This is a genomic window from Flavobacterium alvei, assembly GCF_002920895.1.
GTDB classification, from domain to species: domain Bacteria; phylum Bacteroidota; class Bacteroidia; order Flavobacteriales; family Flavobacteriaceae; genus Flavobacterium; species Flavobacterium alvei.
Map to the genome: position 1 here is coordinate 346,030 of NZ_PQVG01000001.1, position 57,671 is coordinate 403,700.

The 57,671-nt window shown below is 33.7% G+C and carries 55 protein-coding genes and 1 pseudogene (2 of these 56 only partly in view); 13 read left to right on the forward strand and 43 right to left on the reverse strand.

All coding sequences use genetic code 11. The features are described from left to right. The 9 genes from C3L50_RS01350 to C3L50_RS01390 form a co-directional block, all read left to right on the forward strand. Window positions 1-665 carry the final stretch of a DUF2339 domain-containing protein gene (locus tag C3L50_RS01350; protein WP_103804239.1) on the forward strand. Its footprint begins 1,858 nt before the window's first position, so only the last 665 of its 2,523 coding nucleotides appear in the window; the start codon falls outside the window, past its left edge; it ends in the stop codon at window positions 663-665. 34 nt (window positions 666-699) lie between these two features. Continuing rightward, window positions 700-1,887 (forward strand): hypothetical protein, encoded by a 1,188-nt coding sequence (locus tag C3L50_RS01355; RefSeq protein ID WP_165783947.1) that lies wholly within the window; start codon window positions 700-702, stop codon window positions 1,885-1,887. Between the two features lie 49 nt (window positions 1,888-1,936). Beyond that, window positions 1,937-2,545 carry a uridine kinase gene (gene udk / locus C3L50_RS01360; RefSeq protein WP_103804243.1) on the forward strand — a complete coding sequence of 203 codons (609 nt, stop codon included), beginning with the start codon at window positions 1,937-1,939 and terminating at the stop codon, window positions 2,543-2,545. A 136-nt stretch (window positions 2,546-2,681) separates the two neighbouring features. Beyond that, window positions 2,682-3,014: an FtsB family cell division protein gene (locus C3L50_RS01365; protein WP_103804245.1), complete on the forward strand. Its 333-nt coding sequence runs from the start codon at window positions 2,682-2,684 to the stop codon at window positions 3,012-3,014. Window positions 3,015-3,066: 52 nt separating this feature from the next. Further along, window positions 3,067-4,431 (forward strand): methylmalonyl-CoA mutase subunit beta, encoded by a 1,365-nt coding sequence (locus C3L50_RS01370; RefSeq protein WP_103804247.1) that lies wholly within the window; start codon window positions 3,067-3,069, stop codon window positions 4,429-4,431. A 7-nt stretch (window positions 4,432-4,438) separates the two neighbouring features. Next, window positions 4,439-4,894, forward strand: coding sequence for a hypothetical protein (locus C3L50_RS01375; protein WP_133158839.1), 456 nt, complete (start codon window positions 4,439-4,441; stop codon window positions 4,892-4,894). Then, entirely contained in the window at window positions 4,891-7,020 is a 2,130-nt protein-coding gene (gene scpA, locus C3L50_RS01380) for a methylmalonyl-CoA mutase (RefSeq protein WP_103804250.1), read from the forward strand. The genes C3L50_RS01375 and scpA overlap by 4 nt, the downstream gene beginning before the upstream one ends. 55 nt (window positions 7,021-7,075) lie before the next feature. After that, entirely contained in the window at window positions 7,076-8,203 is a 1,128-nt protein-coding gene (locus C3L50_RS01385) for a methionine aminotransferase (protein WP_103804252.1), read from the forward strand. A 72-nt stretch (window positions 8,204-8,275) separates the two neighbouring features. Then, entirely contained in the window at window positions 8,276-9,157 is an 882-nt protein-coding gene (locus C3L50_RS01390; RefSeq protein ID WP_165783948.1) for an SDR family oxidoreductase, read from the forward strand. 37 nt (window positions 9,158-9,194) lie between these two features. Here C3L50_RS01390 and C3L50_RS01395 read toward each other — a convergent pair whose 3' ends face one another. The 13 genes from C3L50_RS01395 to C3L50_RS01455 are packed head-to-tail and all read right to left on the reverse strand — an operon-like array spanning window position 9,195 to window position 23,406. Continuing rightward, window positions 9,195-10,484, reverse strand: coding sequence for a hypothetical protein (locus C3L50_RS01395; RefSeq protein WP_133158840.1), 1,290 nt, complete (start codon window positions 10,482-10,484; stop codon window positions 9,195-9,197). An 8-nt stretch (window positions 10,485-10,492) separates the two neighbouring features. Then, window positions 10,493-11,494: a glycosyltransferase family 2 protein gene (locus C3L50_RS01400; protein WP_103804255.1), complete on the reverse strand. Its 1,002-nt coding sequence runs from the start codon at window positions 11,492-11,494 to the stop codon at window positions 10,493-10,495. Next, window positions 11,484-13,031 carry a glycosyltransferase family 2 protein gene (locus C3L50_RS01405; protein WP_103804257.1) on the reverse strand — a complete coding sequence of 516 codons (1,548 nt, stop codon included), beginning with the start codon at window positions 13,029-13,031 and terminating at the stop codon, window positions 11,484-11,486. Before C3L50_RS01405 ends, C3L50_RS01400 begins: the two co-directional genes overlap by 11 nt. A 7-nt stretch (window positions 13,032-13,038) precedes the next feature. Beyond that, window positions 13,039-13,845 (reverse strand): FkbM family methyltransferase, encoded by an 807-nt coding sequence (locus tag C3L50_RS01410; protein WP_243400310.1) that lies wholly within the window; start codon window positions 13,843-13,845, stop codon window positions 13,039-13,041. Beyond that, window positions 13,842-14,993: a glycosyltransferase family 4 protein gene (locus C3L50_RS01415; protein WP_103804259.1), complete on the reverse strand. Its 1,152-nt coding sequence runs from the start codon at window positions 14,991-14,993 to the stop codon at window positions 13,842-13,844. The genes C3L50_RS01410 and C3L50_RS01415 overlap by 4 nt, the downstream gene beginning before the upstream one ends. Before the next feature lie 21 nt (window positions 14,994-15,014). After that, complete coding sequence (locus C3L50_RS01420; RefSeq protein WP_243400311.1) at window positions 15,015-16,100, reverse strand: glycosyltransferase family 4 protein; 1,086 nt, start codon at window positions 16,098-16,100, stop codon at window positions 15,015-15,017. Further along, window positions 16,091-17,482, reverse strand: coding sequence for a hypothetical protein (locus C3L50_RS01425; protein WP_103804261.1), 1,392 nt, complete (start codon window positions 17,480-17,482; stop codon window positions 16,091-16,093). Before C3L50_RS01425 ends, C3L50_RS01420 begins: the two co-directional genes overlap by 10 nt. Then, entirely contained in the window at window positions 17,479-18,198 is a 720-nt protein-coding gene (locus C3L50_RS01430) for an FkbM family methyltransferase (protein WP_103804263.1), read from the reverse strand. The genes C3L50_RS01425 and C3L50_RS01430 overlap by 4 nt, the downstream gene beginning before the upstream one ends. 40 nt (window positions 18,199-18,238) lie before the next feature. Next, the gene (locus C3L50_RS01435) at window positions 18,239-19,123 is read right to left on the reverse strand and encodes a hypothetical protein (protein ID WP_103804264.1); all 885 of its coding nucleotides are present in this window, start codon (window positions 19,121-19,123) and stop codon (window positions 18,239-18,241) included. Continuing rightward, entirely contained in the window at window positions 19,124-20,560 is a 1,437-nt protein-coding gene (locus C3L50_RS01440; RefSeq protein ID WP_103804266.1) for an MBOAT family O-acyltransferase, read from the reverse strand. Further along, window positions 20,560-21,681 carry a UDP-N-acetylglucosamine 2-epimerase gene (gene neuC / locus C3L50_RS01445; protein ID WP_103804268.1) on the reverse strand — a complete coding sequence of 374 codons (1,122 nt, stop codon included), beginning with the start codon at window positions 21,679-21,681 and terminating at the stop codon, window positions 20,560-20,562. Before neuC ends, C3L50_RS01440 begins: the two co-directional genes overlap by 1 nt. A 1-nt stretch (window position 21,682) precedes the next feature. Next, window positions 21,683-22,723, reverse strand: coding sequence for an N-acetylneuraminate synthase (gene neuB, locus C3L50_RS01450; protein ID WP_103804270.1), 1,041 nt, complete (start codon window positions 22,721-22,723; stop codon window positions 21,683-21,685). A gap of 8 nt (window positions 22,724-22,731) precedes the next feature. Beyond that, window positions 22,732-23,406 carry an acylneuraminate cytidylyltransferase family protein gene (locus C3L50_RS01455; protein WP_103804272.1) on the reverse strand — a complete coding sequence of 225 codons (675 nt, stop codon included), beginning with the start codon at window positions 23,404-23,406 and terminating at the stop codon, window positions 22,732-22,734. A 467-nt stretch (window positions 23,407-23,873) separates the two neighbouring features. On the opposite strand from C3L50_RS01455, the gene C3L50_RS01460 reads away from it, so the two are divergent. Next, window positions 23,874-24,257 (forward strand): HU family DNA-binding protein, encoded by a 384-nt coding sequence (locus C3L50_RS01460; protein WP_103804273.1) that lies wholly within the window; start codon window positions 23,874-23,876, stop codon window positions 24,255-24,257. Between the two features lie 683 nt (window positions 24,258-24,940). Here C3L50_RS01460 and C3L50_RS01465 read toward each other — a convergent pair. The 17 genes and pseudogenes from C3L50_RS01465 to C3L50_RS01540 all read right to left on the reverse strand — a co-directional run bounded on the left by C3L50_RS01465 (window position 24,941) and on the right by C3L50_RS01540 (window position 40,485). Then, window positions 24,941-25,849, reverse strand: coding sequence for a glycosyltransferase family 2 protein (locus C3L50_RS01465; RefSeq protein WP_103804275.1), 909 nt, complete (start codon window positions 25,847-25,849; stop codon window positions 24,941-24,943). A 10-nt stretch (window positions 25,850-25,859) separates the two neighbouring features. After that, a complete protein-coding gene (locus tag C3L50_RS01470) occupies window positions 25,860-27,080 on the reverse strand; it encodes a glycosyltransferase family protein (RefSeq protein ID WP_103804277.1) in 1,221 nt (406 codons plus the stop codon). 32 nt (window positions 27,081-27,112) lie between these two features. After that, complete coding sequence (locus tag C3L50_RS01475; RefSeq protein WP_103804278.1) at window positions 27,113-28,051, reverse strand: glycosyltransferase family 2 protein; 939 nt, start codon at window positions 28,049-28,051, stop codon at window positions 27,113-27,115. Between the two features lie 30 nt (window positions 28,052-28,081). Then, window positions 28,082-28,978 (reverse strand): glycosyltransferase family 2 protein, encoded by an 897-nt coding sequence (locus C3L50_RS01480; protein ID WP_103804280.1) that lies wholly within the window; start codon window positions 28,976-28,978, stop codon window positions 28,082-28,084. Then, window positions 28,978-29,820, reverse strand: a complete 843-nt coding sequence (locus C3L50_RS01485) for a glycosyltransferase family 2 protein (protein WP_103804282.1) — start codon at window positions 29,818-29,820, stop codon at window positions 28,978-28,980. The genes C3L50_RS01480 and C3L50_RS01485 overlap by 1 nt, the downstream gene beginning before the upstream one ends. Beyond that, window positions 29,813-30,880 (reverse strand): glycosyltransferase family 4 protein, encoded by a 1,068-nt coding sequence (locus C3L50_RS01490; protein WP_103804284.1) that lies wholly within the window; start codon window positions 30,878-30,880, stop codon window positions 29,813-29,815. The genes C3L50_RS01485 and C3L50_RS01490 overlap by 8 nt, the downstream gene beginning before the upstream one ends. Next, window positions 30,877-31,725, reverse strand: coding sequence for a glycosyltransferase family 2 protein (locus tag C3L50_RS01495; protein ID WP_103804286.1), 849 nt, complete (start codon window positions 31,723-31,725; stop codon window positions 30,877-30,879). Before C3L50_RS01495 ends, C3L50_RS01490 begins: the two co-directional genes overlap by 4 nt. Before the next feature lie 117 nt (window positions 31,726-31,842). Beyond that, entirely contained in the window at window positions 31,843-32,886 is a 1,044-nt protein-coding gene (locus C3L50_RS16605) for an acyltransferase family protein (RefSeq protein WP_103804288.1), read from the reverse strand. Between the two features lie 191 nt (window positions 32,887-33,077). Next, on the reverse strand, window positions 33,078-34,094 hold the full coding sequence (locus tag C3L50_RS01505) for a glycosyl transferase (RefSeq protein ID WP_103804289.1): 1,017 nt from the start codon (window positions 34,092-34,094) through the stop codon (window positions 33,078-33,080). Further along, window positions 34,091-34,909, reverse strand: a complete 819-nt coding sequence (locus tag C3L50_RS01510) for an FkbM family methyltransferase (protein ID WP_103804291.1) — start codon at window positions 34,907-34,909, stop codon at window positions 34,091-34,093. Before C3L50_RS01510 ends, C3L50_RS01505 begins: the two co-directional genes overlap by 4 nt. Continuing rightward, window positions 34,896-35,519 carry an acyltransferase gene (locus tag C3L50_RS01515; protein WP_103804293.1) on the reverse strand — a complete coding sequence of 208 codons (624 nt, stop codon included), beginning with the start codon at window positions 35,517-35,519 and terminating at the stop codon, window positions 34,896-34,898. Before C3L50_RS01515 ends, C3L50_RS01510 begins: the two co-directional genes overlap by 14 nt. Then, window positions 35,503-36,759 (reverse strand): ABC transporter ATP-binding protein, encoded by a 1,257-nt coding sequence (locus tag C3L50_RS01520; RefSeq protein WP_243400323.1) that lies wholly within the window; start codon window positions 36,757-36,759, stop codon window positions 35,503-35,505. Before C3L50_RS01520 ends, C3L50_RS01515 begins: the two co-directional genes overlap by 17 nt. 62 nt (window positions 36,760-36,821) lie before the next feature. Beyond that, window positions 36,822-37,496: a glycosyltransferase family 10 domain-containing protein gene (locus C3L50_RS01525; protein ID WP_317044952.1), complete on the reverse strand. Its 675-nt coding sequence runs from the start codon at window positions 37,494-37,496 to the stop codon at window positions 36,822-36,824. 6 nt (window positions 37,497-37,502) lie between these two features. Beyond that, window positions 37,503-37,679, reverse strand: a pseudogene (locus C3L50_RS16580) (hypothetical protein); the annotation flags it as partial. A gap of 131 nt (window positions 37,680-37,810) precedes the next feature. Then, window positions 37,811-38,668, reverse strand: coding sequence for a glycosyltransferase family 2 protein (locus tag C3L50_RS01530; protein ID WP_103804299.1), 858 nt, complete (start codon window positions 38,666-38,668; stop codon window positions 37,811-37,813). Window positions 38,669-38,684: 16 nt separating this feature from the next. Then, window positions 38,685-39,569, reverse strand: a complete 885-nt coding sequence (locus C3L50_RS01535) for an FkbM family methyltransferase (RefSeq protein ID WP_103804301.1) — start codon at window positions 39,567-39,569, stop codon at window positions 38,685-38,687. Between the two features lie 46 nt (window positions 39,570-39,615). Continuing rightward, window positions 39,616-40,485, reverse strand: coding sequence for an ABC transporter permease (locus tag C3L50_RS01540; RefSeq protein ID WP_103804303.1), 870 nt, complete (start codon window positions 40,483-40,485; stop codon window positions 39,616-39,618). Window positions 40,486-40,704: 219 nt separating this feature from the next. Here C3L50_RS01540 and C3L50_RS01545 point away from each other — a divergent pair, with 219 nt between their 5' ends. Further along, a complete protein-coding gene (locus C3L50_RS01545; protein ID WP_103804305.1) occupies window positions 40,705-41,439 on the forward strand; it encodes a tyrosine-protein phosphatase in 735 nt (244 codons plus the stop codon). A 56-nt stretch (window positions 41,440-41,495) separates the two neighbouring features. Here C3L50_RS01545 and C3L50_RS01550 read toward each other — a convergent pair whose 3' ends face one another. Then, window positions 41,496-43,598: a LysM peptidoglycan-binding domain-containing protein gene (locus C3L50_RS01550; protein ID WP_103804307.1), complete on the reverse strand. Its 2,103-nt coding sequence runs from the start codon at window positions 43,596-43,598 to the stop codon at window positions 41,496-41,498. A 290-nt stretch (window positions 43,599-43,888) separates the two neighbouring features. On the opposite strand from C3L50_RS01550, the gene C3L50_RS01555 reads away from it, so the two are divergent. Further along, on the forward strand, window positions 43,889-45,232 hold the full coding sequence (locus C3L50_RS01555; protein ID WP_243400312.1) for a carboxypeptidase-like regulatory domain-containing protein: 1,344 nt from the start codon (window positions 43,889-43,891) through the stop codon (window positions 45,230-45,232). A gap of 71 nt (window positions 45,233-45,303) precedes the next feature. Here the strand turns inward: C3L50_RS01555 and C3L50_RS01560 are convergent, their stop codons facing one another. The 3 genes from C3L50_RS01560 to C3L50_RS01570 form a co-directional block, all read right to left on the reverse strand. Next, complete coding sequence (locus C3L50_RS01560; protein ID WP_103804311.1) at window positions 45,304-48,075, reverse strand: bifunctional aconitate hydratase 2/2-methylisocitrate dehydratase; 2,772 nt, start codon at window positions 48,073-48,075, stop codon at window positions 45,304-45,306. A 337-nt stretch (window positions 48,076-48,412) separates the two neighbouring features. Further along, window positions 48,413-49,366, reverse strand: coding sequence for an AAA family ATPase (locus tag C3L50_RS01565; RefSeq protein WP_103804313.1), 954 nt, complete (start codon window positions 49,364-49,366; stop codon window positions 48,413-48,415). A gap of 72 nt (window positions 49,367-49,438) precedes the next feature. After that, window positions 49,439-50,872, reverse strand: a complete 1,434-nt coding sequence (locus tag C3L50_RS01570; RefSeq protein WP_103804315.1) for a peptidylprolyl isomerase — start codon at window positions 50,870-50,872, stop codon at window positions 49,439-49,441. Window positions 50,873-51,118: 246 nt separating this feature from the next. On the opposite strand from C3L50_RS01570, the gene C3L50_RS01575 reads away from it, so the two are divergent. Next, window positions 51,119-51,844: a hypothetical protein gene (locus tag C3L50_RS01575; RefSeq protein ID WP_103804317.1), complete on the forward strand. Its 726-nt coding sequence runs from the start codon at window positions 51,119-51,121 to the stop codon at window positions 51,842-51,844. 53 nt (window positions 51,845-51,897) lie between these two features. Here the strand turns inward: C3L50_RS01575 and carA are convergent, their stop codons facing one another. From carA to secY, 9 genes are all read right to left on the reverse strand, one after another. Next, on the reverse strand, window positions 51,898-52,998 hold the full coding sequence (gene carA, locus C3L50_RS01580) for a glutamine-hydrolyzing carbamoyl-phosphate synthase small subunit (protein ID WP_103804319.1): 1,101 nt from the start codon (window positions 52,996-52,998) through the stop codon (window positions 51,898-51,900). Window positions 52,999-53,268: 270 nt separating this feature from the next. Further along, on the reverse strand, window positions 53,269-53,769 hold the full coding sequence (gene rplQ / locus C3L50_RS01585) for a 50S ribosomal protein L17 (RefSeq protein WP_103804321.1): 501 nt from the start codon (window positions 53,767-53,769) through the stop codon (window positions 53,269-53,271). Between the two features lie 63 nt (window positions 53,770-53,832). After that, window positions 53,833-54,825: a DNA-directed RNA polymerase subunit alpha gene (locus tag C3L50_RS01590; RefSeq protein ID WP_073370541.1), complete on the reverse strand. Its 993-nt coding sequence runs from the start codon at window positions 54,823-54,825 to the stop codon at window positions 53,833-53,835. A 21-nt stretch (window positions 54,826-54,846) separates the two neighbouring features. After that, the gene (rpsD, locus tag C3L50_RS01595; protein WP_103804323.1) at window positions 54,847-55,452 is read right to left on the reverse strand and encodes a 30S ribosomal protein S4; all 606 of its coding nucleotides are present in this window, start codon (window positions 55,450-55,452) and stop codon (window positions 54,847-54,849) included. Between the two features lie 93 nt (window positions 55,453-55,545). Then, window positions 55,546-55,929, reverse strand: a complete 384-nt coding sequence (rpsK, locus tag C3L50_RS01600; RefSeq protein WP_035637333.1) for a 30S ribosomal protein S11 — start codon at window positions 55,927-55,929, stop codon at window positions 55,546-55,548. Window positions 55,930-55,937: 8 nt separating this feature from the next. Further along, complete coding sequence (gene rpsM, locus C3L50_RS01605; protein WP_103804324.1) at window positions 55,938-56,312, reverse strand: 30S ribosomal protein S13; 375 nt, start codon at window positions 56,310-56,312, stop codon at window positions 55,938-55,940. Between the two features lie 2 nt (window positions 56,313-56,314). Further along, complete coding sequence (gene ykgO, locus C3L50_RS01610) at window positions 56,315-56,431, reverse strand: type B 50S ribosomal protein L36 (protein WP_002987490.1); 117 nt, start codon at window positions 56,429-56,431, stop codon at window positions 56,315-56,317. 11 nt (window positions 56,432-56,442) lie between these two features. Beyond that, on the reverse strand, window positions 56,443-56,658 hold the full coding sequence (infA, locus tag C3L50_RS01615) for a translation initiation factor IF-1 (RefSeq protein WP_007136545.1): 216 nt from the start codon (window positions 56,656-56,658) through the stop codon (window positions 56,443-56,445). A 4-nt stretch (window positions 56,659-56,662) separates the two neighbouring features. Then, window positions 56,663-57,671: the 3' portion of a preprotein translocase subunit SecY gene (gene secY, locus C3L50_RS01620; protein ID WP_103804326.1), read on the reverse strand. The gene runs 338 nt beyond the window's last position; only the last 1,009 of its 1,347 coding nucleotides appear in the window; its start codon lies off the right edge, out of view — the gene reads right to left on this strand; it ends in the stop codon at window positions 56,663-56,665.

The following is a 57,671-nucleotide window of genomic DNA, read 5'->3' on the forward strand; positions in this document are numbered from 1 at the left end:
TGTTTTTCTTTTTGAATTATGCGTTTTATGAGCACGAGTACTACATTACAACTGGAAATCATCAAAGAATTGGGTTTTATTTGCATTACATTTCACTACTTATAACCTTGTTTTTCGGCTATAAATTATACCAAATCAACAAGGAAAATCCAGTTTTCAACCTATTCAAAAACAAATTCGCAGTTTGGTTTGCAGCCTTTTTAATCATCTACCTGGCTAGTACCGAATTGATGCTGCACGGATTGGTCGTTTCGAATTCGCCAATAACAGCTCAACAAGTACAATCGAATGAGTATTACAAAAATTATAACGCAACGGAATTGCCCTTTCTTAAAGCACAAATAGCTGACGATGCCATACAATCTACTCGAACTCAAATCATAAAAACTGGTTTTCCAATCCTATGGGGAATTCTCGCTTTTGCTTTCTTGATTATCGGAATTAAAAAACGAATTAAAGCCATTAGAATCATAGCCTTATCTTTATTGGGAATTACCATTCTAAAATTATTTTTGTTCGACATCAGCAATGCTTCCGAAACTGGTAAAATTATTGCCTTTATCTTATTGGGAGTTTTAATCTTAATAATTTCATTTGTGTATCAAAAAATAAAAGTCTTGGTGCAAGACGACAACAAACCCTTGAAAACCGATGAAACTGAATAATTTTTTAATATTTCTACTAGCCACAAATGGCCTGTTGGCACAACACACAACGACGGCAAAAATCGAAATTCCCAAAGAAAATGGTTTGCACAAAATAGTGTTGCCAGCTGAAATTCGCTCGTTTTCAAAAGAAGAATTGGGCGATTTCAGAATAGTAGATTCTAAAGAAATAGAAGTGCCTTATTATGTTATTCCCCAAGAATATATAGACAAAACACCTCATTTTTTTTCGGAATGCAAAATAATTTCTACAAACGTGCTTCCTAAAAATAAAACAACCCTTATTTTCGAAAATCCCAAAACGTCTATCGATTCAATTGTACTTTGTATAACTAATTCCGATGTTACTAAAACCTACTCCATTAGCGGTAGCAACGACCAAAAAGAATGGTTTGGATTGGTCAATAATTCAAAATTATCCGATCTCGTAAACACAGAAGAAACAGTTGTTTTCAAAACAATAAGCTTTCCATTAACTTCCTATCGTTATATCAAATTTGATTTTAATGACAAAAAAACTTTGCCCATAAACATTTTGAAAATCGGATTTTTTGCCAGCAAAACAACATCGAATATTTTAGAGGAAATTCATCCAAAAAACATCAAATTCCAACAAATTCCAGCCGAGAAGAAAACCCGAATTTACATTAGTTTTGATCATCCACAAATTGTAAACCAAATCCATTTCAAAATCTCTAGTCCCAATTTATTTCTTCGAAATACCCAAATATACGTGAACAAAAAAAAACGCATCAACCACAAAGCAGTTGCGTTTCCGGAAAATTTATCCTCTTTTGAATTGAATTCGAATACCAAAAACACCTTTACTATTCCACAATTTTTTGGAAAAGAATGCTTTATCGAAATAGAAAATCAGGACAATCCTCCCTTGACTTTTTCTGAAATTCGCTTTTTTCAAAAACCAATTTCAGTAATTGCCGATTTGAAAGCCAATCAAAAATACACTGTCGAAACTGGAAATTCAAAACTGAATAGTCCTGATTATGACTTGGAAAATTTCAAGAACAGGATGGGTAGTAACCTGCCTGAAGCCAAAATATATGACATCAAACACGAGATTTCTCAAAAGACAAATGTTCAAAACAAATCTTTTTGGCAGGAATCTTGGTTTATGTGGCTTTGCATCGGTTTAGGTGGAATTGTCATTGTCTTTTTCACAATGAGTTTAGTCAAGGATATGAAGAATAATTCAACCATCTAAACTAATAATTCCCTATTTTTGTCCAAACATTAACATAAAAACAGGATTTATGCTCATCATAGGAATTGCGGGTGGAACAGGCTCAGGAAAAACAACAGTTGTCCATCAGATAATGAATGAATTACCTCATACCGAAGTGGGAATTATCGCCCAAGACTCCTACTACAAAGCCTCTACAGTCGAAAGCTACGAAGAACGTTCCAAAACCAATTTTGATCATCCCAGAGCCATCGATTTCGATTTATTGGTCAGCCATCTCAAGGAACTCAAAGAAGGAAAAACCATCCATCAGCCTGTTTATTCTTTTGCTATTCACAACAGAACCGACGACACCATTGTCACACATCCTCGAAAAGTAATGATTGTAGAAGGAATTTTAATCCTGTCAAATCCTGAACTTCGCGATTTATTCGACATCAAAATATTCGTTCACGCCGATTCGGACGAACGTTTAATTCGAAGATTAAAACGGGACATTGCCGAGCGAGGTCGCGATATGGAAGAAGTATTAAATAGATACCAAACCACACTAAAACCTATGCACCAGCAGTTTATAGAAAACACCAAAGCCTATGCCGACATCATCATTCCCAACGACAAATACAATACAGTCGCCATTGATGTGGTTCGAGCTGTAATAAATCAACGAATCTTATAATTTTTTTTGTATTTTTATAACTAAATTTTCAAGAAGCTATTTCCCGCTATCCGCTATATCTCTTGTGGCGAACACCGCCAAAAGAGGTAATTGCGAAAGCAATTGAATATCGGGGCTAAAAAAAACAGTATCACAAATGGCAAACCCATATAAAGACAAATCTTGGTTCAAATTTTTAAGCAACAAATACGTTTGGGTGTTACTACTATTTTCTATTTGGATGATATTTTTGGACAACTATTCCTATTTTGGACATCGGGTTTTAGACAAACAAATTGATGAACTCGAACAAAACAAAGAATACTACCAACAAGAGATCAAAAAAGACCAAGAAAATATAAAAAAACTAAAAAACCCAGACCAAACCGAAAAATACGCCCGCGAAAAATACTATATGAAAAAAGACAGCGAAGATGTCTATATCATTGAATTTGAAGGCGACACCATAGAAAAAGACGTCAAAAAATAGACCCTAAAAAAAAACAAAGTGAATTTCATTTGAAGATATAACCACACTCGTAATGAAAAATTTATTCGACGATTTCGATCCAGTTTCTTCCAAACAATGGAAACAAAAAATCCAGTTCGAACTCAATGGTGCCGATTACAACCAAACTTTAATCTGGAATTCTCCCGAAGACATCAAAGTAAAACCTTTTTATCACAGTGACGATTACAATCCAACTTCGGGCATAAATACAAAAGCAACGCAGTTCCTAATTTGCCAAAATATCTTCGTACACGATCTTGCAAAATCAAATGCTAGAGCTATTGACAGCATCAATCGTGGTGCCGAAAGTATTCGATTTACCATCGAAGACGAAAAAATAGAGGTAGCAAAACTATTGCAGCATCTTCCATTAGATACAATCACAATTTATTTTAACCTTAGTTTTGTTTCCATCCCTTTTATTAAGAAAATTGAAGCTGTAGCCAAAGAAAATAAGGCAAAAATATACTGCAACATCGACCCTATTGGGCAATTAGCCAAAGAAGGAAATTGGTTTGAAACCAAAGAAAAAAACAATTTCGAGACCTTAAATCTACTTTCAGAATCCATTTCAAATATTTCATTACTTAGCATTGACGGAGGTTTATACCAAAATGCAGGAGCCAATATGGTGCAACAAATTGCCTATAGTTTAGCTCACGCCAATGAATATTTCAACCAAATAAAAACTATAAATCAACCTATAGTTTTTCAGATTTCAGTTGGAACTAACTACTTTTTCGAAATTGCAAAACTCAGAGCCTTGCGGTTGCTTTTCAATTTGATTGCCAAAGAATACAACCACAAATTTGATTGTCACATACTAGTTTCACCCACAAAACGCAACAAAACAATCTATGATTACAACGTTAATATGTTGCGAACCACAACCGAATGTATGAGTGCAATTTTGGGTGGTGCCGATGCCATTGCCAATTTACCTTATGACGCCTTGTTTCACAAAGACAACGAATTTGGCAACAGAATAGCCCGAAATCAAGTATTAGTGCTCAAACACGAAAGCCATTTTGACAAAGTCAACAATCCAGCCGATGGAAGTTATTACATAGAAAGTCTTACCACACAATTAGCCGAAAAAGCTTTAACTTTATTCAAAGCTATTGAAGCCAATGGCGGTTTTATCAAACAACTTAACGAAGGAATTATCAAAAGAAAAATACAAGAAAGTGCCGATAAAGAACAGGAATTATTTGATTCTGGAAAAGAAACCTTAGTTGGAACCAACAAATATCCCAACAAAAAAGACCGAATGAAGGACGATTTAGAATTGTTTCCATTCGTGAAAATAAAACCTCGAAAAACATTGATTTCACCCATAATCGAAAAACGATTGGCGGAAAAAATGGAACAAGAACGACTCAAAGAAGAAATATAAAAACAACATGAAAAACATACTCTATACATTAGCCCTACTCCTTTCTCTAACCGTTTTTTCTCAGCAAAAAACGATAGAAATAACCAATATGGAGTCCAGAAAAACAGTTGTTTTTAAAGAAAACCAACGCGTCAAAATCAGAACATTAGACCTCAAAAAATGGGTGGGTAATCTTAAATTTTCAGACAGTCTCCATATTATTGTAAACAATCATAAACTTGCAATTGACAGCCTTCAAAGCATAAAAAACCAGCCCAAAGTACTGGGAACAGTCAAAACCGTTGTCTTAATTTCAGGACTAGCAATTGTAGGCACTTCTCTAATTGCGGCATCAGGCGGAAGTGAATCTGCATTACTAATTTTTATGATTGGTTCTGGCACAACCATTAGCGCTGGAATTATGGAAGGCCTCAATAAGAACTACACCAAAAGAAAATGGACGTATAAAGTTGTTGAAAAATGACACGTAAAAACCTTCAACATATAACACTAAAGTCAGAAGTTAGAAGTCAGAAGTCAGAAGTTTCAAGAAAAGAAAACTTCCTAACATCCGAAGGTATTGAACTAAAACCAACCTATTCTGAAAAAGACATCGAAAACCTCGAACATCTAGATTTTGGAGCGGGTTTTTCACCCAATTTACGAGGTCCATACGCCACGATGTATGTTCAACGTCCCTGGACCATTCGGCAATATGCAGGTTTTTCAACAGCCCAAGAAAGCAATGCTTTTTATCGTAGAAACTTGGCTGCAGGACAAAAAGGGCTTTCTATAGCCTTTGATTTACCCACCCATCGAGGTTATGATTCTGACCACGAACGCGTGGTAGGCGATGTTGGAAAAGCGGGTGTTGCCATCGATTCGGTCGAAGATATGAAACTATTATTTGACCAAATTTCACTAGACGAAATGTCCGTTTCTATGACGATGAACGGAGCCGTTTTGCCTATTATGGCTTTTTATATCGTCGCTGCCGAAGAACAGGGAGTCAACCCAGAACAACTTTCGGGAACCATCCAGAATGACATTCTAAAAGAGTTTATGGTGCGAAATACCTACATCTATCCACCAACACCTTCGATGAAAATTATTGCCGATATATTTGAATTCACTAGCAAGAAAATGCCCAAATTCAATTCAATTTCCATCTCTGGCTATCATATGCAAGAAGCTGGAGCCACTGCTGATATTGAGTTGGCCTACACATTAGCCGATGGTTTAGAATACATTCGAACAGGGTTAGCTGCTGGAATGAAAATCGATGATTTTGCACCTCGCCTTTCCTTTTTCTGGGCTATCGGGATGAACCATTTTATGGAAATTGCCAAAATGAGAGCTGGACGAATGATTTGGGCAAAAATAGTCAAACAATTCAACCCTAAAGACGAAAAATCTCTAGCCTTGAGAACCCATTGCCAAACTTCAGGTTGGAGTTTGACTATGCAAGACCCCTTTAACAATGTAGCTCGAACCACTATCGAAGCTGCCGCTGCCGCTTTTGGCGGAACCCAATCTTTGCACACCAATGCCTTGGACGAAGCCATCGCTTTGCCAACCGATTTCTCGGCCAGAATTGCCCGAAATACCCAAATTTATTTGCAGGAAGAAACCAAAATTACCAAAACAGTCGATCCTTGGGCAGGCAGTTTTTATGTTGAAAGCCTAACGAACGAAATTGCTCAAAACGCTTGGAAACTAATCGAAGAAATAGAAGAATTGGGCGGAATGACCAAAGCTATTGAATCGGGTATTCCTAAATTGCGCATCGAAGAAGCCGCAGCCAAAAAACAAGCGCGAATTGATAGCAATCAAGACCTAATTGTAGGTATCAACAAATACCGCTTGAAAAAAGAAGACCCACTGCAAATTCTGGATGTCGATAACCAAATGGTGCGCCAACAGCAAATCGAACAATTAGAAAAAATTAAATCCAGACGCAATACCGAAAAAGTACAACTTTCGCTCAAAAAACTAACCCTTTGTGCTCAAACTGGAGAAGGTAATTTACTAGAAATCGCTATCGAAGCAGCGCGAAATCGAGCCACTTTAGGCGAAATTAGCGATGCCTTAGAAACAGTTTTCGGAAGATACAAAGCACAAATTAAATCCTTTAGTGGCGTGTATAGCAAAGAAATAAAAGAAGACAAAAGCTTTGAGAAAGCCAAACAACTGGCCGACGAATTTGCCCAAAAAGAAGGCCGTCGCCCAAGAATTATGATTGCCAAAATGGGGCAAGACGGACACGACCGAGGCGCAAAAGTAGTCGCCACAGGCTATGCCGATTTAGGCTTTGATGTCGATATAGGCCCCTTGTTTCAAACCCCAGCCGAAGCCGCCAAACAAGCTGTAGAAAATGATGTGCATATCCTTGGCGTTTCCTCTCTTGCGGCAGGTCACAAAACATTAGTACCGCAAGTTATCGATGAACTCAAAAAATACGGTCGCCAAGACATTATGGTAATTGTAGGCGGTGTAATCCCTACTCAAGATTATCAATTTCTGTTTGATGCTGGAGCAGTTGCCGTATTTGGACCTGGAACCAAAATAAGTGAGAGCGCAATTAAAATGTTGGAGATATTATTAATCTAAAGATTAAACTTCAAAGACTTTAAAAACCTTTGAGGTTTAAATACAAACACAAAATATGTCCAAACTCCCCAACGTAACCACCAGCATTTTTGCCACAATGTCTAAAATGGCAACAGAAAACAATGCGATAAATTTGGCTCAAGGATTTCCAAATTTTGAAGTAGATGATAAACTGGCTCAAATTGTAGCAGCATTGGCCCAAAAAGAGGTTCATCAATATTTGCCAATTGCCGGTTATCCGCCTCTTTTAGCCAAAATCGCTAAACTAATATTTGATTCTTATCAGCGAAAAGTCTTGCCTGAAACCGAAATTCTAGTTACATCTGGAGCCACTCAAGCGCTTTTTACAACAATTTTGGCATTAATAAAAAAGGACGATGAAGTGATCATTCTTGATCCAAGTTTCGATAATTACGAAGCACCTACTTTATTGTGCAATGCCAAAACGATTCGGGTGGAATTGAATGACGATTATTCGCCAAATTGGGAGCGAATTGAAAAAGCAATTACACCCAAGACCCGAATGTTAATCATCAATAGCCCACACAATCCAACTGGGAAAATTTGGAAAGAAAATGATTTTCAATCTTTAGAAAATCTATTCGAAAAATATCCAAACCTATTATTGTTATCTGATGAAGTCTATGAATTCATTTCATTTGAACAAAAACACAGTTCCATACATTCAAGAAAAAAAATAGCAAACAGGAGTATTATTGTTTCCTCTTTTGGAAAATCTTTCCATATTACGGGCTGGAGAATTGGCTATCTGGTAGCACCAGAATACTTAACAAAGGAAATTAAAAAAGTACATCAATACTTAGTCTTTTGTGTAAATAGTCTTGCCCAAGCGGCAATAAGCGACTATCTAGAAGTGGCCGATGTAACAAAACTGGGGAACTTCTACCAAGAAAAACGAGACCATTTTAGAGCATTACTCCAAAACAGTAGATTTGAACTGTTGCCCTGCGAAGGAACCTATTTCCAAGTGGTGTCTTATGCTTCCATTTCAAATGAAAATGATGTAGATTTTTGCAAGAGATTAATTACTGAATATGGTGTTGCAGCCATTCCTATTTCAGCTTTTTATGCCGACGGAAAAGACCAAAAGCTCATTCGGTTTTGCTTTGCCAAAGACAATAAAACATTGGAAGAAGCGGCAAAAAGATTGTGCAAAGTGTGATGCTAAACCAGTCAGGTTATAGAAACAAGTCAGGTTTAATTCCTTATATTTACATTACTAAAAAATAAAACTATGGATTTCTCAGCAAAAATGCTTCGTGACGATGCTCTAAAAGGAAAAGTGATTGTAGTAACGGGTGGCGGAAGCGGATTAGGCAAAGCCATGACCCGCTATTTTATGGAATTGGGAGCCAAAGTAGCCATCAGTTCACGTGATTTAGAAAAACTGCAAAACACAGCCAAGGAATTGGAAACTGAAACTGGTGGAACTTGTCTTGCTGTGCAATGTGATGTTCGTCATTATGAAGAAGTCGAAAATATGCTGGAAGAAGTCTTGAAAACGTATGGAAAAATAGATGTATTACTCAACAATGCCGCGGGAAATTTCATTTCACCAACCGAAAGATTATCGGCCAACGCTTTTGACACCGTGATTGACATTGTTTTGAAAGGGTCTAAAAACTGCACTCTTGCTTTCGGAAAACATTGGATTGACTCCAAACAAACCCACGCAACTATATTAAATATTGTGACCACTTATGCTTTTACAGGTTCGGCTTATGTCGTTCCAAGTGCTGCAGCAAAAGCTGGTGTTTTGGCTATGACTCGAAGTCTTGCTGTAGAATGGGCGAAATATGGCATCCGAACCAATGCCATTGCTCCAGGCCCTTTTCCAACTAAAGGTGCTTGGGATAGATTGTTACCTGGCGACTTGGCAGAAAAATTTGATATGGCTAAAAAAGTACCTTTGAAACGAGTGGGTAATCATCAGGAATTAGCGAACCTAGCAGCTTATTTAGTTTCTGATTTCTCAGCTTACATTAATGGCGAAGTGATAGTGATTGATGGTGGCGAATGGCTAAAAGGTGCTGGTGAATTCAATATTCTCGAAGCCATTCCCGAAGAACTTTGGGATCAATTGGAAATGATGATTAAGGCCAAGAAACGAAGTTAGCAGTGTTCGGTTTTCAGTACTCCTAAATCTGGGAAAATCATTCAACTTGGGAGTTTTTACTTGACGTATTTCCATTAAAATAATAGTTCAAATAATACCCAAACAAGAACACCATTACGGGACGCACCGGAAACATATAACGCTGCTCGGAATGAAAGATAAAAACATACACTAAAGACCAGCCCCAAAACAATAGAAAAGGCATCATTAATTGGTACTTTTTTTGTTTGTTCATAACCACAATCGCTGCGATAGAAAAGAAAATTAAGAGATAATTAATGGCGTTGATGTAAATGTGAATGCTCCATTTTACAAAATTACTCTTATTGTATTTCATTATGGGCGAAATGACAAAAGTCTGAGATTGAAAGAATTTCAAGCTGTACTGCCTCAAAGTCAATCCCGGATTTTGAATAATATCATTGGTTACCCACTTGATGTAATAATCTGTTTTATCAAAATGATTGACCCGACAAATAGAATCCAACTCATCCCTCTTTGCCAAGTTATGGAGGTAATCGGAAGTAGCAAACTCTTTTTGCCCGTCTTGCGGCAACCAATTGAAAGGATTATCTCTTAATTCATAACGAGACCAAAGAAGATGCCTTCTGAAAATATCTTTTTTGAAAGCGCCATCGGTATTATTGATTTTTTTTTCGACCAAAGCCAAAAAGAGCAACATTAACCCTAGTGACGAAATAAAAATTACTTTGTTTTTCCATTCTGATTTTATGGTCAAAAAATACAAAGTAAACAATACTAAAAACGGTAATAAATTGGGTCTAGTACCAGAGACGATTACCAAAGAAAAAGAAAGCATCAAATAATATTTAACCGCATTCGAATTAGCTATAATTTTTAACCAAGCATAAATAAAGAGTGAAACTCCCAAAAAAGCAGCACTTTCAGCCAGAATTCCCATGGCATAATAAACATGTATCGGAAACAAATTTAAAACGATGATAGTCCAAAACTTAGTTCGGGTAGGAAACGACATTAGGTCAAAAGAAGCAAATATATATTGGATTGCCCAACAAGTAATAATCGAATTATAAGCAACTCCCAAAAGATAAAATAGAGTATCATTATGAAAAACATACCCCAAAGAATAAGGCACCAAATAATAAAACAACGTAAACAATCCTTTGTCAATACGTACAGTTCCTTGAAATCCGTTTAATATGTATTGGATTAGTTGAATGGTTCCTTCGTGGTATTCTCCATCGCCAAAAGGTTTGGGTTTAAAAGGTAAAAAATAAAACACCACACACACTAAGGCAGTAATTAAAACAGGATATTTAGCAACAAAATCAATTACTCTTTTCATAATGAAATTCAATTCTTTATTTTAGGTTTACTTACCCACAAACTCCACCAACCTATCATTCTCCCCATTGTTTCGGTAAAAGCTTCCTTCTTTTTGGCGGTGGTAAATGTATTAGAAAATCGTATCAAAGTCAACAATATCGTGATGGAATGCCATTTCAGTTTTGCTTTTAAAGAGGGGGTTGGATTCTTAACCCTCCAAACATACCAGCCATTTCTAACCACCATTTTACCATATTTATACTGATTAGGTCTTCCCGAAGGATGATGAAAATGACTCAATTGGGCTTTGGTATTGATGGCATTTTTTCCAAATTGCAAAGCTCGGATACTAAAATCGGCATCTTCATACAAGCCATAGCCTTCAAAATAGGATGAAAATCTAATAGTATCTAGAACCTTTTTTCGAAAAGAAAAAGACATTCCAATCAACAAATCTACCTCATAGGTTTTTCCATTCAAGGGAAATCCACAAGTTCGACCATGAGAATAATCAGGCATTCGCCCTGGTCCTAAATTTGATTGCAATCCTAAATAATTCCGAACCACATTGCGCTGCCCTTCTTTGTAAACAAATCCATCTAATGGATAATAGCGGTTTGGATTGTATGTTTTATTCGGCTCTGCCAATTGCCAACCGTTTTCATTGATGGCGACTCCAGCCACACCCGAAATAGTTGGATTTCCTTCAAAGGTTTGAATTAATTCCTTGAAATAATCCGCTTCTAAAATCGTATCATCATCCAAAAAAGCAATGACTTCCATTGAGCTTCCCGCTTTTTGAACTCCAAAATTTCTTTGTCTAGTCAAACCTCTATATTCTGGTGGAACAGCAAAATAATGCAAATTCTGAAATTGATTTTCTTTTAAAGCCAATTCTGTTTCTTGATTGGTCGAACCATCGATAATCAGGATTTCGTCAGGATATAAAGTTTGCCCCTGAACCGATTGCAGCAATTGCAACACCGATTGAGGACGCATATAAGTGCAAATGATGAGACTAAATTTCATTTTGTTTCCTTAATTCGTTAGCCCAAAACACACTTCTGTCCCATTGTTTTTGAAAATGAGCGAAATATTTAAATGGATTTTTTATCGATTGCAATCTATAATACTTAAAAAACAAGGTGGTTTTATAACTATTTCTTTGGGCTGCCGAATGATGCAAAAGTTGATACAGCATTATCGTCGGAGAGGGCTTCGGTTGAATCTTGTCGTTTTGCCATTGCAAGACAGGTTTCGTTCTAAAACCGCCCATTGGTGCTTTCAAATGCAGGATTTCGGGGTGGGGTAAATACAAAACATCACAGCCTTTATTACGCAATTGCATTCCAAAATCGCCGTCTTCGCCAAAACCAAACTCATATCCCATATTGAATTCACAGTCTTTTAAACTATCCTTAGCCACAAAACTACAACCTGATCCAAAAGTAATCCATTGAAAAACAGTGGTAAAACTTTGTTTTTGCCCTTTTAGAAGACAACTAAACGAAACCGCTTTTACACCACTTTTGTTTATTTGCTCGAAAGCTTTTTCAAAAAAATCGGCACCAAATCGGATATCGTCGTCTGCCAAGAAAACCCATTCACTTTGGGTTTGATTCAATGCCAAATTCCTAGCATTGCAAGCCCCAGCTTGATGTGTAAAAATATGCTGGATTTGAAATGGCCATTCTTCATTAGTTAAATAATCCAATTCTGATTCACTTCCCTCTTTCGGATTTTGTTCTACAATGATAATGGTGTTAGGCAACAAAGTTTGCTTTGAAAAATCTTTTAATACATCGTATAAATAATCTTTTCTACCAATTGTTGGAATAATAACATCTACTGTGGCTTTATCAATTACCTTTCTTGAGGATTGCACTATAATGTCATCCAAATCGATAGTTGTTTTGATTCTATTTCTATAAAAAAAAGAGGAAATAAATGGCAAAAGAGGAAATTTTCGTTCATACAAAAATAAATTCAACAGCAACAGAAAAACCCATTGTGTTTTGTAATGTTGTTTTACGAAACGAAAAAGTGTGAATGCACTTGCTTTTGGTAAAGTGGTTGCTACTTTTTGTTTTAAAAGTTTGGGTTCCGAATAGCACAATAACCCTTTGGGCATAGCTAATTTTGCCAAAGAACAAAGAAAATAATCGAAATTTTTATCGAAAGTAACTTTATACTTCACCGCTAATAATACAGTTGAATGTATTCCCCCAACGGCACTACTCATTTGCCAAGTCCCAAAAGAAACATCGCTATTAATCCCCGCAAAATGAGACGTATCGATATAGCCAATGGTCGCATTCAAGTAAGGAATTTTGGATGGATTATAGGAAAGTAATAATTTCTTGTGATGAAATAATTGTTCTATTTCAGAAATATTGAGCTGTCCTTTCAGACTTTGATGACACCAAATAAGAATTTCATCGGGGTAAGCTTCTGCAACTTGAATAAGAACCTCAACTATCGAATTCCCTTTAGCCTTATCAACGCTAAAGGCGCTGACATTAGCCAATTCAATAATATTCTTAGTGTTATGATATGCAATTATCATTTTCCTACTATTTTACAGATGTACCAGCAAAGGTTATGATTTCGTTTTTTCTAAAAATCACTGTTTTATAAGGGTAGTTTCTTTTCTTGAAAAACTCCTCTACTTTAATATAAGTTGCTTCTCCGTTTACAATATGATAAGAAGCAATAGCAAAATTAGGTTTCAAATTTTCGATAGTTTGGACACAACCCTCCAAAGCTTCGATTTCAGCACCTTCGATGTCCATTTTTATGAAATTTAGTTTTTGGATGTTATTTTTCAGTACCCAATCATCAATTCGAATGGCTTCTTTTTGAACACATTTATCAGTATCAGGAATCCAAACTGCCGAAGAACCGACGGTTCCCGCCTCATTAAAATCGACTAATTTATTTTCGTTCCACAACAACAACTCTTCAATTGTAATATTATCTGACAAATCCTGATTTAATTTTATATTCTTGTTAATTCTTTCGATATTAATTCCATCGGGTTCAAAAGCATATACCTTTCCGTTTTTTCCAACCAATTTAGAAAAGAAAATAGACAAATGTCCGCAATTGGCTCCTGCGTCTAAAACCACATCATTTGTTTTTACTTTGTAAAAATGCTGATAATAATTAAAATCAGGAGTAATAAAATACAAAGCTTCATTGGTTATTAAAGAAATGTTTTTGAAAACCGTTTTAAAAATCACTTTATTTTTGTCATCTTTCAATAGTGAATATGAACTATCTTTTAGTTTATTGATGCTGTAATACAACAATTTGATTTGCTCTTTCAAATCGCCACTAGGAAAAATAGCACTGATTATTTTCTTTATCTTTTTCTTCATTTGGACTGAATAACTTTATTATAAAACGACAAACTTTGTTGCGCTACTATTTGAATACTGAATTTTTCTAGCACTTTTTTTCGGGCTGCCAGACCAAAATCGGCTTGCCATTTTGGATTTTCTAACAATTCTAAAATCCTTTCGGCATACTGTTGATGATGTGTTGGATGTACCAAAAACCCTTCGACTCCATCGGCAATTACTTCATTTGCCCAACCAATATTGGAAGCTACAACTGTTTTTTGCAACGCCATAGCCTCTATCCAAGATACAGGTAAGGCTTCGGCAAATGTAGGAAAAACACAAAGGCTAGCGGCTTTTATATGGGCTTTTATCTCTTGATACGGTACACTGCCTAAATAAGTCACCTTATTTAGAGCTTCCTGCGTAAATAATTTTTGCATCATTGCCCAAGTAGATGCGTTTCCTGAAACAACATCTGGCACATCTCTACCAATCAAAATAAGTTGGGCATTTGGATTTTTCTGAACTACTTCATTGAAAATTAAAGGCAGTTCTAATAATCCTTTTTTACGAATCAAACTCCCAAAATAAAGAATCGTATTCATGTCATTGCTATTGTCATTGTCTCCATCAAACAAATCCACATCTATCGAATTGGGAATAATAGTAAAATCCTTTTGCAAGCCAAAGACTTTGTTGGTCAAATCGGCAGTAAATTGGCTTACGGATAATAAAGCATCGGCTTTTTGCAAAGCTCTTTTTTCGTGAAATTTATTATTCCATTTCACGGGACGATGGTCTAAATGACAGAAATAGGTGTCCGAACCATTTAGTCTAATTACAATAGGGCATTTTTTGGGTTGAATAAATGACGTAATTCCTGTCCAATCGGGCGCTTCAACCAAATCGACTTCCTTGTTTTCGTATAATTGATTGATGATTTTCTCTAGCTTTTTTCGGGTCAAATACCAAGACAACCCTTTGAATTTCACGTTTTGTATTTGCTGGATTGTAATGCCGTTGTCATCAAAAACCCCTTCCTCTTTTTGCCCATAAACCAATACCCGAACCTGACAGCCTTCCTGCAAAAGTCCCTTTGCTAAGTTTTTAATACTCGTACCAATGCCACCGGAGCTTCCCGTTTTAGGATGAGGATATTCTGGAGTCAGGAAAGCTATTTTCATTTTGGGTTTGGGGTTTTAAAATTAAAGAATTAATTTAAAATGATTATCAACCATTTGGGGTAAAGAAAAGCGTTTTTCTATATCACTTCTAGTTTGTTTCTTTATTTTTAAATTACCCTTCCAAATTTCAGCAATTAAAGAAGATAATTGTTGAATATTCTTTGCACCAAACAAAAAACCATTTTCCAAATGCGTTATAATCCCCAATACATTTCCTCCTTCATTTGTGGTTATAACTTCTGTATTGGCTGCTAAAGCTTCAACAACTGTATAACAAAAAGTTTCTTCATAAGAAGGATGAATTAAATAATCATACTCACAATAAATAGAATTAAGATTTGAGGTACTGCCTTTAAATTGAAAACAACTTTCCAATGACAAACTCGCCACCAGAGTTTCCAATTGCTTTCTAAATGGGCCATCGCCGTATAAATCAATTACTATTTCATTTTTAATCTCCATTGGCAATAAAGAAACGGCCTGAATCAAATCTTGAATTCCTTTGGATTCCCGTAAATGCGAAGTGGTGAGGAAACTTGGTTTAGTGGAATTTCGATTTTGTCGTTGTTGAATATCGTCTAATGCAATTCCGTTGTAAATTACTTGGGTTTTGTTTTTTATCAGAGAGCCAAAATCCTTTATCAACTCTTTTTTTGTGTAATCAGAAACACCTACAAAAGTGTCAATGTATTTAGAATAAAGAAATCCTTTAATTTTTTTCTTGATTTTTTTGGCAAAAGGATACCCGCCCAAAGGTCTTGGATTGTGATCAACGGCAATGATTTTGGTGTTCGATAATTGCTTTACTTCTTTAAAAAAAGGCGTACATAATTCTATAAAATGAGTAATGATATGCGAATACGTTGACTCATTTTGCTTGCAATAGTTTAGAAAATGAGTTTCTATATTTTCGGTTTGGCTTGCATAAATAGTCAAATCGGTATAATTCCCGTGATTGGATGTATTAGGGAAAAACCAATCGACCTGAATGTTATTTGCTTTGCATTGGGCATCAAATTGCCAAAAGAAATAGTCCATACCTCCTACTCTTTCGGGTAAAAGTTCGTAATTGCAGAGGATGGCTATTTTTTTAGTATTTAGCTCCATTTTGATACAATTTGAGCTATTCTTTTACCCGTATTTTTCAAAGGTTTGCTTACTTGCATTGCTACGAGTGATTGTCTTTTTTGACTATCTTCATCAGGAAAATCTAGATAATGATTAATGGCCTCTATCAATTCTGGCTCATTTTTTACAATCTTGGTTGCCTCACTTTCAATAACTTTTTTAATGTGTGGATACTCTAAAAATCGTTGGTCATCATAAAGACCATTTTGACTATTCCCAAAAACGGTATTGATTACAGGTTTGTCAAACTGCATAAAATCCAAACTCATTGTAGATAGCATATTCACGTTGACATCTGAATATTCTAATATACTTCTCAAATCTTTGATATCTTCTCTCGACGGAATTCTTTGGGACCATTCTTCCTGATGACCTTTTCGAGCCAAATGCCACTTGGGATAATTCCATTTAATGAAAGGATACTTTGCAACAAAACTTTCAAACCGAATTGGGTCTTCTGCTGGAGAAGTTCGTACAATGAAGTTTACATTTTTGATTTTATTTTCTTGAATGGCTTCGGCTATTGTCGTGATATATAATTCATCGTTTCGGCTAGTGGCTATATCTCCACAACTGAAACAAATCGTTTTTTTTGTCGCATCTAAATTAAATTGAATGTGAAAATCTTTTTTGGAACTCGAATACCTTTCTAAAACATAAGGTTCAAACTGTGGTGTACCAACCACCATCACATTTTCGGGTAGTACTTTTTTATAGAAGTGCAATAATTCTTTTTTCATCAAATCACTCCAAACCAAATAGGCATCAAAGTTTGCTGCCATTCTACCTTTAGAAGCTAAATTATCCCAACTAAAAATGAATGAAATTGTTTTTATTTTAAATTGTTGAGCTTGGTAAACTAATGGAGCAATAAAAGGTGGACGCTGGTGCGTAAAAAACAAGACATCCAATTTTTCTTTTTCAAAAATGGTAGCATATTGTTTTACAATAGGATGGTTTTGAAAAGTCCATTGTTGCAAGCTGTTATACCTTTGAATGGAATTTTCAGAATGAAACATGGCAGTCCATTTAAACAGGAAACGGGTGGCATAGCCTCTGGGGGTTTTCGAATTTGTTTTGTTAGTGTCCAAATTATCGGTGATCCCAAAGTTATTTTTCTTGTGCAATTGCAGGTGGGCTAGCTCTTTGGCTTTTCTAAAAAACCAAGTTGGGAATTTTTCTTGAAAAACAGCCAATTCTATCACCTTTGCTTTTTGTAAATATCCTTCATAAACAAATGCAGGTAAGCACGACAATACAACCACTTCATTGAATTGTTGCTCGGCTTCAGACAAGAAATCACTCAAAATAAAATTCCTGAACCCTACCCCATCGGTTATAACTATTCCTAGTTTTTTCATTTATTGATTTTCAGTTTCTTTAGAACTCGATTCAAAAATAAATTTAATTTCCAGATTTTTAAACGAAACTTGATTCCAATTGATAAACAATTCTTATTCAAATATACCTCATCAAAATCTAATTTAATTAATGGAATATAATCAAATTCTAAAAGATATTCTTTAATTCTGCTATCACCATAATTATTTTCAACAACCAAGGCTTTGATGTCTATTTTATTAAAATTTATACTTGAAAGGATATCAAATTCATTACCCTCAGTATCAATTGAAACAAAATCAACTTGCCGATTTTTTAGCTCTTCAATACTATCAAGTTTCATCATTTTAACATCAATCTCCGTTCTTTTTCCACCTTTACTTTCTAAATCCCTTTCAATTCTCTCGATATGTCTCTTGTCATATTTTTCAGAAATTCCACTCAACATTTCAGCATATCCTTCAATTTGCGTAAATTTCACAACTTTGTCCGATTCTCCAATACATACATTCAGATTAATTGATTTTCTAAAAGAATCTAATTTCTTAAAAACATTTGGATTAGGCTCTATACAGATACCTTTCCAATTTTTATACAATTCAAAAAACAATGAATTACTAAATGTTTGACCATTATGCGCCCCAATATCAATAAAATAGCCATTTTCCTTGTTATTGAAAACTACTATATTTAAAAATTCATCTTGACGAACTTGAGAATAATATTGGTTTTTCATTTTTTTTTAAATTATTTGATTTTTTGTTCATCAACTAAACTTACTTCATCAACAACTCCTCGGTTAAAATTTCTGTAAATCGTCTAGCGCCAGTATCGTTTAAATGATTGCAATTAAGAAACAGTTTGTCGTCTTTTAAAACCCTCGAAAAATCATGAAGCTCCGGGATTTTTGTTTTCAATTTTGTTGTAAAATTTTGATTTTGATTCTCTTTACAAAAAGGGGCACAGTAAAAAAGAACCTTCATCTTATTTTGTTTTACAAAAGATTGAATACTATCTACCATTTTATTTTTATCTAAAATCACATCTGGCAATGCGCCTTTTAATTCATTCGAAGTTCCATATTTAGCCCCATAGCCTTTGTTGGGAATAATGTTCGTTTTCTTGCCGACGAAATTAGCGAAAATTTCCCTAAACCCAAGTTTTAAATCGTTTCTACAATATCGGTAAAAAGGAAGATAATAATTAGCTACTGGATGCGCTGAATAGGTATCTGAATAGGCTTTGGTTATGGCATTATCTCTAACAAATGGCATCATCTCGAATTCGAAAATAGTAGAATGTCCTTTAGGAATATTGTAAATATAATCTACTTGTATCAAAATGGTTTCATACTGAATGTTGTATTCTTTGATTAATTGCAAAAGCTCATAAATGTCACCTAATTTAGCTGCTTGAAAGCCAAAATTCACAGCTAATTTTCCCGTTTTTTCTTTTATAACCGAGGGGACAATTCCGTTTTCGACTCTTGACGAACCAATAAAAATATAATCTACTTTCTGATTTTTTAAACTTCTCAGATATTGAAATTTTGTTCGAGGATAGGAAGTCTCATAAACTTTAGTATAGACCACATCCAATACTGACATTACTATCAGTATGACCACTATTCCACCAAATATGTATTTACTAAATTGCTTCATCTAAAACTGGAAATAAATAAAATCGGCAGGACTTGAAAAAACACCCAAAACCAAAATCCCTATTAGTATTAGCAATGCCTTAAGCATCGTCCCTTTTCCCTTTATGGGATGTTCTTGTTCTCTTGAATTCCATTCCACCACGATAAACAAGGACAACAACAAAAGTAATTCAATTGAATAACGTTCGAACTCCAAAAACTGAATCCCTCCTTTAAAATTAAACTGGAACATATTCTTTAAATACTCTAATGCTTCAGAAACTGTTTTGGCTCTAAAAAACACCCAGGCCAAAGCAGTCAAACAAAACGTCAAAATCATACTTGCCAATTCTTTGATTGTCGGCACGACTTTCTCTTTAGCAACAGTTTCAATGTTGTGTCTGTTTTTTTGGGTTATTAAAAGTGGTAAGAAGTAAAAAGCGTGTAAAGTTCCCCAAACTATAAATGTCCAATTGGCTCCGTGCCAAAAACCACTAACCAAGAAAATAATAAAGGTGTTCCTGATTTTCATCATCATCCCGCCTTGACTTCCTCCTAACGGAATATACAAATAATCTCGAAACCAAGACGATAACGAAATATGCCAACGACGCCAAAACTCGGCAATATCTCTTGAAAAATAAGGATAATTAAAGTTGCGTAGCAAATCAATTCCAAACAGTTTTGAAGTTCCTAAAGCAATATCTGAATACCCACTAAAATCTCCGTAAATCTGGAAGGAAAAATAAATCGCTCCCAAAAATAATGACAAAGAATTCATCGATTGGTAATGGTCAAAAATGTCGTTAGCAAATAAAGCACAATTATCGGCGATGACTACTTTTTTGAACAATCCCCAAATTATTTGATGAACTCCATCAATGGCTTTACTGTAATCGAAAACTCGTTTTTTCTTTATTTGTGGTAATAAATGAGTCGCCCTTTCTATTGGACCAGCTACCAACAGCGGAAAATAAGCTACAAATAGCGAATAGGTAACACCATTTCTTTCGGGTTGGATTCTTCCTTTATAAATATCAATCACATACGACAGACCGTGAAAGGTATAAAAGGAAATTCCAACGGGCAATATGACTTTCAAAGTCCAAAAATTAGCTTGTATTCCAACTCCCGCAAGCAGTTCAGTAAAAGAAGTAGCAAAGAAATTATAATATTTAAATACCCCTAAAAAACCAAGATTCACGATAATACTCAACCAAAACCAAACCTTTTTATGACCTTGATTTTTAGCTTCTGCCATTTTTATTCCCGTAAAATAATCCAAAGCTGTAGAAAAAAGCAACAGAAAAAGAAAACGCCAATCCCAACAGGCATAAAAAAAATAACTCGCACCAAGCAACAATACATTTTGCAGTGGCAAGCTCTTTTTATTGCTCCACCAATAAAGGATAAAAACAATGGGAAGAAATACTAAAAAGGAAATGGAATTAAAAAGCATTAGGTATCTCTAAATTGTTTTTGATGATTGAGCTTCCAAACATTCGATTTTTGAAGACATTCGAGAAACAATTCAGTACTATTTCCTTTTCCATAATCTGCATCCGACATTTGAATTTTATGGGTGTCGATAACCATCAAAGCCTCTTGAATCGACTCTAATTCGTAACCAACATTAATAATATCGGCGTGCACCGCCCTATTTTGTTGCCGTGTTCCAATATTGATGATGGGAATGCCATAATAAGGTGCCTCACGAATACCTGCACTGCTGTTACCTATGATGAACTGACTATTTTTTAATAAGGTCAAAAAATATTCAAACCGTAGGGATGGGAAAATCCGGAATCGAGGATTATCCTTCATTTTTTGATATTCATCTATAATAAATTGGCTTCCCAAATCATTGTTGGGAAAAATAACCACATAATTATGACTATCGGCTACTAACGATTTTACAAAATTTTCAGCATACTGTTGCATCTGCTTCACCTCGGTAGTAACAGGATGAAACATCACAACGGCAAATTTCTCAAAAGGAATAGCATAATATTCTTTTACAATAGACAACTCTGGCAAATCGTCTGAGAACATAATATCAATGTCTGGCGAACCAATCGTAAAAATAGCCGATTCAATTTCCCCCATTTGTTTGAGTCGTTTGGCTGCTTCATCATTCGAAACAAAATGAATATGGCTCAATTTACTAACGCTATGACGAATCAATTCATCCACCGTTCCTGATAATTCTCCGCCTTCAATATGCGCTACCAAAATATTATTTAAAGAACCTACAATTGCACCAGCCAAGGTTTCTACTCGATCACCGTGTACTACAATTAAATCCGGATTGATTTCTTTGACATAAGCCGAAAGTCCTTCAATGGTTTTGGCCAATGTCAAATCCATTGTGGTTTCGTGAGTATGATTTTCAAAAGTGTGCACGTTTTTAAACTGACATCTTTCAATTTCAATCAGCGTATAACCATACTCCTTTTGCAAGTGCATTCCTGTTACAAAAACAAAAACCTCAAAATCTTGATGGTCATCAAGAATTTGAATCAATGATTTTATTTTGCCAAAATCGGCTCGAGTTCCTGTTAGGAAAAGGATTTTTTTCATTTTACTCAAAATCAGAAAAATCTAATTGTTCATCATTCATAATAGCTCTGGTGGCGATTGTTCCGATAACATCATTAAAATGTTCCGCTAAAATCTTTCCTGTTCCGGGACGTTTGACCCAAATATTTTCTTTGGTAAACACTTCTCCTTTTTTTATGTTTTTTATCGCACAAACTGTCGCAAAGGCAAAATCAATGGTTACTTGTTCTTCAAGGGCGGGTTTTTTCGTTCCGCCACGCATCAAAGCTATTTCGGCCGAAGAAATAATTAATTCTTTTGTAGCCTGTTCATCCATACTACACACAATATCGGGGCCTGTGCGCTGCATGGTGTCTGTAAAATGGCGTTCTAAAATGCTTGCTCCCAAAGCCACTGCTCCCAAACAAGCATTGTTTTTTAAAGTATGATCTGAAAGTCCAAAAACTTTATCTGGAAAGGCATTGTGCATTTCCATCATCGCACCCAATCGTACCAAATGAATGGGAGTGGGATATAAATTGGTCGTGTGCAAAAGTGCCACCGGAATGTTGTGCTTGTCAAAAATCGCTACTGCTTTCTGAATACTTTCAATGGTATTCATACCAGTACTTAAAATTACGGGTTTGCCAAAGGAAGCTATATGTTCTAATAAAGGATAATTATTGCATTCGCCTGAACCAATTTTATAAGCTGGAATGTCAAATTTTTTCAATCTTTCGGCAGCAGCACGGGAAAAAGGCGTTGAAATGAAGATCATCCCTTTGCTCTCGACATAGTTTTTCAGTTCTAATTCGTCGGCTTCGTTGAGCGAACAACGTTCCATAATTTCATAAATAGAAACATCGGCATTGCCTGGAATTACTTTCTTGGCAGCACCACTCATTTCATCTTCTACAATATGGGTTTGATGCTTAACCAATTCAACTCCAGCTCTTTTTGCAGCATCCACCATTTCTTTGGCCACTTGCAAAGAGCCTTCGTGGTTGATGCCTATTTCGGCAATGACTAATGGCGGATAATCTAAACCTATTTTTCTTCCTGCTATTTCTATGTATGGATTCATTAAATGAGTTATGAGTTATGAGTTATGAATTTTTGGTAAAGATATTCTGCCAACTCCAAATCGTCTTGCGTATCAATATCTACATTGGCAAAAATAGAATTTAGCTCGAAAGGATAAGCGTTTTCTGAAATAATACTATCATTAAAAATCAAATTGGCTTTGGTAATATATAGCAAGCCGTTTTCATAAAACAAAGGTTCTAAATCTTGGCTACGTTGTCCAATGGTGTAATTAAAAGGTTCAAACTTATTTTCAACAATTTTTCCCAACTTTTGATGGTTTCTAGAAACAGTGAATAAGCTATCATAATTCCCTTTTTGATAAACTTCAAATGTTTCTTGCAACAAGTTTTGCGGCCGCAATGGATTAGTCGCTTGCAACAAAATAACACTCTCTACATTGATTTCAATTGATTCCAAAACGTGTTTTAAAGCCGAAACGGTCGGTTCAAAATCACCAGATAAATGCTCAGGTCTATCAATTACTTTGGCGCCATATTGTAAAGCAACCTCTTTGATTTGCGCATCATCGGTCGAAACATAAATTTCGTCAACGATATCACTATTAGCTTGCGCATACAAAATACTGTGAACCATCAAGGGAATGCCCCCCAAAGATAGAACATTCTTGTTGGACAACCGTTTTGAACCGCCACGGGCTGGAATGATGGCTATTGTTTTCATTTCAATTTTTATTGATGGTAAAAATACTTATTTTTATAGATATCGATGAAGTATTTAGTTGAAATTGAGTGTCAAATTTGCAAATTAACTAGTTTCAATTTTGACAAAATTTTAGACTAACTCGCTTTTTTATGATTAACACTGTGTTAAGAAGAAAATTATAAAAAAATTAAAATATGACATACATCATTGTTTTCAAAATAAAAAGTTTTCTGTTTTTTCACCTCGTCAAGACGAAATAAAAGACTAGATAATAACATTTTGAAAATCAATAATTTAAACAGACTAAGAAAGTAGCTGACAAAAAAACCTGTAATCTTACATTTGTTAAAAACTCAATCCAATTGTGAATAAGTTTGACTTTTTATTACAAAAAAACCATTGTATGTTTGTAAATGTCAGTTAGATACGAATGACAGGTATACTAAGACAAAAATTATTTTTTTTAATTTAATACCATAAAAACCATGGCTATTAAGTACAAAGTTCTTCCCAGAAAGAACCCTCGGGACATCGCTGCTCCCGAAAAATTTTATGCCGCTGCCATTGCAGACGGTGATGTCGATTTGGATAGACTCGCAGAGTTGATTTCCTACCAATGTACAGTCACTGCTACTGACTGTTATGCTGTTTTGCACTCATTAGAGCATAACATCATTGGAGAATTGGAGCAAGGTCGAATTGTTAAACTAGGCAGGCTAGGTAATTTTCAGGTGGGCATAAGCTCAGAAGGAAAAGATACTGCAACCGAAGTTACAACGACTAACATCGTAAAGAGTCGTATTCTTTTCCGACCAGGAAAAAGATTACGCTCTATGTTGAATGGTTTAACATTCAAAAAAGCAGGGTAGGACCCCGTAATCAGGAGTAACTGATTGTTGTAAGACCTCGAGTAATTACAGTTACTCGGGGTCTTTTTTTTGGTTTATCAGCAAAAACACCCTTCATTTCGTCTTGATAAAACTTTTATCCCGTCTTGACGAGGCTTTTATCCCGTCTTGACCTTATGATTATTTCGTCTTGACAGTCTATAAATGAATTAAAAACACTTAAAAAACGATGTTTTTTGAGCATCAAAAGACAATATTAGCTTAAAATAAATGGTTTCAACTGCCATTAAAGCCTTTATTTGCCCAAAAATTCTTAAATAATCAACCTTTGTTTTTCCTTTAAATGCATAAAAAAAGCTCAAAAAATACTGGTAGGACCCCGTTTTCTTGAGCAAATTAATTATTGTAAGACCTCGAGCAATTACAGTTACCCGTTAACAATGGTTAAAAATAAAATTAATTTTCATTATGAACAAATTTTGTTCATAATCTGTTAAAAGTTTTTATTGTTTTTATGAAGCCACAGCATTAACCTAGTTTCCCACACCTAAGTAAAAAATCACTTTCATCAGCTACCCAAAACTAATTAAAGCAGACGCTTTACAACTTGCCAAAAGGAGTCGTCAGATTGGAAAAATATAATAATTTGGGGAGTGCAAATTGAAATTATGATTTACAATTTGCAGGGTTTTTAAAGAGTTTTACTATTTTTCAGGCTGCCAATAAATTTTCGTTTCTGGTAGTTGATTGTAGCTTTCGTATTCTTTTTGCGTTAATCGGTTGCTGTTCTTTATAATATTGGGAAAATTCCAAATCAAATCGAACAAAGCCAAAACAATAGCTTTCAAAGCCTTGAAATCGCCTTTGAATACTTTCATTTTCAATTGCATCCAAAGCGAATACGCCATTTTTCGAGGAATGGTTTTTAGAGGATAAAACAAGAAAAATAAATACCAGCCGGAACGCAAAGACCGTCTTAACCGAATGGTGTAATCAGCATTAGTTCTTCTGGCTTTGACATCGACTCTGTGATGAACCAAAACTTCAGGTAAATAATGGATTTCTGAATTCGTTTTAAACAATTGAAAGGAAGCAAAATTCTCTTCGCCATAAAAAACAAACCATTCAGGATAATTAGGAATCTTGCGCCAAGCGCTCATTCTCCATACGTGTGCACAACCTACAAAACCCTGAACTCTTTGTGATTTTACAACAGAAATTGTTGATTTAGGTTCTTGCAATCCCCAAAAAATACGCAAGGCTATCAAACCACAATTCGCATTCGCTTCAAAATGGTTGCGGATGAATTCTAATGGATTTTCGGTAACAAAATGGGCATCGTCGTCTAGTGAAATAGCATAATCGGCTTGGGTTTCATTCAGCATTTTATTCCTGCAAAAAATATAACCTTTAGAAACAGGATTTCTTTGAAGTTGAACTTCAGGAAAATTTTCTTTCACATATTCAAAAGTCCCATCGGTGGAGCCATCATCAAAAACAACACAAGAAACCGAGGTGTTTTCAAGCAAATAACTGATTTTAGTTAAAGTCAAAGCCAAATCGGTTTTGCGATTTTTGGTGGTGATAAGGATGGCGAAAGTGGGATTTGACATATTACTAATATTAATTTTCCCCTCCTTTGGCAAACAGAATAGCATCCAAATGAATTTTAAAATTTTCATCCGAAAAATAATCCTCAAACGGATAAACTGCTTCGTCAGAATTTAACCTATTTTGGATTAAGTTTTCTAGTTTACTTTTGATTTCTGCTGCATCCGAATAGCTGGCAATATATTGATTGTCTTTTAGTAAGGAACGCATTTCACTTCGCTCTGGAGCCAAAACAAATACAGGCTTTCCAGTAGCAGCTAAGAAAGGGGCTTTCCCAACCAAAGTGTTACTATAAATAGGACCGTTTTCTAAAATGACATTGATATCGGCTTCATGGCTTTGTTCAAAACAGGAGTTAGAAAAACTCACCATTCCCAACACTTGAATATTAGGAGTTTCACTGTATTTTTGAGCCATTTTTTTCAAATCGACACCTTTTAATCGCAAGACAAACTCTGTGTTTTCTTTATAAACAGCATTGTTTTCGATCAAATCAATATAAGTGTCCAAAAGAATTTCTATGTTCCTGCCAAACATAATAGCTCCATGATAGGAAATCAATATCTTTCTATTTTTTTTCAAAACAGTACTTACATCCGACAAATCAAAAACACTTGCATCGTATTGATGTGGCAAATGATAAATCTTTTTTCTCGAACCATACAAATACTGCATATCATCGGCCATTAATTGAGCCGAACTCATACAAGTTTTGGACTGAGAAACAACCTCAAGCATTTTTTTGAACTTAAAAAGTTCTAAATTGGTCAATGGGCTTTGGGTTCCAGCATACCAAAACAAAGGATAAGGATCGTGAAAATTGACAATCGCCTTTTTTAGAATAGGTAAATCTTTGGCCGCCAAAATGACTTCATGATTGATGCCCGCACTTCTTATAAATATATGATCGTATTTCTGGTAATCAATCTTGGCAATAATATTTGCATATTGCTTATGAATATGTTCCACTAATAAAGATTGATGAAATACTCTCCAATAGATTTTATTGAACCATTTAGTAAAAAAAGGTGTTTTGAGATTAACTATATGAGTTTCTATAGCATCAATAGGTAATAAATCGAGTTGATCTTCGCTGTTTTCCTGTTTGATGTACACTACATCAATAATAGATTGAGGAAAAGCAGTTTTTAATTTTGCCAAAAAGGAACGGGAAATAATTCCTTGACTGGTTCCCCAGATTCTTAAATCCTGTTCTATTATTAAAAACTTCATTGTTTGATTTTTTGTTTTTTTTAAGTGAAAAATTAGTGATTAAATTTTCTTTTAATCGTTTTCATTTTTCTGTAAATAATTAATCTCAAAGGCAAAACAGCGTAGAAAATTTGCCATTTTACTTTTTCAAATGTAGGCAAATCCAATACATTTAAAATATTTCTGAATAAATTATATTCTTCAAAATCGATTGAAAAAGCAATAAAATACCTTTTGAGTGAATAAGTAAGCAGGTTTTTTTCTTTAAGGTTTTTAACCACCAACAAGATGGCGTCTGCATAAGAGGCTCGTCTAACGGGATTGTCTCTATAAAACTCTCCAGTATTGGATTCAGGATGTTTTCTGCCATAAAACAAACATTTGTTTATAGAAATCCCTATAAAACCAGACGATACTATTCTGGAATACAATTCCCATTCTTCAACATACATCAAAGTTTCTACAAATCGATTCTCTTTAAAGCACACTTTCTTCCACATCACGGCACAGGAATTAAACTGCAACTCGTTGTTCAACATTTTTTGAATGTCTTTTTTGTCAATATAGAAATGCGTAAAATCCTTGGAATAATCAAAAGTATAATCAAAATCACCGGTGAAAACTTCGCGAATGTAACGGCAAAAAGAAACATCCTTATTGGATAATTCAGCAACACACAATTCTAGGTTTTGGGGATGTGGAATGTCATCATCGTCAAAAAAGATGATATAATCTCCTTTAGCCAAATCCAAACCCTGATTCCGACAACCTGGCAATCCTTTTAAATGTTTGTCCTCTCGCTTGTAATATTTAAATCTAATATCTTTTTCCAACAGTGGTTTTATAACCTCAGCGGTATTATCTGTTCCTCCATCATCAATAATCAAGCATTCCCAATCCAAAAAAGTTTGTTTTTGAATGGACAAAAGCGATTCTACTATAAAATGTGCCCTGTTATAGGTCGCCATAATAATGCTAACTTTTGGATTCATTGGTTTACTAATTTACTTTGGGTAGTAGTATTATCTTTTTTTGTAATTATTCTTTTTGAAATAATCTTGGACAGCTTGAACATTCCAATTCGCGACATAATGCTTAATAAGGAATATCCAATCCTTTATTTCCAGACACTTCACCTTTTTTAATTCAAAATAATATTTTCGTATTATTTTGATGCTCTCGTAGCGGGTGAACTGTTTTAATTGTTTTTGAATCAAAGTATGATAAAAGGCTGCCGAAGACTCATTTTTTAGTTTCCAATTATCCCTTTTTCCTGTAATATTCTCCGCTGACATTCTGGGATAAACAATACTTTCATTGATGGAATAAATGGGTTTATCTTCAGAAAAATCCAACCAAGCCTGATCGTCGCTATTCCAGGCTAAAGGATAATTATAAAAACCGTGCTTTTCATATGCTTTCCTAGAAAATACATATTCCGAAAGCGAACTCATAGCTACTCGCATAAATTTTCTATAAAAAGCAGCTGTCGCTGATTCCCAAACGGGATTAGTATAAATTTTAGATTTCGAATGATCTATTTCATAGACCAATTGGGAAGCAAAACGGACCACATTCGACTTGTATTGAAATTCCGGTAATTGATTGTAAAACTGCTGCACTACATTCTCCCCCAGATAATCATCGTCACCCAAAATCATAATCCATTCCTCTTCTCCTGACAAAGCAATACAACGTTCCCATTGTTGGGTTAATGAAATCCCTCCTACATTGGATTCAAATCGCTGGTAAACAAAATCAAATTTTCCTTGATATTGATCCAATAGATTTACGGGATTTTCTAAGCTGGCATCATCGCCTATGTACACTTTGAATCTTTTGTCAGTTTGATTTTCCAGTGACTGTAACGTTTCTTCAAAGAAAGTGAGTTTGTGATAGGGTATAACTATGGCTAACATTAGTGTTTTTTCATTTTATACAATCCAAATATTGAAAACCTAAAAAAAGTACTGCAAAATAAATCAATTACAAACTTTTCACTTTTTAAGCTATTTGAATATTCTAATTTAGTGTTTTCTAAAGTATCATCTAATTGCTTAAATGAACCCAATTGTCTTACAAAAAAATCGACATGTTTAATACTCATATACTCCAATAAATGTCTTTTTTTTTCTTCATCCATTGATTTAATCATAGAATTGGTTTTTACTCTATAATAAAAACCTACTTCATCTAAACACTTCACTTGCCCTCCATTTTTCAATATCGAAATCCAAAATTCCCAATCTTCCCATCCATATTTCATCTTCTCGTCATAACCTCCGTCTAATTCCCAATCTCGTTTTTTGAACATTGCAGAACAAAAAATCATATTGTTACTGCATAAATTTAATAGTGAAAATGGTTCTAATTGCCAAATTCCAGAAGCGCTACCAAATTTTTCAGCTTTACAATACACTACTTTCAAGGAAGAATCCTCTTCAAAAGATTGAACTGCTAGACCAACATAGTTATCTGCTATTTTGTCGTCGGCATCCAACGGAAGAATTAACTCTCCTACTGCCTTTTTAATACCATAATTTCTGGCACTACACAAACCACCATTCTCTTTTTTTAAGTAAACAAAACGACTATCTTTTTCAACCCATTGTTTTGCCACTTCTTCCGTTTGATCGGGACTACCATCATTGACAATAATACATTCCCAATCCGTGTAGGTTTGAACTAATACGGACAGTAAAGCCTCACTCAAATATTGGGCTTGATTGTAGCAAGGAACTATGATGGACACTTTAATCATAAAACAAACTTCTATATTTATCTTTAAAAATATTTATACAAAAATTTTTCACAGCATGTTCCCTAGCATTAAATGATAATTTGTTGTACAATTCTTTATTTGAAGACAATTGTAAAATCTTTTCACTGGCAAATTTCACAAACCCGATTTCTGAATTATCATTAGATACATACCCATTATAATTATCGAAAATATGCTCAAAAACACTGCCCACATTTGTTGAAATTACTGGAATCCCTAGCTCCATAGCCTCCATAATTACTAACGGAAAACCTTCACGGCTTGATGGAATAATCAAAAGAGAAATTTCAGAAAACTCTTTCCTTATTATTTTTCTATTATTACATCCTTCAAAATATTTAACTTCTTTATATTTAACCTTAAAACTATTAAAATTATCTCCTATAACTTTCGCCTTTATATTCCTATCTATTTGATGCAGTATCTCAAAAAAAACTTCCGGCCTTTTTTCTGTTGAATTTCTGCCCACATAACCAATCGTAAAATTATTAAACCTTGAATGAACTTTATCCGAACTAAACTCGCTTATTTTAATACCATTTGGAATAACTTTAAATCTATCCAAATAAAAGTGATCAATATTATTTCTTTCATATAATAATCGAAAATCTTCTAAGGTTTTATTATTAATTACAACTCTTTTGTCTATTAAATGAATATAATTCAAGGACAATATTTCCATACCTACTTCTGGAAAAGAGAATGCGTGAGTTAAATCAATCACTTTAGCACTTCCCTTAATCCCAGAAAGAATTTGATAAAAAAAACTACTATTACAACCGAATAAAGTAAATGACAAAAAATAAGAAGAAATTTGAATTAAATAAGTTACTATTATCTTTCGCCTTCTATTTGTTGCAAAAAAACAATACGCGTTTTTTTGAAACTCCTCGGATAAAACACTACCATCTGATCTATCAAAAATAACTATCGGCTTTCTTTTTAAAGACTTGATTATTTCTATATGAACACGTTCTGCACCTCCAATATGATGATGAGGAATGAAAAAAAACGTTAGATTACTTTTTAATGGTTTCACAATATATCTTTTATTTTTTTATCAGAAAACAATATTAGGTAAATTCTAAAAAAAATTGAGACTAGCTTTTTACCTAGTATTGATTTTTCAATTTCAAGTAACATCTTAACTCTATTTGACCTTAATATTTTTGCATTAAAATCTACTTCATTTCTAAGACTTACCAACTCCTTATAATCATTATTATAATCTGAAAAATATTCTTCCAAAACTTTATTTCTTTCTTCAGAACAATCTTTTATCGAGCTAATTCCATCTAAATAATAAGTCGAAATAGTTTCAGAAATTTTCATATAACTAAATTTATATTTAAAAACTGCTAAAATAAAAAACTTCCAATCAGAGACCACTTCCAGATTCTCATCATATAAGCCCACAATTTCAAAAAGAGTCCGCTTAATAAAAGTCGCTGGATGTGGCAAATATCCAACATACATATGCGAAAAATTTAGTTTTTCTGGATAACTAACTATCTTTGAAACAGTTTCATTCCTAATGTGTAAATTAAAATAGACTAAATCATAATTACCAATATTTTTTTGATTTTCTTCTAACACAGTATTTCGATACAAATGATCCCCACTATTCAAAAACAACAAATACTCGCCCGTGGCTTTAGCAATTCCTTTATTCATTGCATTATAAATACCTTTATCAGGTTCACTAACCCAATAATTAATGTTAGCACTTTGGCTTTCTATATATTCAGCGCTGCCATCAGTAGAACCGCCATCAATAACTACATATTCAAACTCTTGCCAAGTTTGATTCGCAACGCTCTCCATGGTCCTTTTCATCCCTTCGAGGTGGTTGTAGTTGATAGTGATAATGGAAAGTTTTGGCATAGTTTGGCTTATTTATAAGGAGTTGTTTTCTCTATTCTTTGTTTCATAAAACAAATTAATACAAAGACACGAACAAACACAAGGGAATAGTTAAATTCCGCTTTAGTAGGTAAAGAGTTAATTTTGTCTAATTAATTTATTTTTTAAAAACTTAGTAAATCTTTTTTCAATTAATTCATTTAAAATAGCAGAACTTACAATAGTTAAAATTATAATTAATAGAAAAATTATTTTAGTATTAATGAATTGAATTAATCCAATTTGTGTTAAGAATTGAGGCAAATAGATTATAAATATTAAATGAACTAAATAGATTGAATATGAAATATCGCCAAAGTAAATGAATATTTTGGGTATCGGCAATTTAATGTTTGTATAATCTAATAGTAACGTTGAATGTACAAGCAATCCACAAATAATTAAATCTGCTTGAAAAAAATTAATATAATTAAAATAGAATAATATAAATATCAGTATTGCAAAGCTTGCATATATTTTGAATAAATTGGTATTAAAATTAAAAAAAACTATTGTGTTTCCAAAAAAAACGCCTAACAAAAAAAACAGCAATAAAGGGTTAATTATCAAATCTAGATACGTTTTTGGAAATAGATAATAATATGGGTATAGTATGAGAGGTTCGTTAACCACCAGTGGAACAATGAAAATTAAAATGAGTATTGCAAAATAAATAAAAATATATCTTTTTTCTCTAAAGAGAAAAGATATTCCAAATAACAGGTAGAAGAACATTTCGTAATTCAATGTCCACCCCACATCTAGTGGAGGCCATTTGCCAATAGGGATAAAAAGGAAAACTTTTATAATTCTAACAAATCCATCGTCTAAAAAATTTTTAAAATTTGTAGCTAGTAAGAATATAATAGTACATAAATAATATAAAGGAACTACTCTGATTATACGTTTTAATAAAAAATCGTAAACATTTCTAAAAGTATTCGAAGACAATTCTTTTGTAGTATGAACCATTATAAGTCCACTAATTATAAAAAAGATTGGAACTCCTATAAACCCCATTTTAAATAGTATTTCTCCAAATTGAATATCTCCATTAAGAAATGCCCTCGAGTGATAGCAACATACAAGAAGTGCAGATACGCCTCTTAATTTTTGTAAATTTTGTAGTTTTCTATTTAGCAATTTTTTTGTATTCTAAAAAAAGTTTATAAATTTGTTTTAGACAACTTGTACTACTTTCGATATTAATAAAAATAAGCTGCTTACTATCTTAATGAGGATAACCATTATACACCTACGTCAATTTTCTTGACAACTTAGCGACCCCTTCGAGGTTGTTGTAGTTGATAGTTATGATGGTGAGTTTTGGCATTCTATTTATTAAATTTGAATATTTTCTTTATTATTTTATTAATGAAAGGAGGTGTTATATTATACACTACCACCTCAAACAAATTCTTTTTTTTAATTATCTTATCCTCGACTTTAAAGTAACAGCATTTAATTTCCGAAAAAAAACTAATTTTATTGTGAATTAATTTATGATGATATTGATTATATAATTCAAATATCTCCTTTGACAATACAACCGAATTATATCTATCATACGATTTTGAAAAGAGCTCTGGTTTTGTAAAATTATATGAACTAAAATGATAAAACACTAATTTAGACTTATCTTCCATAATATACTCATCTTCAAATTTATGAATAGCATTTCTTTCGTGTAAATTCCATGGCGCAACATTAAAACCGTACTCGTGTAAGATCTTGACTTTATTAAAATATATTGGGGCTAAATTTAGCCATAATTGATCTACAAATAAACCTTCTGAAACTCTGTTAAAACCAATTTTCAAGGTCTTTTCTTCCCACCAATTTAGTAAATCTGCTACATTTTGACTTTTGGGATTAAGAGCAAGAAAACCTAAATTATAAATACCAAAATTTAAAAATAAATTTTCAGAAGGAGAAAAATTATCTACACCTATTGGATTTAAAATATGGGGTGTTAGTAAAACATCATCTTCCAATAAATACTCCTCTAATAAAACCAACTTATTCATAATTTGAATATCAGGATCAAAATAAATAATAGTTTCTAAATCCTTATATTTTTCTATAAAATACTTGAAAAAGGATGGTTTAATAGAAGTGTTCAATTCAATTATATCATATTTTTTTATAATCTCATCAAAACAATAAATATTAATTTGCGAAACAGGAACAATCTCTATATTTTCAAAAAATGAATAGTCAATATCCTCTGTTAGTTCATCACACAATCCTATTATAAACTTGTAATCGGGATTTTTATCAAACAAGGAATCCCCCAATATTTTAGCCTGAGCTAAATAATTATTGGAACAAATGGTAAAAGCTAATTTCATAATAGTCTGTATCCAAATATATTTAATTGCAAATCAAAATAAGGTCCTTTTTTTTCCTCATAAGGATTCTTCATGTTTTCCCAAGCTTCTTTTATATATACTTTGAAACCTGCATTTTTCAATATCATTAATAATTCTCCTATCATCTGAGGATTTTCAGCAAAACTATGGTATTCAACAAAAATATTATCAACATTTTTTAGTGATTCTCCACAATCTTTCAAAATATCGTATTCTGAACCTTCAATGTCAATTTTTAAAAAATCAATTTTTTGAGATAAAAAATCTTTTAAGCGAACTGTTTTAATTTCGATTGTGTTTTCTGTCCTTTCTCGAACTATATGACCACTCAAAGAACCTTTTTTAGCAAATACTAGAGGTTCTTCTTTAATCCAAACTGCCTTTTGAAATAACTTCACGTCATTAATGCCAAATTGATTCAAATTATATTCAGAAATTTTATAAATATCGTTATCAGGTTCAAATGCAATAATTTCAGCAGATGGATACATCCTTTTAAAAAAAATAATACTCAAACCAATATTTGAACCGCAGTCTATGATTTTAGGATTATTACTTTTTGCAGTAAATTTATAAACCTCATCAATAAATAACTCTTTAAGACTGTGAAGATACCAGAAAGAATCTGTAATCTTTATTTCTTTACCAAATAGAATAGATTCTTTTTTTATAGACCTTTTTTTCAATGCAGAAAACTCATTGTATGATAGTCCCAAAAATTTATATTTTCTATATTCAAGATTTTTTATAAAATATTCAAGAAGATTTCTTAATCTTTTTTTAATTAATTTCATTTTTCCAACATTTATTTTTAAAATCAAAAGTCTTTATTAATCTTGCTGGAGATCCAGCTATCATGGAATAATCAGGAAAAGATTTAGTTACTACTGAATGTGCACCAACAACACAATTCTTACCCAGTTTTACGCCTGATAATATTGTTGCTCTATACCCAATAAAAGTATTTTCTCCAATTTCTACTTTCCCTTTTGAAAAAAGAGGTTGCTCCTTAGGTGACAAATTTAACGTAGGGTCAAATCCATGATAATGATCTGATATATAAACGTATTCACTAAGCAAACATCCATCTTCAATTAATACTTCATCGATAGCAGTAATACAAGCATAATTACCAATTCTTACATTATTTGAAATTATAATTTTTGGCTTAAACGATTGGTCTAGATATTTATCAAAAGCTCCTAACCATGAACTATGCCCAATACTAGAATTCTTTTTTATTTCTATATATTCTACTCCATCTAAAGTTTTAGGTTTTTCAAAAAAAGAATTTGAATCTATTTTAATTCCTAAGGAGTTATTTTTATCATAATATTTAGGTTCAATTCTCAGAAAAAAATTTGACAAATAATCAACCATTATATTTTTAAGGAAGTTCTTCATAACAAAAAAATGTTTTTAAATTTAGATCACCTCTCCATTTTCTATCAAGCACAGATTCAAAGTTGTTTTTAACGACTAAATTTGTTTCCGATACCCATTGGTCTACAACAACATTATTACTCACTAAAGCAATATCAATTTCATACTTTCCACCAACAATTGGCAAGACTATTTCAAAATTAAAAATGTATTTTCCTTTTTTAATATTAAAATAACACCCTTCATAATCTCGACTATTACATCCAAAAAGAATTTTCCCCTCTGAATTTCTAATAACAAACCCTAATTCACAATTTTTAATATCCCCTTTTGAATTAAATTCAAAACAAATACTTGATTTTTCATCAGAAGAAATATTGAAACTATCGCTATTACCTATAAACCATCTAGTAAACTCCCCCAACAAATTATCTAGAACTCCTATCCTTATCCCATCATTTACTACTTGAACTTCTTGAAAATAATCTTCAATAGCCTCATCAATTCCACCCTCAAAAACCACTTTTCCATTCTCCATTACAATCCCCCTCGTACACAAACTCTTCACCGCCGCCATATTATGACTAACAAACAATACCGTTCTTCCACTTTGTCTAGAAATATCCTGCATTTTGCCAATAGCTTTTTTCTGGAATTCGGCATCGCCTACGGCCAAGACCTCATCAACTACCAAAATTTCAGGCTCTAAAAAAGCGGCTACCGCAAAAGCCAAACGTACGGTCATTCCGCTGCTGTAGCGTTTTACGGGGGTATCTATGTAACGCTCGCAACCTGAGAACTCAATAATTTCATCTAGTTTTGAGGCAATTTCTTTTTTGGTCATACCTAGAATGGCACCATTCAAGTAAATATTTTCGCGACCCGTCATTTCGCCATTAAAACCTGTACCTACTTCCAGCAAAGAAGCAATTCGCCCCCGTGATTTGATGCTTCCGGTGGTAGGCGCAGTTACTTTAGAAAGTATTTTTAATAAAGTAGATTTTCCTGCTCCGTTCTTGCCAATAATGCCCAAAACTTCGCCTCGCTCGACTTCAAAATTAATGTCTTGTAATGCCCAAACATAATCGCTTTCGCCTTTGGTGCTTCGATCATTCACTTCGCCAATTTTCAAATAAGGATCTTCTTTGCCCCGCAACTGATGCCACCAACGGTTCAAGTCGTGACTAAGCGTACCTGTGCCTACTTGCCCAAGTCGGTATTGCTTAGAAATGTTTTCGGCTTTTAGTATGATGTCTTTCATTTGTTGGGTGTTGGGTGCTGGGTTTTTGGTGTTAGTTAATCGTTCAGCTTTCAAATTTAATATTAATTCGGAGTTTTAAACGAATTAAAAACATGATTTATTTTTTTTCTGCCTTTTTTATATCCCCTTTTCCACAAATGAATGTATTTCCAAAATTGCTGGGCAATAGGTTTTTCTTTATTTTCAATGATGCCCGTCAAAATTTGAAGCACCTGTTGTTTCTCCTCTTCGTGGGTGATTCTATCTAAACTGTATGTTGGCTGCATCAACATAGCAAGAGCGAGTTCTTCGTTTTGTTCTATTTCTAGCAAGCTCTCAATCAATTCCGCTTCGGATGCAAAGTTGTTGTAATTTATAAATCGTTTGGGATTGAAATCTTTGTCCACCATTTTATTTCCCCAATAAATAGGAATACAATCTTTGTAAATGGGTTCCAGAATTTTCTCGGTGGTATAGCCATCATACTGACTGTTTTCGAAAGCAATAACAAACTTATAATCTTTGATAAAGTCCATTTTGTCAGGCACTTTGCCACCTACATTGTTGAGCGTTCCTCCTCCAGAATCAACGGGTTTAATTTTAGAAAGGGCTTTAAAAAAATCTAATCTTTTGGTTGCATTCGCATTGGAAACAACCATACAACAAAATTTAGATTTAGCATTCCAAGCTTTTAATGCTTCTTCTCGACTCAAGCTGGATTCAATTTTAGTCTTCATATGTAGCAAATCGACATACATAGCATACAAAGGCAATCTGAAATGATTTTTACGTTGGTTGTAATCAAACGAAAAAGCAAAATCACAAGCTGTAAAATCAGGTCGTTCGTTTTCAGGTGTATAAAAGATTCGTTTGCACGAATAGTTCAAATAGCTCTTATTGTAACAGGAATAAAACAAAACCTCTGGATCGTCATCAATACTAACTTTGTATTTCTAAACCAAAAGGTTGTAGAAATAGTTATTCGTTTTATCAAATCCTGGCCAAAAATCAACAAAGTTTATCTTGATTTCTTTCATAAAAATTAGTTATGGACATAAAAAAAGGAACTTCTCTATTTTTTAAAAAGTTTGATAAAAAACCATTTTACCGCTCGCAAAGGTTTTAAAATCGTATGACCTATTTTATAATCTAAAGTGTCTCTAAATTTATTGATTTCGGTTTTTTCTAAATCGGCAACCCATAAAAAACGATCTATCAATTCTTCGTAATGGTTGAAATAAATGTCTTTATTGCGCAAGTAAATGTATTTCTTGTTTTCATTATCAATCTTATTCATTTCTTTTCGTCTGGAAACCTGATGTTGTCTATAAAAAAACAATACCTCTTCAATGATATGTACTTTCCAGCCCAAGGCACTTACTCTTAATAGAAACTCCCAATCCTCATAGCCATTACTAGCATTACTATCATATTTACCCGCTTTTTCCCAACTATCTTTTCGAAATAATGAAAATCCCATATTGACTCCATTCGTAAACAATAAATCTGAGGTAGATTTCGCATTAGATTTATATACCTGAAGTTTTTTTTCTTTTGTAAAAAACATTCCCCAACAACTCACAATGCCAACTTCAGAATCATCAAAAAACACTTTTAATGCTTTCTCTATAAAAGACGCTTCGAACTTGTCATCTGCATCTAACGGTAAAATAAATTCGCCACTAGCTCTCTCGATTCCCAGATTTCTAGCACTGCTCACGCCTCCGTTTTCTTTACTGATATAAATAAACCGCGAGTCTCTATCTGCCCATTTTTGAGCTATTTCTTCAGTATGATCTAGACTACCATCATTGACAATAAAGCATTCCCAATCTGTATAAGTCTGGTTGTAAATAGATTGCAAAGCTTCGTCCAAATATTGGGCTTGATTGTAGCAGGGAACAATAATGGAGACTTTTGAAGTTTGCATCGCTTAGTTCTTGTTTTTAATTTTTAAAGGCATAAATCATACCCGTAATAGAGGTTAAATACCTTGAAATCACTGTAAAATTATTTTCAACCAGAAGTTCTTCTAGAATTTTAGCTCCTTTGTCATGCCATTCGATTAGCAATACATCAACATCGGCTAATAAATTCAGTTGGCTCAATTTTTCTAAAATCTCATATTCTGCGCCTTCGCAATCTATTTTTAATACTTTTTTCTGATTAGCATGTTTCGCCAACAAATCAGGAAGGATCTCGCCAATATTCTTTATCTGAATTTCAATTTCTGCAGCATTATTTTTATCCAAAACAAGGCTTGCATCCAATCGGATACCGCAATTTCCTTTAGCTTGTGCATTATACAATACTTTTTCAACTCGAGTGGAACCACCCAATCCAAAATTAAAAGCTTCTATTTTTGCAGCACAACTAGGGTTTAAATTCCTATTGTAAACCGCTTGATTATAGGTAGGAACGACAGGTTCAAACGAATAGATTTGGGTTACATTTTTTTGCAAGGCAAAAAACAAAGAGCTAATCCCGATATTCATCCCAATATCAAAAACAACGAAGTTTTCATTAGACAATAGATTATAATCTTTTTCGATAAAAACTTCTTTAATAATAAAAAACTCTTCGGAGCTTTCTACATAGATTTGCAATCCATTGAAACTAGCTAAAACACCTTCGTTATGCCCTTCTAAAACGAGTTCTGGAAAATGTTTTTTTATTTCAAATAAATACGAAGCCGAATTATAAACCAAATTATAGGTGTCGTTTTTTACCCCAAAACTGTTTACCAAATCTTGTATCGCTTTTTCTTTCTTGCCAATATTCGAGATTTTGTATCCCAGTTTATTTAAAATGCTATGAATTAGTTTGTTCATTATTTATATTTTGTTTCGTTCTGCGTCCTGCCTTCTGAATTCTGCACTAAACCGTATCTATAAAACTTTTCTCTGTCTTATTGAAGACCAAAAGTCCCATAAAAAAAACAATAAGTGTCACACTCACTGTATAAACCATTCCCCAAACAGAAACAGCTCCTATTCCTAATAACATATAACGAGTAGTTTCTATAATATAAGCCAAGGGATTGTAGTGAACTAGCCAAGCATAATCAGGCATTTTGCTTTGTATGAGCGCCATAGGATACATCACCGCAGAAAGATACATCAATAGTTGCACACCAAATCCAATGAGGTAACTAAAATCTCGGTATTTGGTTACCAAAGACGAAATAAACATCCCCAATCCCAATCCCAAAGTCCCCATCAACAAAATGAGCAAGGGAAAAAACAAGAGCGAACTATTCAAACTTAGCGGAGCTCCCTGAAAATAATAAAATACATAAAAGCCAATGAAAATCAGAAATTGAATTCCAAACTTAATTAAATTAGAAATCACTACCGACATTGGTGTTATTATCCTAGGAAAATAGACTTTGCCAAAAATAGCGGCATTGGCCTTAAAAGTATCTGAAGTACCTGTCAAACAAGCGGTAAAATAATTCCAAACTGTTATTCCCGCCAAATTAAATAAAAACGGAGGTACCGTTCCAGTATTAATTCCGGCTACTGTATTAAAAATGATGGTAAAAGTAACTGAAGTAAACAAAGGCTGAATCAAATACCACAAAGGGCCTAAAATGGTTTGTTTATAAACCGTTACGACATCTCTTTTTACAAAAAGCATAAGCAAATCTCGGTATTGCCAAACTTCCTTGAGGTTGAGTGAGAAGAACTTGTTTTTGGGTGTTATTTCAAACAGCCAATCATTTTCATTAGTATGGGTAGGATTCATAGTAAGTACAAAATTCAATCTAAAACAAATCTGAAATGAGCCATTTATATCTCAACGCTTTTGTCCTATTGCTTTGTCGCAAATATAATAATTTAATTGAACTCTTGGTAGTTGTTTGTTGTTAGTTGCTGGTTGCTCGAAAACGGTGGACGATTGACTAATGAAGAAAAACGACAATGCGAGTAACCAAATAAAACCCAAATTTTGTATCTTTGCTCTATGTTTACAATATTCCAATCCAAGCCCATTCTAAAAGATATAATTCCTGATAATTATATTGATATTCATTCCCATATTTTACCCGGAATTGACGATGGCGCCAAAACTTTAGGCGATAGTTTACAATTAATACAAGCGCTTCAAGGATTTGGTGCTTCAAAATTAATTACAACCCCACACGTCATTCAGCATTTTTGGGAAAACAGCAGCCAAAATATTAAAGAAAAAGAAGCAGAGACCAACTTAGAGCTCAAGAAAAACAACCTTTCAATTCCTTTTCGAGCCGCAGCAGAATATATGATGGACGAAAATTTTGTAAAACTTTTTCAATCCGAAAAACTGTTGACCCTTAAAAGCAATTATGTTTTAGTCGAAATGTCCTATATCAATCCTCCTATCCAACTCTATTCTATTTTGTTTGACCTTCAGGTGGCAGGTTATATTCCCGTTTTGGCACATCCAGAACGATACAATTTTTTTCATAAAAATTTCGAAGAATACAACAAACTGATTAATGCAGGCTGTTTATTGCAATTAAACCTATTATCCGTTGTGGGTTATTATGGCGAAAGCATTACCGAAATAGCCCAAAAATTACTCAAAAAAGGAATGTACAGCTTTGTAGGGTCTGATGCACATCACAACAACCACATTGCCTCTTTTGACAAAAAAGTAAAAATAAAAGATTTAGCTCCTTTGAAAGAAGTGATTGCCCATAATGAGTTTTTTAGGTAAGATTTGTTGGTTGTTGTTCGCTATTCGACGGACGAAAAATGGTAAACGAAAAACGATTACAACACCCGATTAATTTGAACCAAACTTCTCTCGTAATAAGACTCTTTGGTCGAAGAAATAATAACACCTCCGTGATTAGAGGAATGAATAAATTTAATTTCACCATCTAACACTTCAACGACCATACCCACGTGAGTAATTCGGCCACGGCCACTTGTTTTGAAAAAAATTAAATCCCCTTTTTGAGCATCTTGAGTGTCAATCTTAGAACCATAAGAAGCCATTTCTATAGAAGATCTTGGGAGTTTAATATCGCTTTCACTAAAAGTATAACACATCAATCCCGAACAATCAAAACCTTCCTTAGTAGTTCCTCCTGAACGATATCGAGTCCCAATATTCTCAGAAGCTCTCGAAATCAATTGATCTACAAATGCTTCATCATGAGTTATATTAGTATTTGTTGTCTCGAACTTTTCTTTGATATATTCAGTTTCAATAGCGATAGCTGTCTGCATAGAAGCCGTTTTTTCAATACTTTTCGAACTAAGAATCTTTAGCTTAGAACCCACCAATAAATTTTTGGCTATAGCAGGATTCTGTTTTTCTAATTCAACCACCGATAGCCCGTACTGTTTGGCAATCCCATACTTGGTTTCCTTTGGCAAAACTTCGTGTGTGTATGCGACAACTTCTTTTAGGTTTTCAACTGTAGATGGAATTGCAGCTGGATTTGTAGGATTAGCATCTTGCCCTTTTTTCTCCACAACCGCAGGAGTCAAAACAGAACTTTCCGTTTGCGTTTTAGCTTCTTTTGTATCGGAAGTAGCAATCAAATTGGTTTTAATATCTCCTGGAATACTAATCTTTTGACCCACTTTTAAGGATTTCTTTCCTAAATCAGGATTCGCTTTTTGCAAATCAGAAAGGGTAATTTTATAAAGCTTGGCTATAGAATATAATGATTCTTTAGGAAGAACTTCGTGAACAACTCCTTGAGATTCTTTCGTGGTTTCAACCGCAGCTGGAACAACTACTGGAACTATATTCTCCATCTTCTGATTTTTTTTCTCAACCACAGCAGGAGTCAAAACAAGGTTTTCTTTCACTTCTTTTGTATCAGCAACAAGAGTAGATTCAGCTTCGGCTTGTCCCGGAACACTAATTTTTTGACCCACTTTTAAAGACTTACCCGCTAATTCAGGATTGGCTTTTTGCAAATCAGAAAGGGTAATTTTATAAAGCTTGGCTATAGAATACAGTGATTCTTTAGGTAAAACTTCGTGAACAACTGCTTGAGACTCGTTTGTGGTTTCGACCTTAGCTGGAACAACTACTGGAACAGCATTCTCCATCTTCTGATTTTTTTTCTCAACCACAGCAGGAGTCGAAACAAGGTTTTCTTTCTCGGCTTTCAATTCCTTTTTATCAGCAACAAGATTAGAATCAGCTTCGGCTTGTCCTGGTACATTAATTTTTTGACCTACTTTTAAAGATTTACCCCCTAATTCAGAATTGGCTTTTTGCAAATCAGAAAGGGTAATTTTATAAAGCTTGGCTATAGAATATAATGATTCTTTAGGCAAAACTTCATGTTGAATTGTATTAGTTGGAAGCTCAATTTTATTATTGTTTTTTATTTCAACAACGGCGGGTTCTTCTTTTAAATTTTTCTTTTGAGAAAGATTTGTTTTAGGAACTTCAATAGTTTTTTCAGCTATCTTATTTTCTGGAAAATCTACTAAAGCGGTCTGGGGAAGTTTTAGGATTTGACCTGTTTTCAATCCTTCTTTTTCTAAATTAGGATTACTTTTATACAAGTCTTCAAGACTCACTTTGTATTGCTTGGTAATTCCGTAAAGGGTTTCCTTGGGCAGTACTTCGTGTGTTTTTTCAGAAGAATCACGAGCACTATCTCGAACCGAAATCGAATTGCTCTTTTTGGCCTTAGTAGGAATTAATAAAACCGATTTTAATTTAATTCCATTTACAGCATCAGGATTCAGTTCATAAATAGCCGATTGTTCAACTTGGTATTTCTTAGCAATTTCACTGATTGTTTCACCCTTAGCTACGGTATGTTGCCTTAACTTTTCTTGCGAAAAAAGACTCATGCTACTAAAGAAAACAATCAAAAAAAGGCAACTAAAATACTTCATAAACACTATTTAAATTCAATATTTATCGCATTCATTCTTCAATTAACAACGCGATACAACAACCTATATTATTCTAAAAATTGAATAATTATTTTACTTTTACGGCAAACTTTAACAATAAAGTATAACCTAAAAACAAATTTAAGCTATAAATATAAATTTCGCAATTTTTGACCCGCTCTTTATAATCAATTTAACAAAGTTTTGATTGAAAATTAGCAAAATTATAGCCCTACGATTAAAAAATATATAGTAATTTTAATCCTCCAACAGACCTAATGAAATCTTTTTTGAAAAAAATACGATTACTTATATTTCTCATTCCTCTATTTTCATTTACACAAAACATAAAAGGGATTGTATTAAGTGAGAAGGAAAATCTACCTATTAAGGATGTAAACATAACTCTAAAAAGTTTTAGCGTGAATTCTAAAACGGATGATAATGGCGAATTCAAACTTAGAGTTCCAGTAGAATTGGCCGAAACTGATTCTATCTCATTTACACATGTTGGATATGCCTCAAAAACTATTGTATTCTCAGAATTAAAGAAGAATAATTTTTTGATTTACCTAGAAGAAAAAATCGAATCCTTACCTGGAATTAGCATTCAAGCCAACAAACCATTAAAATCAAAAATTGCTTTTACAAAACTAAAACCTTCAAAATACCCCTTGTTTTCTTTTGGTTCAATTCTAAAAGACAACAAAATCTATGTCATTGGAGGAGATGCCTCGTTCGCAACAGATGCTTGGAAAAAAGTACAATATGAAAAAGTAGATCCTACAATGGAAGATTATCTGCGTGAACTTAGTTTTCAGTTTTCTGGTCAATACTATAAAGGAAACCTTCTTATTTATGATATAAAAACCAATACTTGGGAAACTTCTAAACTAAAATTTAGAAAAAGAGCCTATCATAATCTAAACGAATACAATAATAAAATTTATGTTTTAGGAGGAAAACGGGTTTCTGCAAATGGAGTTTTTGAATATTTAGACGATAAAATTGAAGTTTTTGACCCCGAAAATCAATCTATTATTATAGACAACACTAATCCTCATCAAGCAGCTGATTTTGCCTCTTTTGAATATAATGGCAATCTAATAGTCATGGGAGGATCAACAAAAATGAATGAAGATGCAGTTAAATTATACTCTAACAAAATTCACTCTTACAATATAAATTCGGGCTATTGGTATGAATTAGACAATTTACCCACAGCTAAAGAAACCACCGGAGTCTTGATTAAAAACAAAATATATTTAGTCGGAGGCTTTAATTCTAAGCCTTTGAACACCATAGAAAGTTTTGATTTAATTACCGAAAAATGGACAACTGAAGGAGAATTATTTAAAGCGGTAAGCAGGCCAGCAATTACAAATGATAGTAATTTGATTTATTTTTTTGATAATGAAAGAATCTACACTTTAGACACAAACACCCGATTGTTGAAAGAATACCAAATCGATTTGCCTTTACAAGCTTCAAAATTATTTTATTCAGAAGACAAATTGTATGTATTTGGTGGTTATATCGAAAACTACTATTCTAAATATCCTTCGCCAATTTTAATTAGTATTGATGTCAATGAATTTAAAAACACGAAACCAATTAGGGCGAAATTCTTATAAACCCTCTATTTAAAACATAAAAAAAGCCCAAGTTATAACTCAGGCTTTTAAATATTTATAATACTGTATGATTATTTCACTAACAACTTATGCGATGGAGCAAATTTAGTTAGATTGATACCTTCAACAGCCGTTTTGTATTCTTCTATTGTTGGAGTTCGTCCAAGTACAGTAGATAAAACTACAACTGGAGTAGAAGATAATAATGATTCTCCTTTTTTACCTTCGGTATCTTCTACAACTCTACCTTGGAAAAGACGAGTTGAAGTTGCCATTACAGTATCTCCTTTTGCAGCTTTTTCTTGGTTACCCATACAAAGATTACAACCTGGACGCTCTAAATACAACATTTTTTCATAAGATGTACGCGCTGCAGCTTTCGGTGCATTATCATCAAATTCGAAACCAGAGTATTTTTGTAACACTTCCCAGTCGCCTTCTGCTTTCAACTCATCAACGATGTTATAAGTAGGTGGCGCAACAACTAGCGGCGCTTTGAACTCTACCTTACCTTGCTGATTTTCTATATTTTTAAGCATTTGAGCTAATATTTTCATATCGCCTTTGTGAACCATACAAGAACCTATAAATCCAAGATCTACTTTTTTATCTCCACCATAAAAAGATAAAGGTCTAATGGTATCGTGAGTATATCTTTTAGAAACATCGACATTATTTACATCAGGATCGGCAATCATTGGCTCTGCAATCAAATCCAAATCAACCACAACTTCTGCATAATATTTTGCATTAGCATCTGGTCTTAAGGCTGGTTTTTCTCCTGATTGAATTTCTGCAATTCTCTTATCTGCTTTGTTAATTAAGCCTTGAAGCACTTGGTTTTTGTTATCCATACCTTTGTCAATCATAATTTGGATTCTGCTTTTTGCAATTTCCAATGATTCAATCAAAGTAGCATCTTCAGAAATACAGATAGACGCTTTTGCTTTCATTTCGGCAGTCCAGTCTGTAAATGTAAAGGCCTGGTCAGCAGTAAGCGTCCCGATGTGAACCTCGATGATTTTTCCTTGAAATACGTTTTCGCCACCAAACTGTTGCAACATTTGAGATTGAGTAGCATGCACCACATCACGGAAATCCATATACGATTTCATTGTTCCTTTGAACGTTACTTTCACAGATTCTGGAATTGGCATAGAAGCCTCTCCAGTAGCTAATGCAAGCGCAACAGTACCTGAATCGGCGCCAAAAGCAACCCCTTTTGACATTCGAGTATGAGAGTCACCACCAATAATGATAGCCCAATCATCAACTGTAATATCATTCAATACTTTGTGAATTACATCGGTCATAGCGTGGTAAACACCTTTGGGGTCACGAGCTGTAATCAAACCGAAATCGTTCATAAATTTCATCAATCTAGGAATATTCGCTTTCGATTTATTGTCCCAAACCGAAGCAGTATGACATCCTGATTGGTAAGCACCATCAACGATTGGCGAAATAACTGTAGCGGCCATAGACTCTAATTCTTGTGAAGTCATCAAACCAGTGGTATCTTGCGAACCTACAATGTTTACCGTTACACGAACGTCAGAACCAGCGTGCAAAATTTTACCCGGAGTTGTTCCAACTGCATTTTTATTAAATATTTTTTCAACTGCTGTAAGTCCTTGTCCTTCGATAGAAACTTCTTTTGACGGAGCAAATACAGGTACAGTATCAATACCTAAAGTTTTAGAAGCGAATGTTTGTAATTTTTTCCCAAATACAATAGCATAAGAACCACCTGCTTTTATAAATTCAAGTTTTTGAGGAGTGAATGCTTTAGAAATATCTATTAATTCTTGGTCTCCTTTGTATAGTTTTTTGGTTTTAGTATTGATAGTAAGTACCGTTCCTGTTGCAACAGAATATACTTCTTCCAAAATAGGATCACCACTTTCGTCACGAAGAACATTCCCTGCTTCATCCACCTTTTTTACCCAGTTTTTAAGATCCAAACCGATACCACCAGTTACATCAACAGTCGTTAAGAAAATAGGAGAAATTCCGTTAGTACCACCCACAATTGGAGCAATATTCACGAATGGAATGTATGGACTGGCTTGTTTACCGCTCCAAAGTGCCACGTTATTTACACCTGACATCCTTGAAGAACCCACTCCCATCGTCCCTTTTTCAGCAATTAACATCACCGATTTGTCAGGGTGTTGTGCTTGTAATGCTTTGATTTCCGCTTGAGCTTCAGGCGTAATCATACATTTTCCGTGCAACTCACGATCAGAACGAGAGTGTGCTTGGTTTCCTGGAGAAAGCAAATCGGTTGAAATATCTCCTTCACCAGCAATAAAAGTAACTATTTTAATTTCTTCAGCTACTTCTGGAAGTTTAGTAAAAAACTCCGCTTTAGCATAACTTTCCAAAATTTCTTTTGCAATTTCGTTTCCGCTTTTGAATGCGTCGCCTAAACGAGCCATATCAGCATCATAAAGATATACTTGTGTCTTAAGAACTTCTGCCGCTTGTTTTGCAATAGCCACATCGCTACCCAAAGCCAAATCAAGCAATACTTCAATAGAAGGTCCGCCTTTCATATGTGATAATAATTCAAAGGCAAAAGCCACTGTAATTTCTTTTACCACGGATTCTCCAAGAACAATCTCCTTCAAAAATTTAGCTTTCACATTAGCTGCAGGAGTAGTTCCAGGAACAGTATTGTAAATAAAAAATTGAAGCGAATCTGCTCGATAAGCATTATTCACATCTTTAATTTGAGCAATGATTTCGCTCAATAATTCAGCACCATCGATTGGTTTAGGATGAAGTCCTTGACCTTTTCGCTCTTCGATTTCGTTTAGATAATCGTTATAAATACTCATAATAGAAGTCTTTTCAGTGTTAAAGGCAAATTTCTTTGATGAATTCAAAAACAAATGCCAAAATAGTTTTTGGTTTTTATATTTTTTTTGTGATGCAAAATTAAGAATTTATGCTGAGATTTAAAAAATATTAGCATAATAAGCCGTTTCCTTGCTGATAATTACACATAAAAGAAATTAAATGTCTTTTATTGAAAAATTCTAAAAATCAGATTGAAAATTTAAATAATCGCTAGTTTAGAGCATATAAAAAAAGACTTATGAATCACTTTTAGAGCTTTAAAACCCTGAATAGATTTTTTTTCCAGCTAAATAAAATGAAATATACTGAAATGAATTAAATCAATTTATCAATAATCATTTCTTCAGTAATTCCCTCAGCATCGGCTTTGTAGTTTTTGATGATTCTGTGACGAAGAATTCCTGTAGCCACCGCTTTTACATCTTCAATATCGGGAGAAAATTTTCCGTTGAATGCTGCATTGGCTTTAGCCGCCAAAATCAAATTTTGAGAAGCTCTGGGTCCTGCTCCCCAATCTAAATAATTTTTGACAAATTCATTAGACAAAGGATTATCTGGACGTGTTTTACTGACCAAAGTAACTGCATATTCAATTACATTATCGGCCACTGGAATCCTACGAATCAAGTGTTGGAATTCAATTATTTCTTGAGCCGTAAACAAAGGATTTATTACTGAATGTGAATCAGAAGTCGTTCTTTTTACCACCTGAACTTCTTCTTCAAAAGAAGGATAATCTAGTTTGATAGCAAACATAAAACGATCTAATTGCGCTTCTGGCAAAGGATAAGTTCCTTCTTGCTCAATTGGATTTTGAGTAGCCAATACAAAATAAGGCAAATCTAGCTTATAGTTATGACCAGCAATGGTTACTGAACGTTCCTGCATCGCTTCAAGCAAAGCTGCCTGCGTTTTTGGAGGCGTTCTATTGATTTCGTCGGCTAGGATAATATTCGAAAATATGGGGCCTCTGATAAATTTGAAATGGCGATTTTCATCCAATATTTCACTTCCTAAAATATCAGATGGCATTAAATCGGGCGTAAATTGGATTCTTTTAAAATCTAAACCTAATGCTTGTGCTAAGGTATTTACCATCAAAGTTTTTGCTAATCCCGGCACTCCTACTAAAAGAGCGTGACCTCCAGAAAAAATACACAATAGAATTTGATCTACTACCGTATCTTGACCCACAATAATTTTGGCGATTTCGGCTTTTAGCGAATTCCTTTTTTGAACTAAATTATGAATAGCTGCGACGTCTGACATATTTTTGAATGATGAGTTATGAATTATGAATGATGAGCTTTCATATAAAAACTCATCATTCATAACTTATAATTATTTTTTGAGCCAATTGTTTGTAAAAGTACAATCTCTGTATTCGCCGTTAACTCTAATATAAGTGTCTTTAATTTTATCATCAAACCATTTTCCGATAGCTTTGATTTGTTTTTCTTTTAAAGCCAAATCTTTAATTTTAATGTAATCTTTGGCATAATCAGCAGTATGCTCGTTTATTCTATTGGTAACCGTAATTATCTTGTATTTTTTCTTTCCGGATTGATCATCATCCATTATTGGCGAAGTGATTTCTCCTTCTTTCAAATTTGAAACTCGACTGTACAAAGTAGGATCCATTTTGGTCAATTCAAAACGAGTGTCTTGAGTTTTAGGATTAATTAAAGCACCTCCATTTGCTCTAGTCTCTTTTTCGTCCGACATGGTTTTTGCCGCTTTATCAAAAGTAATTTCCTTGTCTTCGATTCTTTTTTTAATTAAAGTAATTTTTTCTTTAGCCTCTTTTAAATCCTCTGGCGTAACAGAAGGTATCAATAATATATGACGCAATTCTACCTCTTGACCTTTGATTTTCTCTACATATATAATGTGATAACCAAAATCCGTTTCAAAGGGTTCAGAAATTTCACCTTCTTGAAGACTAAATGCTACCTCTTTAAACTCTTTGACGAAAGGTGTTTTTTTGGTCATTTTATAAAATCCTCCTGTAGCTCTCGAACCAGGATCTTGTGAATATAAAACTGCTTTTGTCGCAAAACTAGATTCACCAGCTTGCACTTCTTTTTTGAATTCATTCAATTTATCAATCACTTTTTGTTTTTCGGCCTCAGAAACTTTTGGGGTGACAACAATTTGAGCTACTTCCATCTCAGCACCAAAAACAGGTAGATCTGCAGTTGGAATTTTTTTGAAAAAATCTCTAACTTCTTCTGGTGTAATATCTACTTCATCAATGATTTTTTTCTGCATTTCCGAAGTTAATTTTTGTTCTTTCAAAACATCAAAGAAATAGGATCTAAAATCTTCTTCGGTGTTTTTCTTGTAGTATTTAACCACTTTATCCATTGAACCTATTTGCTCCACCATATAACTTAACCTTTCATCCATCATTGATTTCACCTCAGAATCAGTTACTTTAACACTATCAATCACGGCTTGGTGAGCATATAATTTATCTTCCATAATTTTACCCAAAATCTGACAACGAGTAATATCTTTTATAGAACCACCTTGACTTGAAATTTCTAAATACGATTTGTCTATGTCCGAATCCAAAATAATATAATCTCCCACTTTAGCAATGATACCGTCAATTTTTTGCTTTTTAGCAGAAGGAGCTTTTTTTATAGTGTCAACAGCGTTTTCTTTAATAATCTCTTGCGCCATTGCCGTTCCGCTGAAAAAGAGAAAAAGAAAAAAAACAAAGGCAATTGTATTAATTATGGATTTCATTTGTATTGATTTAGAACGCATTATTTTGAAATATATTTAATTATAAACTATAGTGAATCGATGAAATTTCATTACTGCTTCGACTGAATTAATGAATCAAATATACATTTTAAGCATCAAGAAACAGAATTATTTTAACCTAAAACAAAAATAACAATTCAAACACACAATACAAGTTTCCTTAGGAGTATTAACAAAACTTTATAGACAAGTTTTGATTTAGTTTAGAATGTATTAAATAGCTTTACAATCAAGTAAATCAAAGAAATGAAAAAACTACTACTTTTATACTTCATATTCACAATACATTGTTGCTTTTCACAAACCGAAAAACCCATCAAAGGCATCGTTCTATGTGATGATTCTCCTGTTCAGGGAATTGAAGTCGTCAATTTAGTAACCGAAAAAACAGCAATAACCAATAGCGAGGGAGTTTTTTTGATTGCGGCAAAAGAGGAAGACATGCTCGTATTTATTTCAAAAAAACACTATTACAAAAGGTTATTTTTAGAAAAAGAAGATTTTAAAAGAAACAGTCTCAGAATAACATTGACACAAAAACCAGAAGAACTAGAAGAAGTCATAATTACAAAAGCACCCTTCAAATCAAAAGGTTTTTATAGTCAAGCTGCTGCTGACGAAATAAATCTAGAAAAAGCAAATCGCCCCAAACCAATTGGAGTTTATGATGGTGTAATACTAAACAGCCCTGATTTTATAAGAATTGGAAAAATGATTTTAGCTGTTTTCAATAAGAAAAAAGAGGACAAAAAAGAAAGCCACGCTAAAATTGAATTTAAGGAATTAACAAAAACCAATTTCGAAGAGGAGTTTTTCATCAATTCATTGAAATTAAAACCCGAAGAAATAGCGCTATTTCTAGAATACTGTGATGCCGACCCTAAATCAAAAACAGTTTTAGAAAATTCAAATCCGTTGCTTCTTTTGGATTTTTTATTAATCAAAAACAAAGAGTTTAAAAATTTGAAATGAAGCAATAAAAAAGCTGCCATTAACGACAGCTTTTAAAAGAATATAGTGAAAATTTATTTTTTTAAATTCTCTACGAATTGATCAAATAAATAAGACGAATCGTGTGGTCCAGGACTTGCTTCTGGATGGTATTGCACTGAAAAACAGTTTTTGTTTTTTAATCGCATACCTGCAACTGTTCCATCATTCAAATGAAGATGCGTGATTTCCATTTCAGGATGATTATCTAACTCTTCTTTATTTACGGCAAAACCGTGATTTTGCGAAGTAATTTCTCCTTTGCCTGTAATCACATTTTTAACAGGATGATTAATTCCTCTATGTCCATTGAACATTTTATAGGTCGAAATTCCATTGGCCAAACCAATTACTTGATGCCCCAAACAAATTCCAAATAAAGGCTTATCATTAGCCAAGATTTCTTTGGCCACCTCAATAGAACTTACCAATGGTTCTGGATCTCCAGGCCCATTCGATAAGAAAAAACCATCTGGATTAAACGAAGCTAATTCTGAGTATTTAGAATCATAAGGAAACACTTTAATATAGCAATCTCTCTTGGCAAGGTTGCGAAGGATATTGGTTTTAATTCCTAAATCTAAAGCTGAGATTTTATACTTTGCATTCTCATCACCAAAATAATAAGGCTCTTTAGTCGAAACTTTTGAAGCTAATTCCAAACCTTTCATGTCTGGCACTTTTGCCAAAGCAGCTTTTAGTTCTTCTATTGGAGTATCGTCTGTGCAAATCACTGAATTCATAGCTCCATTATCACGAATATAACTAACCAAACCACGAGTATCTACGTCAGAAATACAAATCAAATTTTGCTTAGTAAAGTACTCTTCTAAACTTCCAGTTGCATCTTCACGAGAATAATTGAAGCTAAAATTTTTACAAACCAAACCTGAAATTTTAATACTTTCGGATTCAACTTCTTTATCATTAACTCCGTAGTTTCCAATATGAGCATTGGTCGCTACCATAATTTGTCCGTAGTAAGACGGATCTGTAAATATCTCTTGATAACCTGTCATTCCAGTATTAAAACAAACTTCACCAAAAGTAGTTCCAGAAATCCCAATAGATTTTCCGTGAAATATGGTTCCGTCACTTAATAATAATATGGCGCTTTTTCGTGTTGTGTATTTCATTAGTAGTTAAATATTTTGCAAATTTAATTTTTTAAAACAGTCAATGCAATGTTTATTGAAAATATATATTTTAAAGTCGTTACTCTATAACCAAACAGAATTAAAACAATCCCTATTACTATAAATAATAACCTTTAAATAGTAATAATTACCCAAAAAAGAAGGATGAAGAAATAAAGAACTTTAGATTAATACTTCAAAAAAAACAAAAAAAAAGGACAAACTAACAAAAGTTTATCCTTGATTTTTATTGAATGATTATCTTCATAATTATTCAGCAGACTCTGATGGAGTTTCAGTTTCAGCAGATGGAGCTTCAGCAACAGGAGCTGCAGTATCATCCGCTTTCTTAGCTTTTCCACCACGACGGCTTTTTGCTTTTTTAACTTCTTTTTTACCTCCGTTGTAAAGTTCATTAAAATCTACTAATTCGATCATTGCCATATCAGCATTATCTCCTAAACGATTTCCAACTTTAATGATACGAGTGTATCCACCTGGACGGTCACCTACTTTAGCAGCTACGTCTCTGAACAAGTCAGTTACGGCATATTTGCTACGTAAGTATCCAAAAACGATACGACGATTGTGAGTCGTGTCAGCTTTAGATTTTGTTATTAATGGCTCAACAAATTGTTTAAGCGCTTTTGCTTTTGCAACAGTAGTGTTAATACGTTTGTGCTCGATCAAAGAACAAGCCATATTAGCTAACATAGAACTTCTATGTGCAGTCTGTCTGCTTAAGTGATTGAATTTTTTTCCGTGTCTCATGACGTGTTTTTTTAAACCTTCATCTTGCTACTATCCTCTTTGGAGAGCAAAATACGAAGTGGTTTATTCTTTATCTAATTTGTATTTTGCTAAATCCATACCGAAGTTCAAATTTTTAATTGCCACTAGTTCATCTAGTTCAGTTAAAGATTTTTTACCGAAATTACGGAATTTCATTAGGTCATTTTTATTGAAAGATACTAAATCTCCAAGTGTATCAACTTCTGCCGCTTTCAAGCAATTTAATGCTCTAACAGAAAGATCCATATCAACAAGCTTAGTTTTAAGCAATTGTCTCATATGTAATGATTCTTCATCATAAGATTCTGTTTGTGCAATTTCGTCAGCCTCAAGAGTAATTCTTTCGTCAGAAAACAACATGAAATGGTGAATTAAAACTTTAGCAGCTTCAGTAAGAGCGTCTTTTGGATTAATAGAACCATCTGTTTTTATTTCAAAAACCAATTTTTCATAATCTGTTTTTTGCTCTACACGGAAGTTTTCAATAGCATACTTAACATTTTTTACAGGAGTAAAAATAGAGTCAGTAAAAATAGTTCCAATTGCAGCATTTTGTTTTTTGTTCTCTTCAGCAGGAACATATCCTCTTCCTTTTTCGATAGTTAAATCGAAATGTAGTTTGATTTTAGAGTCTAAATTACAGATTACAAGTTCTGGATTCAAAACTTGGAAACCTGAAATAAACTTCTGGAAATCACCAGCTGTCAATTGATCTTTACCGGTTACAGAAATAGTAACTGATTCATTATCTATATCTTCAATTTGACGTTTGAAACGTACTTGTTTAAGATTAAGAATAATTTCGGTAACGTCTTCAACAACTCCTGAGATAGTAGAAAACTCATGATCTACACCTTCGATACGAACCGATGTGATTGCATAACCTTCTAATGCTGAAAGCAAAACTCTTCTAAGTGCGTTACCAACTGTCAATCCGTAACCAGGTTCTAAAGGTCTAAATTCAAATTTACCTTCAAAATCGGTTGAATCGATCATGATAACTTTATCGGGCTTCTGAAAATTAAATATTGCCATAAATTTCGACTAAGTCAATTATTATTTGTTGTACAACTCTACGATTAATTGCTCTTTAATGTTTTCTGGAATTTGAAGTCTAGCTGGTACAGAAACAAAAGTACCTTCTTTTAAATCATTATTCCAAGTAATCCATTCATAAACGTGACTTGAATTTGATAAGGAACGCTCGATAGCTTCTAAAGATTTAGATTTTGCACGAACGGCCACTTTATCACCAGGTTTAAGGTGGTAAGAAGGGATATTAACTACTTCACCATTTACGGTAATGTGTCTGTGAGAAACGATTTGACGCGCACCTCTTCTAGAAGGGGCAATACCCATTCTATAAACTACGTTGTCTAATCTTGCTTCACATAATTGTAATAATACTTCACCAGTAACCCCTTTAGTCGCTGATGCTTTTTCGAATAAATTTCTGAATTGTTTTTCTAAAATTCCATAAGAATATTTAGCTTTTTGCTTTTCCATTAACTGAACAGCATACTCAGATTTTTTTCCTCTTTTTTTTGCCATCCCGTGTTGTCCAGGAGGGTAATTTCTTTTTTCGAAAGCTTTATCGTCTCCGAAAATTGCTTCGCCGAATTTACGTGCGATTCTTGTACTTGGACCAGTATATCTTGCCATTTTAAATTGTTTAAGATTGAGATTATGAATTCAGGTCTTATCCTTCGATAATCGTTGTTCAATCTAGGTTATACTATAATTTGTTTTTGAGTATTAAACTCTACGTCTTTTTGGAGGACGACATCCGTTGTGAGGCATTGGAGTAACATCAATGATTTCAGTCACTTCAATTCCACCATTATGCAAAGAACGGATAGCAGACTCACGTCCGTTTCCTGGTCCTTTTACATACACTTTTACTTTTTTAAGTCCTGCTTCTAACGCTACTTTACTGCAATCTTCTGCTGCCATTTGAGCTGCGTATGGAGTATTCTTTTTAGAACCTCTAAAACCCATTTTACCTGCTGAAGACCAAGAAATAACTTCACCTTTTTTGTTTGTCAAAGAAATGATGATGTTGTTAAAAGTGGCACTAATATGAGCTTCACCCGTTGATTCAACGATAACTTTACGTTTTTTTGTAGTTGCTTTAGCCATATTACTTATTATTTAGTTGCTTTTTTCTTGTTAGCAACAGTTTTTCTTTTACCTTTTCTTGTTCTAGAGTTGTTCTTAGTTCTTTGTCCTCTTAATGGAAGACCAGATCTATGACGAATCCCTCTATAACATCCAATATCCATTAAACGTTTGATGTTTAAGGAAACTTCTGAACGTAGTTCACCTTCAATTTTGAAGAAAGATACGGCATCACGAATTGCGTGAATTTCATCATCATTCCAATCTTGAACTTTTGTATCTTGGCTAACTTGAGCTTTTTCTAAAATCTCAACTGCTCTACTTCTACCAATTCCGAAGATATAGGTTAAAGCGATAACTCCTCTTTTGTTTTTTGGGATATCTACCCCTGCTATTCTTGCCATAATTATCCTTGTCTTTGTTTAAATCTAGGATTCTTTTTGTTGATTACGTATAATCTTCCTTTTCTACGTACGATAATGCACTCGGCACTTCTTTTTTTAACTGATGCTCTTACTTTCATTTTGAATATCTTTAATATCTATAAGTAATTCTTGCTTTTGACAAATCGTAAGGACTCATTTCTAGTTTCACTTTATCACCAGGTAATAATTTGATGTAATGCATACGCATTTTTCCAGATATATGAGCAATTACTATATGTCCATTTTCTAACTCAACACGGAACATTGCATTTGACAATGCTTCAATTATTGATCCGTCTTGTTCTATTGCTGATTGTTTTGCCATAAAATTAAGCTACTGCTTTTCTATTTTTCCCACTTTTCATTAAACCATCATAATGTTTATTCAACAAGTATGAATTAATTTGTTGAATCGTATCGATTGCAACTCCAACCATAATAATCAATGATGTTCCTCCAAAAAACATTGCCCAAGATTGTTGCACATCCATAAGACTTACAACAATTGCTGGGAACACAGCGATTAAGGCAAGAAATAATGAACCTGGGAAGGTTATTAAAGACATCACTTTATCTAAGAAATCTGAAGTTTCAACTCCTGGTCTAACACCTGGAATAAAACCACCACTTCTTTTCAAATCGTCAGACATTTTGTTTGTAGGAACAGTGATTGCAGTATAGAAATATGTAAATACAACTATCAAAGTTATAAATACAAAATTATACCAAAAACCGAACATATTACTAAAAGCACTAACGATAGATTGTGACGCATCTGATTTTGACAATCCTGCTACTGCAGCAGGAATAAACATAATTGCCTGAGCAAAGATGATTGGCATAACACCAGCTGCATTTAATTTTAATGGAATCCATTGTCTGTTACCACCCATCATATCTTTTTCAAAATCACCTGATGTTGTACGTCTTGCATACTGAACAGGAATTTTTCTAATTGCCATTACTAGCAATATACAAGAAATGATTACTAACAACCAAACAATAATTTCAACTACCAAAAGCATTGGTCCACCATTATTATTGGTAACTCTGGCCGCAAACTCTTGAATAAATGCCTGTGGTAATCTTGCTAAAATACCTACCATAATTAATAGAGATATTCCATTTCCGATACCTTTATCAGTGATTTTCTCTCCCAACCACATTGCAAAAATTGTACCTGTAGTTAAAATGATTACTGAAGAAAATACAAATTCAATAGAATTATACCCTAGCAAAAATGCAGTTTTTGGCAATTGATTGTAAAGATTATAGATATAACTAGGACCTTGAACCAAAGAGATACCAATTGTTAACCAACGAGTAATTTGATTAATT

What these genes read in the sequence shown, in the direction of transcription:
- udk (WP_103804243.1), top strand. Translation starts at nt 1,937, where the DNA reads ATGCTCATCATAGGAATTGCGGGTGGAACAGGCTCAGGAAAAACAACA.
- C3L50_RS01365 (WP_103804245.1), top strand. Translation starts at nt 2,682, where the DNA reads ATGGCAAACCCATATAAAGACAAATCTTGGTTCAAATTTTTAAGCAAC.
- C3L50_RS01370 (WP_103804247.1), top strand. Translation starts at nt 3,067, where the DNA reads ATGAAAAATTTATTCGACGATTTCGATCCAGTTTCTTCCAAACAATGG.
- C3L50_RS01375 (WP_133158839.1), top strand. Translation starts at nt 4,439, where the DNA reads ATGAAAAACATACTCTATACATTAGCCCTACTCCTTTCTCTAACCGTT.
- scpA (WP_103804250.1), top strand. Translation starts at nt 4,891, where the DNA reads ATGACACGTAAAAACCTTCAACATATAACACTAAAGTCAGAAGTTAGA.
- C3L50_RS01385 (WP_103804252.1), top strand. Translation starts at nt 7,076, where the DNA reads ATGTCCAAACTCCCCAACGTAACCACCAGCATTTTTGCCACAATGTCT.
- C3L50_RS01390 (WP_165783948.1), top strand. Translation starts at nt 8,276, where the DNA reads ATGGATTTCTCAGCAAAAATGCTTCGTGACGATGCTCTAAAAGGAAAA.
- C3L50_RS01395 (WP_133158840.1), bottom strand. Translation starts at nt 10,484, where the DNA reads ATGAAAAGAGTAATTGATTTTGTTGCTAAATATCCTGTTTTAATTACT.
- C3L50_RS01400 (WP_103804255.1), bottom strand. Translation starts at nt 11,494, where the DNA reads ATGAAATTTAGTCTCATCATTTGCACTTATATGCGTCCTCAATCGGTG.
- C3L50_RS01405 (WP_103804257.1), bottom strand. Translation starts at nt 13,031, where the DNA reads ATGATAATTGCATATCATAACACTAAGAATATTATTGAATTGGCTAAT.
- C3L50_RS01410 (WP_243400310.1), bottom strand. Translation starts at nt 13,845, where the DNA reads ATGAAGAAAAAGATAAAGAAAATAATCAGTGCTATTTTTCCTAGTGGC.
- C3L50_RS01415 (WP_103804259.1), bottom strand. Translation starts at nt 14,993, where the DNA reads ATGAAAATAGCTTTCCTGACTCCAGAATATCCTCATCCTAAAACGGGA.
- C3L50_RS01420 (WP_243400311.1), bottom strand. Translation starts at nt 16,100, where the DNA reads ATGGAGCTAAATACTAAAAAAATAGCCATCCTCTGCAATTACGAACTT.
- C3L50_RS01425 (WP_103804261.1), bottom strand. Translation starts at nt 17,482, where the DNA reads ATGAAAAAACTAGGAATAGTTATAACCGATGGGGTAGGGTTCAGGAAT.
- C3L50_RS01430 (WP_103804263.1), bottom strand. Translation starts at nt 18,198, where the DNA reads ATGAAAAACCAATATTATTCTCAAGTTCGTCAAGATGAATTTTTAAAT.
- C3L50_RS01435 (WP_103804264.1), bottom strand. Translation starts at nt 19,123, where the DNA reads ATGAAGCAATTTAGTAAATACATATTTGGTGGAATAGTGGTCATACTG.
- C3L50_RS01440 (WP_103804266.1), bottom strand. Translation starts at nt 20,560, where the DNA reads ATGCTTTTTAATTCCATTTCCTTTTTAGTATTTCTTCCCATTGTTTTT.
- neuC (WP_103804268.1), bottom strand. Translation starts at nt 21,681, where the DNA reads ATGAAAAAAATCCTTTTCCTAACAGGAACTCGAGCCGATTTTGGCAAA.
- neuB (WP_103804270.1), bottom strand. Translation starts at nt 22,723, where the DNA reads ATGAATCCATACATAGAAATAGCAGGAAGAAAAATAGGTTTAGATTAT.
- C3L50_RS01455 (WP_103804272.1), bottom strand. Translation starts at nt 23,406, where the DNA reads ATGAAAACAATAGCCATCATTCCAGCCCGTGGCGGTTCAAAACGGTTG.
- C3L50_RS01460 (WP_103804273.1), top strand. Translation starts at nt 23,874, where the DNA reads ATGGCTATTAAGTACAAAGTTCTTCCCAGAAAGAACCCTCGGGACATC.
- C3L50_RS01465 (WP_103804275.1), bottom strand. Translation starts at nt 25,849, where the DNA reads ATGTCAAATCCCACTTTCGCCATCCTTATCACCACCAAAAATCGCAAA.
- C3L50_RS01470 (WP_103804277.1), bottom strand. Translation starts at nt 27,080, where the DNA reads ATGAAGTTTTTAATAATAGAACAGGATTTAAGAATCTGGGGAACCAGT.
- C3L50_RS01475 (WP_103804278.1), bottom strand. Translation starts at nt 28,051, where the DNA reads ATGAATCCAAAAGTTAGCATTATTATGGCGACCTATAACAGGGCACAT.
- C3L50_RS01480 (WP_103804280.1), bottom strand. Translation starts at nt 28,978, where the DNA reads ATGTTAGCCATAGTTATACCCTATCACAAACTCACTTTCTTTGAAGAA.
- C3L50_RS01485 (WP_103804282.1), bottom strand. Translation starts at nt 29,820, where the DNA reads ATGATTAAAGTGTCCATCATAGTTCCTTGCTACAATCAAGCCCAATAT.
- C3L50_RS01495 (WP_103804286.1), bottom strand. Translation starts at nt 31,725, where the DNA reads ATGCCAAAACTTTCCATTATCACTATCAACTACAACCACCTCGAAGGG.
- C3L50_RS01505 (WP_103804289.1), bottom strand. Translation starts at nt 34,094, where the DNA reads ATGAAATTAGCTTTTACCATTTGTTCCAATAATTATTTAGCTCAGGCT.
- C3L50_RS01510 (WP_103804291.1), bottom strand. Translation starts at nt 34,909, where the DNA reads ATGAAATTAATTAAAAAAAGATTAAGAAATCTTCTTGAATATTTTATA.
- C3L50_RS01515 (WP_103804293.1), bottom strand. Translation starts at nt 35,519, where the DNA reads ATGAAGAACTTCCTTAAAAATATAATGGTTGATTATTTGTCAAATTTT.
- C3L50_RS01520 (WP_243400323.1), bottom strand. Translation starts at nt 36,759, where the DNA reads ATGAAAGACATCATACTAAAAGCCGAAAACATTTCTAAGCAATACCGA.
- C3L50_RS01525 (WP_317044952.1), bottom strand. Translation starts at nt 37,496, where the DNA reads ATGTATGTCGATTTGCTACATATGAAGACTAAAATTGAATCCAGCTTG.
- C3L50_RS01530 (WP_103804299.1), bottom strand. Translation starts at nt 38,668, where the DNA reads ATGCAAACTTCAAAAGTCTCCATTATTGTTCCCTGCTACAATCAAGCC.
- C3L50_RS01535 (WP_103804301.1), bottom strand. Translation starts at nt 39,569, where the DNA reads ATGAACAAACTAATTCATAGCATTTTAAATAAACTGGGATACAAAATC.
- C3L50_RS01540 (WP_103804303.1), bottom strand. Translation starts at nt 40,485, where the DNA reads ATGAATCCTACCCATACTAATGAAAATGATTGGCTGTTTGAAATAACA.
- C3L50_RS01545 (WP_103804305.1), top strand. Translation starts at nt 40,705, where the DNA reads ATGTTTACAATATTCCAATCCAAGCCCATTCTAAAAGATATAATTCCT.
- C3L50_RS01550 (WP_103804307.1), bottom strand. Translation starts at nt 43,598, where the DNA reads ATGAAGTATTTTAGTTGCCTTTTTTTGATTGTTTTCTTTAGTAGCATG.
- C3L50_RS01560 (WP_103804311.1), bottom strand. Translation starts at nt 48,075, where the DNA reads ATGAGTATTTATAACGATTATCTAAACGAAATCGAAGAGCGAAAAGGT.
- C3L50_RS01565 (WP_103804313.1), bottom strand. Translation starts at nt 49,366, where the DNA reads ATGTCAGACGTCGCAGCTATTCATAATTTAGTTCAAAAAAGGAATTCG.
- C3L50_RS01570 (WP_103804315.1), bottom strand. Translation starts at nt 50,872, where the DNA reads ATGCGTTCTAAATCAATACAAATGAAATCCATAATTAATACAATTGCC.
- C3L50_RS01575 (WP_103804317.1), top strand. Translation starts at nt 51,119, where the DNA reads ATGAAAAAACTACTACTTTTATACTTCATATTCACAATACATTGTTGC.
- carA (WP_103804319.1), bottom strand. Translation starts at nt 52,998, where the DNA reads ATGAAATACACAACACGAAAAAGCGCCATATTATTATTAAGTGACGGA.
- rplQ (WP_103804321.1), bottom strand. Translation starts at nt 53,769, where the DNA reads ATGAGACACGGAAAAAAATTCAATCACTTAAGCAGACAGACTGCACAT.
- C3L50_RS01590 (WP_073370541.1), bottom strand. Translation starts at nt 54,825, where the DNA reads ATGGCAATATTTAATTTTCAGAAGCCCGATAAAGTTATCATGATCGAT.
- rpsD (WP_103804323.1), bottom strand. Translation starts at nt 55,452, where the DNA reads ATGGCAAGATATACTGGTCCAAGTACAAGAATCGCACGTAAATTCGGC.
- rpsK (WP_035637333.1), bottom strand. Translation starts at nt 55,929, where the DNA reads ATGGCTAAAGCAACTACAAAAAAACGTAAAGTTATCGTTGAATCAACG.
- rpsM (WP_103804324.1), bottom strand. Translation starts at nt 56,312, where the DNA reads ATGGCAAGAATAGCAGGGGTAGATATCCCAAAAAACAAAAGAGGAGTT.
- ykgO (WP_002987490.1), bottom strand. Translation starts at nt 56,431, where the DNA reads ATGAAAGTAAGAGCATCAGTTAAAAAAAGAAGTGCCGAGTGCATTATC.
- infA (WP_007136545.1), bottom strand. Translation starts at nt 56,658, where the DNA reads ATGGCAAAACAATCAGCAATAGAACAAGACGGATCAATAATTGAAGCA.